This is a genomic window from Flavobacterium rhizophilum (assembly GCF_046000485.1).
Taxonomy (GTDB): Bacteria; Bacteroidota; Bacteroidia; order Flavobacteriales; family Flavobacteriaceae; genus Flavobacterium; species Flavobacterium rhizophilum.
The window spans coordinates 1-57671 of the sequence record NZ_JBELQB010000014.1; the positions used below are offsets into that span (position 1 = coordinate 1).

The window sequence follows — 57671 nt, forward strand, 5'->3', positions numbered from 1 at the left end:
AAGGTATATATCTTTGACCGTTTTGGTAAGCTGATCAAACAGATCAGTGCTACCGACGATAGTCAGGGTTGGGACGGTACTTACAACGGTACCCCTTTACCTGCCACGGACTACTGGTTTAGTGTAACCTACCGTGAACTGATAAACGGAGAACCTGTAGAGAAAGAGTTTAAGGCTCATTTCTCACTGAAGAGATAATATCTTTAACAAACTATAACACAGAAAAGGCAGCCAATTGGCTGCCTTTTCTGTGTTATAGTTTAATCATTTCTTAATATACCATGAACCCTCATTAATACTGTATCATGGTAAGTTTGTACTACTAAACATTCTTTGGGATGAAAACTAAGTATAAACGTTTTTTACCACTACTTATACTGGCTGTTTTTGTATTGCCTTTTAATCTTCAATACACTTCGACCGATTATTATGCGAGTGAATTTCGTGATATAATAATCACATCTGTAGACGACTTTAATACACAATTAAATACTTTAGAGTATACTACCTCATTATATAGAAGAGGAGAAGCATCGGTTAAGGAAATAAGAAGACAACTAACAGTAACCCGTAACAGTTTTAAGGAATGTGAATATATACTTGAGTTTTATTACCCCGAACATGTAAAAGCATATATAAACGGTGCTCCGCTTTTACACCCAGATCCGCTTCCTATAGATGATAAGGTTGCAGAAAACTATTATGGTATGAGTCCGGCAGCCTATAAAAATAGTATGCCTTTGGATAATCTTGAAGCCGGGCACTATAAAGCAGTTCCTAAAATAGTAGAGCCTGTAGGGTTGCAGGTATTGGACGAGTTACTTTTTCTTCAAGATAAGCCTGATAGCGATAAAGTCTATAAGCTGGCTAAGCAAGTAAGGGATTCTTATCAGGTTTTGGTTACTGCTATTAAAAAGCGTGCATTCTATTACGATTTTGAAGTACTGGAAGCCTGCCGCCTTGAAGTTGTAAGAATTATGGCAAGAGGTATTACAGGTTTTGACACACCAGGGTCATTAAATGCTATGGAAGAGGCAGCCTGTTCATTACAGGGAATAGAGAAAGCGCTACAACCTTTACTTTCAAAAGCTAATAAGGAATTAAGGAATGAAATTGAACAGCTTTTTGAAAAATCGGTTTTTGTATTGAAAAAAAGCAAATCCTTTGAAAATTTTGACCGACTTACTTTTATAAAAAACTATATCAATCCGCTTTACAGCAAACTTTATGAAATGCAAATGGCATTAGGTATTAAGACGGATGCCGAAATGAAAAGCTATACGCCATCATGGAATGCTTATAGTGACAACATTTTCTCTGAAGATTTTCTTAATCCGTATTATTACAGCCTGCTTAAAAAAGAGAATGATACTGAAGAACTACGTAAACTGGGAGAGAAACTGTTTTATGATGCCCGATTGAGTAAGAACGGAAAAATGAGTTGTGCTACCTGCCATAAACCTGAACTTGCTTTTACAGATGGTTATAAAACATCGATGGCAAGTATGGCAGGGAAAAATGTATTACGTAATTCACCTACTTTAATCAATTCGGTGTATGCCGACAGATATTTTTATGATTTAAGGGCTTATGATTTAGAAGAGCAGGCAGAACACGTAGTGGAAAATCATATGGAGTTCAATACCAATTTTGAGGAAATTGTAGGTAAACTGAATTCTTATCCTGAATATACAGAACAATTTATTAATGTATTTAAAAATACAGGATCTGTTAGCCGATATCAGTTTTCATCGGCATTAGCATCTTATGTATTATCATTACGTTCTTTTAAGAGTGATTTTGATTTGTATATGCAGGGAAAAAAAGATAATCTTTCTAAAGATGTAAAAGCTGGCTTTAATCTTTTTATGGGTAAGGCGGGATGTGCAACCTGTCATTATCCGCCAACATTCAGTGGACTGGTTCCGCCATTGTTTACAGAAAACGAGAGTGAGATACTGGGAGTATTAAAACATCCTGATACGCTAATGGTTGATACTGATAACGGACGTATAAATAATGGTGTTATTAATGATAAACATGAGATATACAGGAATTCGTTTAAAACGGTAACCGTAAGGAATGTGAAACTTACTGCACCTTATTTCCATAATGGTGCTTATGAGACACTGGATCAGGTTGTAGCATTTTATAATGAAGGTGGTGCTGCCGGTAAGGGACTGGACTATGAACTGCCTTATCAAACCCTTCCGCCGGATAAGCTGGAACTAAGTAAAAAAGAGATAAAGCAGTTGATTTCCTTTTTGGAATCATTAACCGATAATCCTACTTCATCTAAAAAATAAATACATTATCTGTCGCGCATTAATATACTATATTAGTGTTTTAAGCGAAAGTTAAGATTTGAGTCAATTATGTAATAATTATTACATGGTTGGTTTTGTTGTTTATTTAGAGGTATAGATATTAAAAAAGTGTCATTTTTCTACTTTTTGTTGTCATTTTCAATGTTAAGAATCATTTTGGATATTTTTAGGTGAAAATGAGCACATTGCAGTCTTAAAAATCTTCATATTGGCTTAAAGTAAACTTAAGGATTTCCAACAGCCCTTAAGGAATAGTGAAGCTAATTTAGCGGCAGAATCTATTAATTAATTTAAACCAACAACAGCAGAAATGAAAAAAAGTTTACTTTTTTTGAGTTTTATGGTGTCTTTACTAATGAGTTTTGGCCTACAGGCACAAACCATTCCGGGAGACTCCATAGTATACGGGCCCATGATGAGCCCTGTATACAATAACTCAGTAAGGGTTTGGGTTTTAACCAAAAACAACACCGGTTCGGGAGATGAGCTTTCCATCGCGCTTACCCAAAACGGTACAGAAAACACCCCTCTTACAGGTACGGTTTACAATTCAGACGACAGGTTAGGTTACAGCCTTAGGTCTTTTGAGTACACCGGTCTTACAGAGGGAGCAAGTTACACGGCTCAGGTACTGGAAAACGGTACGGCATCGGGTCGCGAAACAACAATCACTAACGGACAAAACACGCTTAGTGATTTTGAATTCCTTTCAGGCGGATGTGGCCGTATATACGACCTTAGCCGTTGTATAGACCAGCCGGAAGCTGAATTCCATTTTAATGGTACTCCTACTATGTTTAATGTAATGGCAGAAGAGGAGAGTGACCTTATGGTATGGCTGGGTGATGCCGTTTATCTTTTAGGGTTACAACACGCTATGGGACAGTGTCCTGACGGCGTGGACGACTGGGCTAATAAGGATATGGCTTTTGACCGTTACAGGTTCTTTAGAAATTTCCATGACAGTTTAACTGTAGCAATGCCACAGTTGGCTATTACAGACAACCATGATTTAGGTCCAAATGAATTTAATAAAACGCTTCCTACCATTGGTGAGATGCGTGAAATATTCATGGACTGGTGGCCTAACCCAGAGTACAACAGTACACCGGAAGGACAGGGATTATTCTCATCTTATGTATATAAGGATGTAGAATACTTTTTATTAGATAACCGTAGCTACCGCGACGGTATATCTCAGCATTTAGGTCCGGATCAGCTGCAATGGCTTAAAGACGGACTATTAAACTCTACAGCTACGTTTAAAGTACTTATAAACGGTACACCTTCGTTTGAGCGTAACTGTGGTGGTAGGAACTTTTGTAATACTGCACAATCACAGGAGTTAATCAACTACATTAAAGACAACAACATTAACGGAGTACTTTCTTTAAGTGCCGATATCCATGAGCAAAAGTTCATGATAAGGGACGGTGATGTAAACTATCCGTTATACGATGTACTTTCGGGTAACATTAATTCTGACGTAGGTAGTGGTAACTACAACATTAACTATAACAGTAATTATATCCTTACCGGTGTAAAACAAACTTACCTGAGGATAAATGTTTATGGTGATGCAGACGACAGAAGGATGAAAGTAGAGTATGTGGATTCGGTAGGGCAGCCTTACTTTGAGACGATTATACACGAAGATATGCTTACCAGCCAGAATAGCGATGCGCTTAAACTGGAAATGGGTATTGAGAACTCTATTCTTGACGGGTCTGACTACAACCATACAATCGCTGCAGAGAACTATGCTTTTGCTGCCGACAGAGATGATGTGGCTAACGGAGCGTTACAATTTGGTGCAACAACGAGTGTAAGCATACCTTATGCTACGGCTTTTGATATGCACGACCGTCCGTTTAGTTTAGCATTTTGGATTAAGCCGGAGCAGTTTACTTCAACAGGCTCGGTGCTGTTCTCAAACGGGGCAGAAGGACAGGGTATGTCTTTAGGTATTAGCCCTAACGGTAAACTAACCTATACAGATCATGCTACAGGTACTACACTTTCTACAGAATACAACCTGCTTGAGAACCAGTGGTCTTACATTGTATGGAAATACGATAACGTAAAAAGAAAACTATCGGTATATTATAACGGATTCCTAATCCAGGAGTGGAGCAATATTATTACTCCTGTAGCTTCAGATGCTGATATTACAATAGGTAATAACTTCCAGGACAAGAAATATATTGGTTTGCTGGATAAGCTTAACCTTTACGGAAGAATTATCTCTGATGAAACTATTATGGAAGAGGCTGATTTTGAGTCAACACGTGGTGATGTACTTAAAATGGCCGGAGGTCAGGATATGGTTATTCCTTCTGAAGTAGTAAACGATGTTTTAAGTGATGATTTTACTATTGAGTTTTGGGGTAAACTTACCTCAGATCCGGGTAATAACTTTAAAATAGTAGCCAGTAACGGTAGGGTAAATAACCTTACTACAGGTATATCTTTTGAGTTCCCGGATAACAACAAACTAAACGTAGTTGTAGGTACAAACGGTTCGGGGTGGAATACCATTTCAGGACAGGGAGATGTATGGAATGTAGGAGAATGGAACCACGTAGCTCTATCGGTTACTAAAAACGGTACCATGACTTACTATGTAAACGGACAGGAAATAGGTTCGGCTTCGTTTGGTGAATATGTGCCTAACCCGTTTGGTTTAGGATTTGGTCGTAGCCCGGCTTATTCTGATTCTTTACAGGCAGAATTGGATGAGTTCCGTATTTGGGAAAGAGCACTTACTGCCGATGAGATTAATCAGCAAATGCACTATCACTTAACAGGTGATGAGCAAGATCTTGCCCTTTATTTTGACTTTAGTGCTGCCGACGAGGATGAGGATAGCTTTATAAGCCTTGGTTCTGTAGAGCAGGAAATATTCCTTAACGGAGGTGTGTTTGCTACAGCAACTTCTCCGGTAAGTGTACTTCCGGCAGAATATCAGGAAGTGGTAACAGGTAAATGGAGCCGTAATAACAACGTCAATAACTCAGGCCTTAGTTTCCCTAATAACATTACAGCTTACAACAGTAATATCGTTGTTGGTAAACAAAATATAGAGACTACAGCAGTTGTACCGGGCAACGAGGAAATGACTTACCTGCAGGGAGGATGGAGAATATATCCTTTAAGTACTCCTTTTGCAACAGTAAAAATCAACCTTGAGGAAAGTATAACAGATTATGAAACTATAACTCAAACAGCCGGACAATTCTATCTGCTTAAGCAGGAAGAAGGGTCGGAAGAATTTACAAATGTTGCCGAAGGCAGTTTTGACGGTCAGAATGTAACGTTCTATAATGCTAACCTTACAGAAGGTACGTATTATGTGGCTTGGTCGGTAGCCGAATTTGTACCGGGCAGAGGTGGTGCTTTATCACTTACAGGCGGTCATGATGTTACTATTCCTTATGAGGATATGAATCCTATAATGGAAGGAGCATTTACATTAGAGTTCTGGTTAAATTTGACACAGGATCCTGGTAATAATGCACCTGTAGTTTCCAGTCACGGTAAAATAAACGGTAACTCAACAGGTTTCACTATGGAGCTACCGGATAATAATAGTATTTCGGCAGTGTTTGGTACAAATACAAGTGCATGGAATAATATTAACTCTGGAACACCATTAATTGTAGGTGAGTGGAATCACATAGCGGTTACAGCTTCACCGGGCGGTATGATTAAACTTTATGTTAACGGTGAGCTTAAAGCAGAAAATGCTTTTGCAGATTTTGTTCCTAATCAAAATTGGGATTTTGCCTTTGGTAAGAGTATCAATTATGGTGGTCAGTCTTACTCTATGATGGATGAGTTCCGTATATGGGATTACGTTAAGACTGAAGAGGAGATTGTGGAGCAAATGCATATGATTCTTGAAGAAGGTCAGGACGGATTATTATACAACTTCAACTTTGATCAGGAAGATAACGGTACGCTTGAAAACGCAGGAGGTACACAAACTACTGTGGTAAGTTATACTAATGCTTCTATTGTTAATTCTACAAGTCCGGTATCTGTAGTGAACGAAGAGTTCCCTGATCAGGTTACAGGTAACTGGAGTATAACAAACGAAATACTAAACGGTTTATATGTAAACGGTGGTATTACTAACTACACACAAAACCTTGTTGTTTCACGTAACAATAACAACGAAGTACTGCCTCTTGGTGAGGATGACGATAACAAATACATCTCTGGAGGTTGGCATTTAAACGCCCTTAATATGAGTGTTGCTAATTTAGAAGTAAACCTTGCAACAGTAATTGAAGACTTTGCGGCGGTTAATGCTACAGTAGCACAGTATTCATTAATTAAAGGTGATCCTAACAGTACATACCAAACTGTAGCAACTGCTACAGAAGAAAACGGTGTGGTTGTTTTTGAAGATGTAGACCTTGCAATAGGTAACTACTATCTTGCTTTTGAAATAGACCCGGCTGCTGCTATTATAGCACAGGGAGGGATACTTAGCCTTGGAGCAGGTCATGATGTACAAATACCTAAAGAAGGTGTTAACGCAGCACTTTCGGAAGAATTTACAATTGAACTTTGGGCCCGTTTAAGAGAACCATCGGGAGCTAATAAAAAACTTGTAGGCTTTACCAGTTTTAACGGCGGCAACTACGGTTGGGAAATGGAGTTTTTAGGTAACCAAACACTTCAGACTATTACCGGACAGGGTCCAGGTGGCGGATGGAACACATTAAACTCAGACCATGTTTGGGGAGTAAACGAATGGAACCACGTTGCGGTAACATTTGTACCTAACGGTGAGTTTAAGTTCTATGTAAACGGCGAACTTGTAGACAGCATGCCGGTAGGCGAATTCCAACCAAACGCAAACAACCTTGCTTTTGGTAGAAACCTTTCTAATGATGCGCCAACAAGCAGTGATATAGATGAATTCCGCATCTGGAGTACAGCTAAAACTATCGATGAGATACGTGAGGATATGTATCTTACTATAACCGATGCTACAGATAACCTTGTTTATAACTATACATTTAATCAGGATGATAGCGGTTACTTAGTAAACAGCGGTTCTGAAGCCGTAGAGGTAGTTTATACAAACGCTTCAATCCAACCGGCTACAAATCCTGTAAGGGATATGGAGGCTCCGTTCCGTAATGCGGTTAAAGGTAACTGGAGCGTTATGAATGACAATGGTAACGGTATGTACCTTACTAATGATATTGAAAGCGTTAACAATAATGTGGTTATAGGTAGGGAAGTTGGTACAGATGTACTTCATGCCTTAAACGATACAGAAAATGATACCCTGTACATAAGCAGTAGATGGATGCCAAATACTTTATTTATAGATAACGCTTCACTTAGTGTGGATGTTTCTAAAGTATTTGAAAACCCTAACGATGTAAATACACTTGCAACAACTTACTTCCTGTTAACGGGTGACCCTGCTACAGAGATTAACGTTGTGGCTACAGGTACTAAACTGGGTAGTATAGTAACCTTTACAGAGATTCCTCTTGATGGTACTCCGGTATACCTTGCATGGTTAGAGAGTTCTACAGAGTATCCTGTGGGTACTTTCCCAATCGCAGCTCAAAGCTTATGGAAGTACAACGATAATGGTGTAGACCTTGGTACTGAATGGACAGCGGTTGAATATGACGATGCCGACTGGATGTTTGGTAACGGTGTATTAGGTTATGGAGATGGTGTTGAAGCTACAACACTTAGCTATGGTGAAGATGCTAACAACAAATACCCAACTTATTACTTTAGACATACTTTTAATGTGGAAGACGTTTCTCAAATAGGTTCGTTATTGTTCAATACATTAAAAGATGACGGTGTTGTGGTATATGTAAACGGCGTTGAGGCTTTCAGAACAAACATGCCTGAAGGTGCTGTTACTTACAATACTTATGCTTCTTCAACAGTAGGTGGTGAAGATGAAACTACTTATGAGCTAGTTGAAACGGCTAACTTACTTCAAAACGGTACTAACGTAATTGCGGTAGAGCTGCATCAGGCTTCTGCAAACAGTTCTGACCTTGGTTTTGATATGGAAGTTAACTTCAACCTTCCTCCGCTTGATCCGGCTTCATACCCGCTTCCAAAAGGAGAGACATGGGCTTACCTTGATAATGGTAGCAGCCTTGATGATGCAGAGTGGACTGCTCTTACTTATGATAATAATTCATGGGATAGAGGAGAAGCACCACTTGGATATGGTGACCCAATGAAAACAACTGTTTCTTACGGTCCTGATTCTTCAAACAAATACATTACGTACTACTTTACAAGGGATATAGAAATTAACCTTGCTGATGTGGCAGATAACGTAGAGTTTGGATTAAGAAGAGATGACGGTGCTGTTGTTTATGTAAACGGCGTGGAAGTATTTAGGGATAATATGGCTGAAGGTGACTTTGACTATTTAACTACATCTGCCTCTACAGTAGATGGTGCAGATGAGAAAAGATACTTCGCTCACATACTAACTAAAACAGTATTCCAGGAAGGTGTGAACAGAATTTCTGTTGAAATGCACAACCGTGACGGACAAAGTTCTGATATCAGTTTTGATATGTATATTAAAGATGCTCCTCAGGATATGGAAGTTTGTGATGAAGAACACATTGCGTGTTTCACTTCTATCAACCCTACAGGACAAACATCTAACCTGATAATATCTGAAGGCCACAGGTTCCAATTATTATTCAAACAGGGAGAAGCTTATATGGACGGTTCGGGTAATGTACCTGGTAACAACGACTTCTCTGCCTATGTGGCAACAGATGGAAGTAGTGAACTAGGGCATTTATCTGTAAACCATGAGAATACTCCGGGTGGTGTATCTATGCTGGATATTCACTTAAATACAGACGATCAGCTTTGGGAAGTAGACTATTCTCAGCCGGTAGACTTCTATAACAATGACCTTGTAACTACTACAAGAAACTGTTCGGGCGGTATTACACCTTGGGGAACTGTTATTACTGCCGAGGAAAATACAGCTTCAGGAGATAGTAACGGTGATGGTTATGAAGACGAAGGCTGGTTAGTAGAAATTGATCCTGTTACTGCACAGGTAATGGAGTACGGTAACGGTAAGCAGGAAAAACTTTGGGCTATGGGTAGGATGAATCACGAAAACGTGGTGATTAAAGCCGATGGTTCAGCAGCTTACTATGGTGAAGATGGTGGTACACACTGTGTATACAAATTTGTGCCTGATGTACCTGGTAACCTTTACTCGGGTACTGTATATGTACTTCACTTAGATCTTGAAATGTCTAACAACGAGCCAAGTTCTGCTAAAGCAAGATGGATTCAGGTTCCTAACACAACTCAGGCAGACAGGAATAACCTTAATACAGTAGCAGCTTCTGTAGGAGGTACTAACTTTAACGGTGTGGAAGACTGTGATATCAGTCCGCTTGATGGTAAAATTTACTTTACTGCAAAAGGAAGAAACCGTATTTACAGATTTACGGACCCTGCAAGTGTAAATGATACTATTACTGATTTTGAAACTTTTGCAGGAGGTATGTCTTACGACATCGAAACTGCAAACGGAACAGTAAATGAAGCATGGGGTGACGGTAACGATAACCTTGTGTTTGACGATAAAGGGAACCTTTGGGTATGCCAGGATGGTGGATTAAACTACATTTGGGTAATCCGTCCTGACCATTCACAAAACGAGCCTAAAATTGAGTTATTTGCGTCGATGCCTGCAGGTTCTGAGCCAACAGGATTAACATTTACGCCAGACTTTAAATATGGTTTCTTCTCTGTACAGCACCCTAACGGTGGTAATGCTCCACAACAGGATGCTACATTTAACGATGTAACCTTTAATGCTTCGGCTACTGTAGTGTTCTCACTAAACCAATACTTAGGTGCTCAGGCCCCTGTGGTTGATTTCGTTGCAGATCAGGTTGAGGTTGAAGAAGGTGAAACAGTAACGTTTACTGACCTTAGTACCAATAACCCTACAGAGTGGTCATGGACATTTGAAGGTGGTGAGCCTGCTACATCTACAGAGCAAAACCCAACAGTTACTTATGCCGAAGCCGGGACTTATGATGTAACTCTTATAGCAACTAACGTTGCCGGTAACCAATCGCTTACCAAAGAAGAGTATATTATAGTTGAAGAGGCTCTAGGTATAGATACTCCAAATCAGTTAAAAGATAAAGTAAGCCTTTACCCTAACCCTACAAATGGTAAGGTAACGGTTGAAATTAACGATGAAGGTGGTAAAGACGTAGTTGTTAACGTGTATGACCTTGTAGGAAGAAAAATCACTACAGTTAATGCGCAAACTACAGGTGGTACCCAAATCATTAACTTAAACCTGACTCAGCTTCAGGGCGAGCAGGTGTTTATCATTAATGTAAAAGTGGGTGATAAAACAGGTACTTACAAAATGCTTAAAGTAAACAGATAGTACACACATAATTTTATGAAAAGGAGGCCGGTAGCAATACCGGCCTTTTTTATTTTACAGATATAAGCAATTTAACTGTCAGGATTAATAGACTTATTATGATTCAGGTCATAAACCAGCCTGTTTTGAAGATATAATTTTACAGGTAGAAAGAAAAACTGCAGTACTTCTTTAACAGGTTTATTGATAAACCTAATATCATAATCTTTTTAATCATTAAGTCGTAAAAATATGCTGACAGAAAAGCAAAAGGAAACCATTTTAGCAACGGTTCCTGTTTTAAGGGAAAATGGCGTTGTACTTACAAAACACTTTTACAAAAGGATGTTTAATAATCATCCGGAACTTAAAAATATATTTAACCTTGGTAATCAAAGTAATGGTAAGCAGCAAACAGCTTTGGCAATGGCTGTGCTTGCTTATGCCGAAAATATAGCAAACCCGGGTATACTCATGCCGGTAATAGATTTAATAGGGCACAAACATACCAGTTTAAACATACAGCCTGAACAATATTCTATTGTTGGAGAAAACTTAATAGGAGCGATAAAGGAGGTTTTACAGGAGTTAGCAACAAACGATGTTGTTGAGGCATGGATAATTGCTTACAAGCAGTTATCTGACCTTATGATTGGGTATGAGGCAGGTTTGTATAATAAAAAAGCAACACATGAAAACGGATGGACAGGTTGGAAATCATTTGTTATCAGGAAAAAAGTAGAGGAATCTAAAGAGGTAACTTCATTTTACCTTTATCCGGAAGATGGGGGAGGCGTACCACTACATTTACCGGGACAGTATTTAAGCGTAAGGGCTTTTTTGCCGCAACTTGGGCTGCTTCAGCCTAGACAATACAGTATTTCTTGTGCTCCAAATGGTGAGTTCTACAGGATTTCTGTAAAGAAAGAATCGGGGATGGCGCTTAGGCCCGATGGTATGATAAGCAACAGGCTTCATGAAATGCAGGAAGGGGAGCATATTGAGATAACCTCACCTTCCGGTAATTTTATACTTAAAGAAAGTGCCAATAATAAAGTATTTATTAGCGGAGGTATAGGGCAAACTCCTTTAATAGCGATGCTGGAAAGTATTATTAGTAAAGATGAGTTGGGAAACAGTTTACTATGGATACATGGTTGCCGAAGCAGTGATGTACATGCTTTTAGTGAAGCTATAGTAAAAGCAGAAGCCAATAATAAGAATATTTCAAGTTGTTTTTTCTATGAAGATGCTACATATATTCCCGATGGTTATTATAAAGGAAGGATTGATTTGTCTAAAATAAATCAATGGCAGCCTGATACAAACGCCGAGTATTATATATGCGGACCAGCCGCTTTTATAAAAACGCATTATGATTATTTAAAGAATTGTAATGTTCCTGCCGATAATATATTTTTTGAAGAATTTGGTCCGCAGGCATTACAGTTAAATTAATGGTATAAAAAACTCCGGCCTGAGCCGGAGTCTTTTTTCACTGAAAACAATATAATGCTAATAACCTAAATTTTGTTCTAGTTCATCTGTAACATCCATTGCCTGCTGAGGTATAGGGAACACCCTTCTAAATGGCTGTGTTTCAGCTTTTGCTGTGTAAGGAAGATCGAATTTACCGAAACGTATCATTTGTGGTCTCCTTTTCATTTCCCAGTAAAGTTCAAATCCTATTTCTTTATATAAAATATCAGCATCAATAGAAGAGATAGCTGTACCCGGAACATTTCCGAAAAGTGCTTCTCTTGTTCTTGATGTTCTAAGCATATTCATATCTGCAAGGGCAGAACCGTTATTACCTTTACGTAAGTAAGCTTCGGCTCTCATGGTATAAATACCTCCTAAACGATATAACGGAATATCAACGTTGCTAGATCCGTTACCTTGTTCAGGGTCGTATTCAAATTTAAAAATGCGTACACCACGATTAATTTGATCCTGAGCAAATACTGCCTGAGAAGGATTGTCAAAATCAAGCTCCGGAGTAAATACCATAGGAGTATTAGAACTTTTCTCCATGAATAACTGAGATACTTTAATTCTTCCGTCGTCTGTCATTTCAAAACCACCTGCCTGAGTAAGTTTAGGACCGTACTGCTGACCGAAAAGTAATCCGCTGTTAAAGTGGAACCAAGGTAGGTCGCTGCTGCCCGGTACAAGGTCTGAAGCCGGTACGCTAACATCGGTACCATCGTTCATAAACCATGTACCATCGCTGTACTGGTATTTTCTTGAAAACCTTGGGTCATCATGATTACCTTCCCAGCTTGCAAAAAATTCAGGAGTTGTACATGCACCGTTAGTACCCCTGTTAGCAGGTGAAGGTCTTTGGTTACGTGCCACACACATATAACCAAGGTCGTTATCACCATTACGGATGTTGTCTATTTTTTGTACAACTACAAAAATGTGTTCCTGACCTCCTGAATTATTGATAGAGAAGTTATCAAAGAAGTTAGGGTTAAGGCTAAATTTACCGGAATCGATAAGAAGTGAAGTGTAGTAAATTACCCTGTCCATATCGGTACCATTACCATCTACAGCAGTTTCATTAAAGTTGAAAGAAGAACTCGCATTATAACGATCTTTATAAACAGCACGGTTAAGGTACATATCGGCAAGAAGAGCATAAGCAGCCTCTTTAGTAAATCTTCCTGTATGAGTTTGATTTTGTCCAAGCTCGGCTAAATCAGGGATAATAGCCTCTACATCTTCAATAAGCCCGTCAATAGCATCAGCTGCCTGTAGTATTTCAACAGGAGCATTAACATTAAGAGGATCACGATAAGGAGCCTGTCCGTAAAGGTCTAAAGTATAGTAGGTATAAAATGCCAGTAGTCCGTTTGCTTCTGCAAGAAACATTTCTTTATCGGTAATGTCACTTTCACTAACGGCTTTTATTGCGGTTAACGAGCGCGTAATACCACTGGTAAGTCTGGTCCAGTTATCTGTAACAACAGCACTACTTGGAGTCCAGGTAAACTCGTGCATTGTACGCCATTTACCACCATCACCCCAGTCACTACCACGGGTAGGCAGAAGTGCTATATCGGTAGTATATTCCTGCATGGCAAACATACCGCCGTTATCTACAAAAGTTCCGTCGCCTAATCTGTCATATGCTGCTGCAAGTGCACCATCTACGCTATAAATATTTTCATCTAATACTTCATCAAGTATTACTTCGTCCAAGTCTGTACAGCTTGCTAAAGTCAGGGCAGCAAGTGCTACTGCTATACTCTTTACTGTAAATATTTTATTCTTTTTCATTTTTTATAATTTTAGAGTTGCACCTAGAATAATTGTTCTTGCACTAGGGTAGCTTGAGTAATCAATACCCAGTGACTGGTTACCTCCGCTTGCTTTGGCACTGTTAATTAGCGGATCATAACCACTATAATTTGTTATTGTAAACAGGTTTTGACCTGTTACATACAGGTTAAGCCCCTGTAGCCAGTTGATATCGTTGATTTTAAAGTTGTAACCTAAACGGGCTGAGTTTAATCTTAAGAAATCTGATTTTTCAAGATAAAGGGTAGACAGTAAGGGTGCATTTGCAGGATTGGCTCCGGAGTTGTAATAATCAGTAGCAGTATTCCTGTCTGATGCAAGGTTGTTAATGTTAAGTGCATTTAAACCTGTGTTGTTTACAAGGTATCCGCCTGTTTGTCCAATAATAGAGAAAGAAAAGTCGAAGTTCTTGTAGCTCATCTGGCTGTTAATACCATAAGTAAACTTAGGTAGTGCACCTTCAATAATTACACGGTCATCTCCGGTAATGGCACCATCACCATTCTGATCTTTAAATATTTCGGCACCATTTTCATCAAATCCTTCGTGTTCAACAAGGTAGAATGAACCTGCAGCATATCCGCTTTTGTAGATGTTTGCTAATACTCCCGACTGACCAGGACCTGAAATAGTACCCGATAGGATTTCTGAAACAGGAAGGTTTTTCACTTCGTTGTCAAGTGTCGCTCCGTTAAAATCAACCGACCATTTAAAGTCACCGTTGTCAACTATTTTAGAACCTAACATAAATTCAAAACCTTTATTTACAATTTCTCCGTCAATATTTACCCAAATATCCGGTGTTGGACTAAGTAGTGGAGAAGGTATGTTTAGAATAGCATCTGTAGTTGTTTTGTTAAAGTAATCAAGAGTACCATATAATTTACCACCCCATAAGCTAAAGTCGATACCTAAGTCAAACTGAGTAACAACCTCCCATTTCAGGTCGGGGTTTGGAGTTCTGAAGAACGTTAAACCGTTAACAAGTCCAAGATCATCGTAAAGATAGTAGCCGTCTCCGCCACTAAGGGAGTAACTCGCTTTAGTGATTTTGTTTTGTACTTCCTGATTACCGGTTTGTCCCCAGCTTGCTCTAAGTTTAAGATTTTCTATTACTTTATTTTCTTTAAGGAAATTTTCCTGAGAAATAACCCAACCACCTGCAAACGATGGGAAGTAACCATATTTATTATTTTCACCAAATCGGGTTGAACCATCAGCCCTCATCGAAGCTGTAACAAGGTATTTTTTATTGAAAGAGTAGTTCACCCTACCAAAGAAAGACTGTAGTTCGTTTTCCTGAGCAAAACCGTTTACACCTGTTTGATGACCCGAAAAACCAGGGTTATCTGCAGGGTTTATACCTACTCCCTGCTCGTCTATACCTTCTATACTGAAGCTTGTTCCTGATCTTTGGAATTTCTGATAAGAGAAACCGCCAAGAACTTCTACTTTGTGGTTGTCATTAAACCAGTTATAGGTTAAGTAGTCTTCAATAAGAGCACTTTTTGACTCAAGGTTACCCTGAACGTATTTACCAATTTGGTTAAGGTCGGTTACGTTTGGATATATTGTAGTATTTCTTTCAGACATTGAACGGTCTACACCAACGTTAAGTTTGTAGTCTAAACCTTTAGCAAGTCTTAAAGAAGCTTCAAAATTACCTAATACTCTTACAGTACGTGTTTCATCATCATAAATGCTTAAAAGGTAAGCAGGGTTATAATGCGCATTCATGTTAAAGTTTTGGTATTCACCGTTTTCGTCAAACACCGGTTGTGTAGGGTTTGCCATAAGGGTATGTATAATAAGCTGTCCGTTAGAACCGCCATCATCACTGGTAGGTACACCGTTATCTACAGTTTCACTAGCAGTAAGGTTTGCACTAACGCGTAAACGCTTGTCAAAAAACGATTCGGAAGCATTAATCCTTCCTGAAGTGCGTTTAAACTTACTGTTGTTTACTATACCTTCCTGATCCATTTGTCCAAGTGATACATAGTAGTTACCGGTATCAGTTTGTTTTGAGAAAGACATTACATTGTTTTTAGTAACGGCGCTTCGGTATATTACATCCTGCCAGTCGGTATTTCCACCGTGGTCAAAAGCAGGATCTGTAAGAGCATTTCTGTATTCGCTGGCAGAAAGTACATCAAGTTTTTTTGAAACTTTAGAGAAGCCTAAGTAAGAGTCTACCGTGAAACCGGCTTCACCTTTTTTTCCTTTTTTAGTAGTGATTATAACTACACCGTTAGAACCCCTTGCCCCATAAATAGCAGCAGCACTAGCATCTTTAAGTACACTTATAGATTCAATATCACTTGTATTAAGGAAGTTAAGCGGGTTTTTAGCCCTGGAGCCACCAAAACCAACATCCTGTCCGGCAGGGCTGGCATCATCGTTAGTAAGAGGTACACCATCTACAACAAAAAGAGGAGTACTACCACTTCTTATCGAGCCCACACCACGAATGGTAACATCCATTGGAGCACCCGGTTCACCGCTTGACTGAACAACCCTTACACCGGCAACTTTACCCTGTAATAACTGATCGGCAGACACGTTAACTCCTTTTCTGAAGTTTCCTTCCTCAAGTTGTGTTACCGATCCGGTAAGGTCTGCTTTGGTTTGCTTACCGTAACCTACTACAACTACCTCGTCAAGTTCTGAAGCGTTTGATTCCATTTGTACCGAAATGTTATTTCCGGTAACAACAATACTTTGTGTTTTATACCCTATGAAAGATATTTCAAGAGTTTTTCCCTGAGCTACCATGATTGTAAAGGCACCATTCATATCAGTAGATACTATATTGGTAGTACCTGCTTCCATAACAGTAGCACCAGGTAATGGCATTCCGTTTTCATCAAGTACTTTACCTTTAACAGGTTGCTGAACGTCCAATAGGTTTTTAACGGTAGCCTGTTTTTTAATAAGTACCAGTTTGTTATTTATACTGTATGTAAAATGAGCCTTTTTAGAAAGGTCATTTAGCACTTTTTCTACCGCTGTAGCAGTGTATGATACTGTATAAAGAGTTTTGTCTTCTATGATGCTTTCACCATAGCTAAACTTGTAGTTAGATTGCTCACTTAGAGTTGAAAAAATAGTCACCAGGGTTGCTTTTTCTGTTTTAAAGCTTACCTTTGGCGCGTTATTTAACACGCCTGCCTGACCGACTATAAAGGTCAGAAACATTGTCACTAAAAAAAATGTGTTTTTTAGCTTAAAAGAAGTAAATTTAGAATACATGTTTTAAGTTATTGGTTTTACGATGGCTTAATTTTATATAAGACCGTAGTTGTTCGCACCAACTGCGGTTTTTTTATTAGAGCTGTATTACTTAGTAGTTTTTATTATATCGTCATAGGCTTTAAATTTTTGGTTTGTTATGTAGTTTATCTGTTCTAAAATGCTGTCTAGTGATGCTTTGTTTTTAATGTAAACCGTTAGTCGGGTATTTAGTATCTCGTGTTCTTTAAGGTCTACTGTTACTCCATACTTATAGCGAAGCAATGTGAACACCTCTTCCAGTTTTACATCATTAAGCTCAATATCCTCTTTGTACCAGTCGGCTAAAATGGTTTGAGATACAAATTGCTTGGTCAGTTTGTTGTTGTTGTAAACAGCTTCCTCATTTGGCAGTAAGTCAACGCTCTCACCGGCCGATGATACATTTACCTTACCGGTAACCACGGTAACATTGCAGTTGTCTTTGCATAGTTTTATATGGAAAGAAGTGCCTAATACTTTGGTTTTAATGTCCCCTGATTTTATTATAAAAGGATGCGATGGGTCTTTAGCTACTTTAAAAAAGGCATTCCCTTGTATTAGGGTCACATTACGCTCGTCTCCCGTAAAATTTTCAGGATACGATAGTTGTGAGTTAGCAGCAAGGAATATGGTAGAGCCATCCCCAAGTTTAAGGGAGTCCATAGTACTTGTGGTTTGTATTGCCAGCATTTTTGCCTGTGGGTCGTTTTTCAGAAAGAAAAAAGTTCCGGCAGCGGCTACCACACAGGCAGCAGCTGTATATTTAAGGTAAGCAGGCCATAGCTTCCTTACTTTAGTTTCGCTGTTAATACTGTCACTTATTTTACCATAAATGGTATTGTTAACATCATCCTTGTTGCCCATAATAGTTTCGTCCCAGTTGTTGTTATGGGAATACTCATGCTGAACAAAGTTTTCTAACAATTGCTCTTCTTTTTGAGAAGCGGTCTTATCTGTACTTTTTTCGATAAGGTTTTCCAGATAATGTTTTACTTTTTTAATCATCATAGTCTAATTCGTCTATAAGTACCGCAGGGAGTAAATAGTACTATCATGAATTATTACGATATTGTTAAAGAAAAGTTAAGAGGAAGTATAACAGTAAAACCGTGGCAAAATCCATGTTTTTCATCTCGGCTCTAAGTTGCTTAAGGGCAGACGTTATTTGGTTTTTTACGGTTTGTTTGGATAGTTGTAGCCGGGCGGCAATCTGGTCTATATCCATTTCCTGAATTTTATACATAATCAGGATCTCTTTTCTTTTCTCAGGTAGTTTATCCAGTAATGAATAAAGCTTATCTAATAATTCCTCGTCTATTGAAGTAATATTTTCTATAAGGTAATTTTCAAATTTCTCTTCGGGTATGCTTTTATCAAAGCGGTTATTACGGTAGTGTTTAAATATTTGGTTTTTTGCTGCCCTAAAAAGATAATTCTCTACAGAATTGATTTCGAGGTCACTTCGCCTTTCCCAAAAATCAATAAAAATATCCTGTACGATATTTTGGGAAAGGTCGCGGTCCTGGGTTATCTTAAAAGAAAAAACATAGAGTTTCTCCCAGTATGCAGTGTATATTTTTTCAAACTCGGCAGTACTTTTCATTTGTTTTACAGAGGGGCTGTATAAAAATGCTAAATAAGAAAATGTAAATGCACTGTACTTTACTTGAAAGTTATATTTAAATTAATTTCTTACAGGGCTAATTTGCTGATACTGATATATAAAACGTTTTCGTAAAATTTTAATTTGTTTTTGTTTAAGTAACAAAGGCTTAATATGGCTTTTATACTTTGCGCCACATTACTTCACCATAATTATTTTCAAACATGAAATCGTTACTAAAACCAATTCTTTTTGGTATGCTTGCGGCTCCGCTCTTTAGTGCTACAGCGCAGGATAATAATACACCTATTAATAAAATACAGGTAATAGGATCACATAACAGTTATAAAATTGCTATCGAATCGAATTTACTGGAAGCCCTTGCAAAGCTGGATACCACAAACTCTGTATACGGATTGCAGTATGAACATATCGCTATAGAGAAACAGCTGGATATGGGATTAAGGAATCTTGAAATAGATATACATGCCGATAGTGAAGGAGGAAAATATGCACACCCTAAAGGGCTTGATTTTGTGCCTCCTGTTGCTCCTTATGATCCAGATGGGGTTATGACAAAACCCGGATTTAAGGTTTTTCATATTCCGGATATTGATTTCAGGTCACAATGCATGATTTTTGAAGACTGCCTTACTAAGCTAAGAAAATGGAGTGAGGCACACCCTGATCATGTGCCTGTATTTATAACCCTTGAGCCTAAAGACGGAGACATTACCCGTTTTGGTACACAGCCGGAAAAGTTTACAACAAAGCTTTTTAATGAGATGGATAGTGTACTGTTTAATGTATTGGGAAGGGATAAAATAATTACTCCTGATATGGTTAAAGGAAATTATGCCACACTGGAAGAGGCAGTACTACATAATAACTGGCCTAAACTAAAAGATGCCAGAGGTAAATTTCTTTTTATACTGGATAACAATGGTGATAAAAGGGATTTGTACATAAAAGGGCATCCGTCATTAAAAGGACGTGCTGTTTTTGTAAATGCCCAACCGGGCACACCTGAAGCAGCTTGGTTATTTAGAAATGAACCGGATACCGATACTGATATTAAAGACCTGGTTAAAAAAGGTTATATAATACGTACCAGGGCAGACGCCGGTACTACCGAAGCTCGTAACAATGATTACAGTCGTTTTGAAAAAGCCTGTAGTAGTGGTGCACAAATTATTACAACCGACTATTATTTACCAAGTAAACTATTCAAATCAACTTATCATATATCGTTTAAAAATAACACATTTGTGCGTTCAAATCCTGTGACAGGCAACACCAAGTAACATTTTTATCGTTTTATTTAAAGCAAGGCACTCCATTTTGGGGTGTCTTGTTTTTTTTTAGAAAAATGAATATTAAAGGCAAAAAATATATTTTTTATAAATGAAGCCTGCCTGAATTGACTTTTTTATAAAAATAGTCTGATTATTAATAATTTAATAATTTTAAAAACAACAATAGGTAATACAATTCTTATATTTGGAAATGTTAAAAAAAACATAAAATTTAAAAGAATAATCAAATTACCACAAATGAGACATTTAAAAAACATCGGTTACAAACGCCCCCAGCTACTAGTACTATGTTTTTTTCTTTGTATGCCTCTTTGGGCAAAAAACAATAATGACAATTGTACTAAGGCCGACTGTGATTCCATTATTCATAAGGGTATAAAGAATTCAGAAAGAGGTAATTATATCAAGGCCTTGGAATATTTTACCGTAGCACGGGAAATGGCTGTAAAAGAGAAATGGGATCAGGAAAATTACAGTATACTCTTTAATATGGGGTTCGCTTATTACTCTATGTTTGATGATGGTGAAGCCTTAAAATATTTTTTTGAAGCCTACAATATTGCCATAATGCAAAAATGGACTGTTAAGGAGCTGGAATGCCTTAACAATATAGCTAACCTTTATGCCCGGGAAAAAATGTATGACAAGGCTATTGAGTATTATACCAGATCTTCTGAAAAGGCGGTTGATGAAAATATTGAATCGCATATAGGTCTTCCATTAATGAATCTGGGGTATATTTATAATCGTTTGGATCAGCCTGAAAAGGCAAGACCTTACATACTGCAGAGTATAAAACTGCTTGAAAACGACTTTTTACTATCGGCAAAAGTACTTTTACTTGAAAACGATTTGCTTCTTGGCGATGTTCTTAAGGCGAGAAAGGGCGCATGGGATATGTATAATGAAGAGCCTAATGTAACCGAAAACGGACTCGAGATGTTTTTATGGATTATTATTTCCAGGACATATTTTAAAGAACATCAGTATGCTCAGGCTGTTTCTTATGCGCAAAGGGCACTTAATAGCGGTAGTGACCCTGAGTATAAAAAGATAATATTTAAACTAATGGCTGATATATATGAGAAAAGTGGATCATACCATAATGCACTTCGCTATAAGGACTCCATATTTGAAGCTGAAAGAAAACTTACGGAGCGTAAAAACGGAAGAATGTTTGAAAACAATCGCGTTAAGTTTGAAATTCAAAACTATAAAAACCAGCTTTATGCCAAAGAAGAAAAGCTATCTGCCGAAAGAAAGACCTTTTATGCTATTATTGTAATAATATGTGCTGTGGTTGTGATAATGATACTGGTTTTTAGACAAAAGAAGATTATTGCCGAGAGAAACCGTAATATTACCGAGCTTAATCTTGAAAAAGAGAAAAACCATAATCTTGAATTGGAACGTAAGGTTACCAAGGCATTATTAGAGCAGGAAAGACTTAATAATGAAATAGAGGCTAAAAACAGAAAAATATCGGCGAAGGCATTATACCTTTCCGACAGAAATGAGATAATTGAAGAGATTGTGACCTACCTTTCTAAAAGACCAAAGCTGGTTAAGGATCAAATCTTAGCTAACCATGTGAATTCACTTAAGGCATATTTGAGGGCAGATAAGGAATGGGATAATTTTATAAGGCATTTTGAAGAGGTTAATCAGGGCTTTTTATCGAGGCTCAAAGAGCAACATCCTGATTTAACGGTTAACGATATACGATTCATAGCTTATATATACATGAACCTAAGCGTTAAGGAAATCGCTACCATTTTAAATATAACCATAGTAGCTGCAAAGAAGCGAAAAGAACGCTTGGCAGCAAAAATGGAAATTTCAAAAGAAGTCGATATATATGCGTATATTTCAGGGGTTTAAAGTTTAAATGTCGCTTAAATTATCGCTTTTTGTCCCTTTTTTTGTAATATAATAATTGTTATCTGTAAAATAATACGACTGATTTTTGATTAATGTTGTGACAGTAAATGCCGGTGTAGCGGTATGCCTGTTTCAACAATATCCCTGAATTTTAAACAGCCTGGTTCAATAGCTATGGCAAATTAAAAATTAAGCTATATGAAAAAACTACTGCTTTTTACGAGTTTTCTACTTTTTTTATCACAAACTGCCTTTTCCCAATTTCAAAACGGACTATGGATAGGTAAGGAGGCAAACACATGGTGTTTACCTTATATTGGAATAACTTTTACCAGTGGGGAGCCTGTTGTTACCATGGACGGTATACAACTTTTTGAGGCTACTGAAGGTTTAACGGCTATTTCAGATGTTGATGGGGAACTTCTTTTTTACGCTGGGGGTAAAACAGTATGGAATAAAAATAACGTTGTTATGTTAAATGGTAGCGGACTCCTTTCCGGTGCCATCAGTTCTACACAAAGCGGTGTAGTGGTGAAAAAACCGGGGTCTGATAATATTTACTACCTGTTCAATATAGATGAAGGGGCTTCTTTCTCTCCGGGATTACTATACTCTGAAATTGATATGACACTTGATAATGGTTTGGGTGCGATTACAGAAAATAAAAATATTGTACTGGATGAAGATGCTAAGGTAGAAAAGATTACAGCAGTTCACCATGCCGATGGCGAGCAGGTATGGGTTATAACCCATAGGGCTATTAGCGATACTTATGTGGCCTATCTTGTTTCAGCCAATGGTGTTAGTACGACTCCGGTTATAAGCAATATAGGAACGTTTTACGAGGGGTTTCCATATCCTGATGCTGTGTTTTATGGTCCAGAAGGAATAGGGCACCTAAAAGCGTCGCCCGATGGTAGTAAGCTAGCCGCTGCATTATCTAATGGACCCAATAAAGGTGTAGATGTTTTTGATTTTAATAATGAAACAGGTGAAATAACCAATCATATGCATGTTGGTGATTTTACCCTAATGCCATATGGAGTAGAGTTTTCTCCTAACAGTAAATATCTGTATGTGTGTAATTCTCTAGGTTTTGCACTAGCTAATGAGGTTTACCAATTTGATGTTACCAGTACAACTAATGATGATTTAATAGCTTCAAAAGAAGTCATTTCAACAGTTTCACTTGATAGTGTAATAGGGAACGGTGCCATGCAGCTGGGACCAGATGGAAAAATCTATATAAATAATCTTTTTCAAAATTCACTAAATGTAATTAATTGCCCTAACAATCAGGGAAGTGCCTGTATGTTTCAGTACAATCAGGTACCTCTTAGTTTTGCAGGGGGGGTAGGGTTGCCTTCGTTTGTACAGAGTTATTTTGAGTCGGGTATTATCGCTAATCAAATCTGTCCGGATGATGCGGTAACTTTTACACTATTACGTATACCCGAAGTTGATAGTGTAACGTGGGACTTTGGTGACCCTGATAGTGGTAATGATAATGCATCTACAGATATAGACGGAGTGCATTTGTTCAGTGCGCCGGGAACCTATACAGTTACAGCTGTGGTTACAAGTAATGGAGTCATACAAACCGCAGCAGTGGAAATAGTTATTGAAGCTCCCGAAGATGGTTTTACAGCACCGGCTGATATTACTGTTTGTAGTGACACTGCGGAGGCAGAGTTTGATTTAACACAACAGGGGGAGCAAGCTTTAAACGGACTTAATCCTGATGAGTACACAATTACCTATTATACATCGCAGGAAGATGCCCAGTTGCAGGAAAATGAAATAACAACACCTAATGCTTATACAACAATAGAGCAAACAATTTATATGGGAGTGCTTAACAACGAGAACAGTTGCTACGCCATACTATCTTTTGAATTAATTGTTAGTTCTTTTCCTCAGGTAAACGAATTGCCCGAAATCACTTTGTGTGATGACAGTATTGAAGACGGTTATACCATTTTTGATCTTACTGAAAACGAGAATTTATTAACAGAAGGGCAGGAGAATATTACAGTAGCATACTTTATTTCTCAAGAGGATGCTGAAGAAGAGAGTAACGAAATAGTAAACCCTACCGAATATGAAAATATAAGTAACCCACAAACAATTTATGTAAGGGTTGGTAACGCATCGTGTAGTGATGTAACGACTTATAATATTCTTGTTTTTGAATACCCTCTGGTGGAGCGGGAGTTTGATGTAGCTGGTTGTTCTCCTTTTAATCTCCCAGAGGTAATTTTACCAGAAGGTATTACTATACAAGGGTATTATGAAACTGAAACAGATGCAGAACTATCACAAAATGCCTTTACAACGCCAAATTCTTATGTTGTTGAAGGTGATAAGCAAACAATATATGTGAGAGGGGAAGCTGCTAATGGTTGTGCAATTATCTTTTACCTGAACATTTATAATGATAATTGCTTTATACCACGAGGCATATCGCCAAACGGAGATAATAAGAATGATGAGTTTGATCTTTCGGGGTTTGATGTTGACAGCCTTAGCATTTTTAACCGATATGGGCAGGAAGTGTACTCCATGAATAACTATACTAATGAATGGTACGGACAAAACAAAAACGGGAGTGAATTACCAACCGGTACTTACTATTATGCCATAAAAATGAATGATGGGTATACCAAAACAGGATGGGTATACATTAACCGTCAGGAAAACTAAATAAGCTATGGTCCAGCAAAGTATAGAATGTAAAACAAACAGATTAATTAATCATTTAATACCAAAACTGCCTATGATGTAGAAACAAAAGTTTTAATTAATTAGTAATTATGTTAGCGTAAACTCTGTATTAGTCCAATACAGGGTTTACTTTATAAGGAGAGCAAAAAATAAAAGCGACTATAAAGCCGCTTTTGGAGTTCTATGTATTAATGCTCTAAAGCATGTTTAGCCTTTTCATAAGTTCGGGTCTGTTGGCACGGCTTACCGGTACCACATCTTTACCAATTAGCACACTGTTATCCTCTATATCAATGATTTTCTTGGTGTTGATGATATAAGTACGATGTACTTTAAGGAATAATGATGAAGGAAGCTTTTCCTCAATTTTTTTTAAGGTAGAGTGTACTGTATAGTTTTTGGTTTCGGTTTTTATCTGGATATAATCACCTTTAGCCTCAACAATATTAATGGTAGGGATATCTATTTTAATAAGCCTTCTGTCAATATTTACGTAAAATTCATTTGCGGTGTCAGCTGGTTGTTTTTCATCAACAGGAACTGAAACGACAGCTTTGGCAGGAACTTCATCTCTTTTGGCTTTTGCTTTTTTAACCGCTTTAAGGAAACGTTCTTCTGTAATTGGTTTAACCAGATAATCCACAATACAATCATACTCAAATGCCTCAATAGCAAAGTTCTTGTCTGATGTAACCAATATAACAGCAGGAGGATTTTTAATGGTTTTAATAAAGTCAAACCCTGTAAAATCAGGCATGTGGATATCAAGAAAAATAAGGTCGGTTTTAATCTCTTCCTCATTTAAAAACTTCATAGCCTGAATGGCACTGCTAAATTCTCCGGTTACGTTAAGTTCCGGATCTTTTGTCGCCATTTGCGAGATTATGGTTCTTGCTAATGTTTCGTCGTCAATGATAATGCTGTTCATATATGTCCCCCTGTTTATTGAATACCGTCAATATAATTTTGCATACTGGCTAAAATAGCTTCAAAATCAGCCTGTAAATCCAGCGAATTATTCTTCAGGTTTTTTTCAAACTCTTCAGCAATATAATAACTTTTTTCCATTCCCATAACACTAATTTTGTGTTTGAGCTTGTGAACACTACCTGCAGTAGCAGTATAGTTATTCGCACTTAAATAACTCTTGTAAGTGTCAATCTCTGTAGGGAGTTCACTTTTAATGGTGTCTATTAGTTTTTGCCTGAAAGGGGCATCGTCTCCGGCTAGTTGGTCTATGTAGTTTAAATTAGGCTGTTCCATGATATTTAGGTATGGTGAAATAAAAAGAAGTGCCTTCGTTTTCGACACTTTCCAGCCAAACCTTACCACCGTAGTACATTACTATCTTTTTCACTATAGATAAGCCAATACCAGATGATGGGTTTTCGCTGTCTAGCTTAGTAAAGATATTGAATATTTTTTCAAAATAAGCCTCTGCAATGCCTTTTCCGTTGTCTTTTATGCAAAACTCTATATCGTATTTCTTTTCTTTCGAGCTTATTTCTATACAGCCTTTCTCTTTATCGTTGTATTTAATAGCATTTTCAATAAGGTTTTGAAACAGCTGTTTGAATTTGAAATTATTACCCTGTATTTTAGGAAGTGTATTGTGTATTTTTATTTCAATGTTTTTAGGTACAGCTACGGTTCTTAACAGTTCATCCAACAGTAAATTAAAATCAACCATTTTATCGTCCGTCTTTACTTTATCTATAGACGAGTAGTCAAGAATTCCCTGTATAAGTAAGTCCATTTTCTCTACATTAAACTGCATAAGGTCCAGTGATTTTAGACCTTCTTCACCAACCTTTTCGGCATTATCATCCTTAAACCACTCAATAAGGGTACTGATGTTTCTAAGCGGAGCCTTAAGGTCGTGAGAAACCATGTGGGCATACTCATTTAATGCCTGATTTTGTGCTTCCAGATTATGAAGGAGTTGTTCTCTTTGCTCGTTTATTTTTATAATTTGTATGGATTGCTGCTTGATATAATCTGAAGGATCATAATTATTATCTCCCGTTTTATCTGTAGCCTCCGTGTCATTGTCCATATTCATGGAACTTAAAATAAACTCCAGGTTACTGTTAATCTCCTTTAGGCTGTCTGCCTCACGTCTTAATCTCTGGTTAGCTTCAAAAAGCTCTTCAGAGCTTATGCGCATGGCGCGTTGCAGCATTGAGATCTGATCCTCATAATTTATATAAGATTCCTGTACAGCCATTAAAAAGGCATCAATACCCTCAGGAATGTTAGGTCCTATGTGTTTGGCTATCTGTCTTTTTATCAGGGAGTTTTTCATTCGCTAATTAATGTTAAGGTCATTGTTTGGTTATGTAATTCGCAGGATGTGGTATTTACAAAGGGAGCCATTTCCCCATACGAGTAAAATCCTGTTATAGTGGTAGTATCACCAATCATTTCTTTAACTTGTTCAATTTCTTCCTCTACACGTTGGTTCATTACAAGCTTACGGCCTACACAACTAACTAATAATGCAAGTTGTGGCATGCTTTTACGGTTGTGCATGGCATAAAGGGCTGCTTTATTAGCCCCTTCGGCTATTGCATCTACAGTAGCCATCATAAGCTGTACTTGAGACTGCTCAGGGGCGTCTCCGGCGAGTATCATTGACTGTTTATTTGTATCTATGTTTAATATAGTTCTTACCACGGGGTTTTCCTTACCCGGTATAGTAACATTAAGCGGGTAGAGTAGTGAGGTTTGAGGTAATTGTACAGCCTTATCTCCTAAATATTTTTTATATAAATCGAGAGCTGGCTGCCCATCTATTTCATATAACTCGTTTCCGTTTGATTTTGTAATGAGTCTTACCGGTCCAAAGGGCTGCCAGCCGCCTACACTGGCAAAGCTAATATCAAGTGTATCTCCATAAAATCCCATTAGTATTACTTCGCCTTCCTTAGGGTTTTCCTTATAAGAAGCCAGTGTTTTTTCAAATCGGGCATCGTCGCCACACATCCCTCCGGTTATACAAACCTTTTTATAAAGATCATCTTCCAGTCCGGCTATTAGTGAACTACCGTTTACGAAACTCCCCTCACTAAGTACAAAAAGATGCTTCAGGTTATCTTTAGGCATTTCATCATAAAGTATCTTACCCAGTTGGGCAGCATCTTTATTATAGTCCAGTATATTGGCCCTTCTAATTTCAAAGTTACTTTTTTCAAACTCAATAGCAGTAACCGTTACCGATTTGTCCAAAACATTAGTGCCTGCAATCTCTCCTGATGTAGAGCCAAAAACGAGGTGTTCATATGGAAATTCGGTTCTGATGTCTTTTATTACTTCGTCGTTTTCCAGTAAATACCTGTCACCAAAAACCAGTACCAACGGATTTTTAAGTATACTCTTCTCGGAAAGGTACTTCCACTTTCCGTTTTCCTTTTTGTATGCCTGTACTGTTTTCATGATACTTACTTGTAAAGTTTAATATAAAAAATGGTGCCTGAGCCTAATTCACTCTCAATCCAGATTTTACCGCCATAGTTGTCTACAATCTTTTTTACTATAGATAGTCCCAAGCCGGTAGATTTTTCACTTTTGCTAAACGACTGAAATATTTTGAATATTTTTTCCTGATTCTCTTTTGCAATACCGGGGCCATTATCGCTTACAGAGAATATAAAACAGTCTTTGGCTTCCTCTACGCTTATAGTAACAAGTCCTTCTTCCTTGTCTATATAGTTAACAGCATTACTTATAAGATTTTGGAACAGCTGTTGTATTCTAAACCTGTCGGCTTTGAGTACCGGCAATGTATTTTTTATTTCTACCTTTATATGTTGTGGTATATGTATTATGCTTATAATGTTGCTTACTACTTCCTGAATATTTACATTCTCCTTTGCAATATCGGTTTTATCGATTTTAGAATAGGTAAGTACCCCCTGAATAAGGTGATCCATTTTTTCCAGTTTGTCCTCAATCATGTTAAGATATTGGGTAGTTTGCTCTGTAAGTCCGCCCTCATTATCTTCTTTAATCCATGCAACAAGTGAGTTTATGCTTCGTAATGGCGACTTAAGGTCGTGCGACACAATTTGGGCATAATCTTCCAGCTCTTTATTGCTTTTGGCAAGGCTTTTAAGCAGAACTTCTTTTTGGCTTTCCAAAAGTTTTTTGTTGGTTATATCTTCCTCTATTGCAAAAAAACGAACAATTTCTCCCCAATTGTTGTAAAGAGCCTGTCCCTGTATTTTTACCCAATATTTTTTATTTGATTTGGAATAGTTTATTATTTCGCAGTTAAAAGGTTCTCCTTTTTTTATCTGGTTACTTAAATAAGCTACTGTTTCGGGGTTGCTATCTGGTCCCTGTAATAATATGCCGGGCTTTTGTCCTATAAGTTCCTCTCTGCTATAGCCGGACATTTGTTCAAAACTGGAGTTTACCCATTCTATTTGCCCTTCCTTATCACATATTACAACCGAGTTAATATTTTTTTCGGCAATTAGCGAAAGTAATACCAGTTGCTCTTCTTTTTCCTTTACCTCGGTCATGTCTTCAATCATAGCGAAATACTGAAGCACATTCCCTTTATCATCATAAATAGGTTGGCCTTTTGTTCTTGTCCAGAAATAACTACCATCTTTACGACCATGTGTTATCTCTACATCAAATGATTCACCTGTGTAAAAAAGGTTTATCATTTTTTGCAGTGCATCCCTGTCGGTCGACTCGGTAAGTCCTACTTCAATAGGGGTACGGCCCACAATTTCTTCACGGCTGTAACCGGTAAGTTTTAAATAGGCATCATTACACCAAAATATCTGTGCATTAGGATGGGTAAAAACAATGGCATTTTCGTTTGCACTTGCCACTACCGATAGCTTATTTAGCTCTTCACGGTCAGTTTTAAGAGCATTTTTCTGTTCATTGTTTATACGTAAAAGCTCTTTGAGTTCCTGAGTGGTGGCTTCCTGAGTTTTTAGTATTTGTAATAAGTCGAGTAGGGGGTCATGGTTGGCAAAGTCAAAAATGGAAAGTTTCCTGGTTTTAACTTCCTCAACAGACATTAACCAAGGCGAACCCACAAACAGGAAATTATTTTCCAGAGGTTCAAATTGCCCGCGTAGTATGAGTTCTGATTGTTTTTTACTTTCCAGAATTACTAACTGGCTCAGGTTGTCTACAAGTATTTCCTGTGATATGTTTTCTGAATGTGGCCTTACGAGAGAGAAGTAATCAGGGAAGTATCCCCCTTTTTTAAGTGTACCGTCTACTTTCTGTATACTGTTCCCTAACGATTCAACCTCAAGATTTTCGTTGAGTAGAATGTAAAAGGGAAATATCCGATTAAAACTTTCGGAATTAAAATTAAACGTATGGCTTTTGTTCATAATTACCAATTGATTTTGAAAACTTCCTGAGGACGGCTTTCATTTGGGGACTCAACGGTTTCTACGAATACTGTTTCATTAAAAATTTTAACCAAACCATCTATATAACCTATCAACAAATCCTTCATTCCGCTTCTATCAGAAGTGTAATGCAGGTGTAAACTGTTTGGGGCTACATTACTAATTCTAAATTCAGGCGGTGTTAATTCGGGATAAATCAACATGATCCTGTTATGAAAGTTAGGTAAATTTACTAAATAATCTTTGAGGTTTTCACCCCTGGACTCCATCAGGAATTTATATTTATCAGAAAGTGTAAGAGAAATGTGTTCTCCAAAATTTCTAAGTATATTGTTTATAGGGATTTGGGTATGGTTTGATACAGCTTTTGCTGTGGATAAAATTAATTCTTCGTTATATGGCTGTTCGGCATCTAAAAAAGTTGGTTTCAGTGCACACTCCCTTTTCACTTCTGACCAAAGTGGCTCACCAAATGTAGAAACTACATAATCTTTTATTGCGTTGTTAACAAAGCCATACATACATTTGTTATTGCGAAATTAATTCGTTTACGCTCCAATATTCAATCAGTTTTTTAACGCGGTCTACATAATCCTCATACTTGAGAGGTTTTAGCAAATAACCTGCAATACCAATTTTATAGCATTCCATTACATCCCTATGATTATTTGAGGTGGTAAGCACAATAGAAGGGATGTACTTAAGTACTTCATCTTTTTTAAGGATGCCTAAAAATTCAATTCCGTTAATTTTAGGCATATTAAGATCAAGGATAATAATATCCGGGATGATTTCTCTATCCTTAAGTATAGACAATGCTTCTTCTCCGTTATTAGCTTCAACTATCTTATGGTTAAGATGCAGAGTTTTTAAAACCCTGTTAAACTTCATAACTTCTATAGCATCGTCTTCAATTAATAATATATTAAGTGCTCTCGCCATTTTTTAATTTGGAATCTGGAATGTATACAATTTTTAGCAAGTACAAAATTACGGGACTCCGTAACTGTATATTTTTCTTTTCGATAACCGATGTTTAATGTTCGGTGAATGGTAGTTGTGAAGCGACGAATGGTAATTGAAGGGCTATAAGCGGTTTCTTACAATGAGAAACAAATGGTGAAGATTTAAGTTTTTGTTTTTCAGTTTTTTACATGTTTTTTTATTGGGTTTTTGGCATGTTATTTTAAACCATTCGTCTATACTTATATGTCATTCGTCGAAATAGCTTCATCGACTTTAGATAAGTGTTGATATTTGCTTTGAAGATAAGAGGTTAACTATTAGCTTTTTATCTGATAGTTTTTAGGTTAAGAATTTATACCATAGTGCTATAAATTGAATATTCGGTTAAAGAATACTGGTGTGTAAAAGGAGCTTCTAAAGAGGCTCCTTTTTTTATGACTTAGGATAACTGACTTTCAGTTACGGTTAGCCTCTTTATAAGGTGCATTTTATCTATAGTAATTTACCGATAGTCGAAATATGACATTAACTTTTTTTACATCTCCCGACATTTGTTGTGTAATTGATAAACAAATAGAACTATAGTCATACTTATATGTCCCCAAAAATATTTATGATGGTTAAATAGTCTGTAATAAAGAGATAAACAGTTAGGATACACAATTAACTTAATGTTTATTTTCAGGTAGCCTCCTTAGGGAGGCTTTTTTATGCTGTAATTTTAGGTTTAAAGAGGCTCAATCAATTCATCGGGTAAATTAAAACCATTCATCTACAGTAAAATTCCGTTCATCGAAGAAGTCCCGTTTAGCTTATCAAATTATTACATCTTTGCAGTATAATTATAGCAATAAGCAAAACAAGGTTATCGTATTTGTGCCCCCAAAAAATGATTATGATAATTTTATTTAGGTGAAGGATATAATGATTGGAATGCAATTGATTAATGCTAAGAAAGCCTCCGTACGGAGGCTTTCTTGTTTTTATACAGTTTGAAACTAACAGAGATTTTGGGATAAGAAACTGATTAACGGAATAAGATGTTCCATTCGTCTACAGTTAAAGTCTGTTAATCGAAAAACGGGTTAAAAAGTTTTAAATCCGGCGGATATTTGCAGTGTAATTAATGACAAATTAATAACAGAGATATCGAAAATTATTGCCCCCCAATGATAACCGATACCCCAAAAATACCGTAAATGCTATTTTTTTAAACAGAAAAAAACAGAATAGATTATCTGACTAAGCCCCCAGGAGGATAACAATGTTTTTACTTAGGAAAAAGATGTAATGATTGGAATGTAAATTGGTTAATGCTCAGAAAAGCCTCCCTTGCGAAGGCTTTTTTGTTATTATAGAGGATGGTATTTGCCGAAGGATGAAGCAAAACTTAACATATTAGCGGATGATATAAACCCGTTCGTCTACAGTTAAGGCTCGTTAATCGAAAAGTAGACATAAAAGTTTGAAACTTGACGGACATTTGTAATGTAATTAGCACCGAAGCCGGAAATAAGTGAATCGAAAATTATTGCCCCCAATGATAACCGATACCCCAAAAATACCGTAAATGCTTTTTAAAAGGTTAAGGTGATAGTGCAAACAGAGATAAGTGTAATAAAGTTTATTAATGCTAAGGAGATTATGAAAGTATTAATTGTTGATAACGAAAGGCATATATTAATGTCAATTGGCAGATGCCTTAGCGACTTAGGTTATGATATAGAATGCTGTGATAACGCTACAGATGCAAAACAGAGCTATGAGGCTTTTAGGCCTGATTTACTTATAGCAGATATTAGCCTGCCTGTAGCATATGCTGTGATGCCTTTTATAAACAAAGGCAGAGGTAATACAGCAGGACTGGAGCTTTTAAGATACATAAGACTTATTAAAAAGGAGTCTACACCGGTTATGGTTGTTTCATGTCATAGTGATGAAGGTGTGTTTAATAAGAGTTTTGAATTAGGTGTTAATGATTATGCTAAAATGCCACTTAGCATATCTGAAATAGAGGCAAGGGTTAAAAGACTTACAGGAAGTATGAGACTTTGTCTTAATTAAAAATAAAGATACTTCATAAATACCTACAAATAGGTTTATGATAGTTTTATGGTTGGTTTGGTTGAGTAACACCCGTTGATAGCGGGTGTTATTTTTTTAGAATCTTTTTATGGCGCCAATACCTGCCGAGATTTGATTCCCTTTAGCATCTGGTGCATATTTTTGATTTTCAAGCCCGGCTTTTAAATAAAAAACATAAGTCCGGCTTATGGTAGTCCTGTATTCTGCAGCTATATTGTTAGACTTTAATTTGTAGTTAAACACTTCACCGTTAAGCAATATATTGTTTTGTCCGTCAGGGTTAACACCTGTTCCCAGCCTTAAGCTTAAATAATCATCAGGTCCGCCAAGGTAATAACGTGTAGTAAGCTGATAGGACTGACCTACCGAATCACTATTTGGAGTGATGTAAGCCCTTAAATTAAACCATAGGTTTTTATAATATTTTCCCACAGATGCGGTATAGGTCCAGGTTTGTTCTCCCGAAAAGCTAAGCATCCTGAAACCACCTTCGGCTTCAAAACCTTTTGGTAGGTTTGCAAATAAGGAGAAGCCTGTTTTGTACTCCGGGAAAATACCCTGGTCGTCAGACACCCCTAAGTTTACAAATGCATAAAAGGTATTTGATATACGGGGGTAGGACTCTATTTCAAACTGTAGCGCATCAATAGCAAATTTGTTAGCATAATTAACACGACCTGTTACAGTACCAAAACTTCCCTGTCTTGTATAATCTATACCTGCAATGTGCCAGTCGTCATCAAAACGTTTGTCAAAGTGATAGTAATCATAATTAATACCTACTGCATTTTTAGAGCTCATCATGCTTATTTTTTGGCTCAGCGTACGTGCATCATTGTTTTTCGGGTTTATTTCCAGTAATGTTTTTAATGAATTGTTTGCTTCAGGGTACTTTCTGGAATCGCTTAATATCCTGGCTCTAAGTAATAATAACTCTTCTGACTTTGGGTTTATAGCCAAACCTTTATCGGTAAGTTTTAATGCCTTATCATAGTTTTTACTCCAGTATTCCAAACTTCCGTAGGCAAGGTATGCATCCTGATTGTTTGGGTATTTTTTGACTACACTGTCAAATGTATTGCGAGCATTTTCCGTTTGTCCGTCCCATGTATACAGTCTGCCTATAAAGATGTTCAGGTCCTGATAGTCGGGTGTTTGCTCTAAAGCCTTTTGAGCAAGTGTAATAGCCTCTTTATAATTTTTATTATTAAAAGCCTCTTTACGGGCTTCGGTATATAGTTCGTCACTTGTTTGCTGGGCGAAAGCCGCAGGGGCAAACAAAAGTGCTGCCATTATATAAAAGCCCGCTATTATTGATTTTGCTATGTTAACTAAAATAATTTTCACACTAAAACTCTTTAAAAATTATACTTGTTTCTTTTGCGGATTTGCCAGTCCTGTACGGCTCATTGTACCCCATGAGTTTTTACCTCTTATAAGGTCTATATTTCCTTTTATGGCGGCCCACATTACAAACGGATGATACAGCAGGGGTTCTGCAAAAGCAGTTCCTACGAGCCTGAATATGTACTTCGGTTTTTTATACTGCTGGAAGGAGTATTCCTCAAAGAAAATCGCCGTGACAGAATACAGTACTGAAAAGAAGTATACCACAGCAAAAAAGCTAAGAAAAATTGTCCAGTCCAGTCTGCCTAATGCATACAACAGTATGATAAACAGTACCCCGAAGAACTCAATAATAGGAGCAAGCCACTCAAAGAACATCCAGTAAGGTGTACTTAGTACACCCAGTACCTTAAATTTTGGATTAAAAAGCATTTTACGGTGAATCCAAAGTGTTTCCATGGTACCGCGGGTCCATCGGTTACGTTGCCTGTGAAGTACCTTCCACTGCTGAGGTACCTCGGTCCAGCAAAGCGGATCGGGTATAAAACCTACAGTGTAAGGTTCCTTTTTCTCACGCATCATTCGGCGCATACGTACCAGAAGCTCCATGTCTTCACCCACGGTTTTGGTATTGTAACCACCTGCCTCAATGGCAATTTTTTTGTTGAACATACCAAAAGCCCCCGATATAAGTAGGAGTCCGTCCAGCCTTGACCATGCCATACGCCCCATTAGGAAAGCCCTGAAATATTCAAGTATTTGTGCCCTCGCTAAAAACTTATCCGGTAGTCGCACTTCAATAATACGACCGTCCTCAATAATACATGAGTTTGCCACACGGATAATTCCGCCCGAGGCAATTACTGTTTTTTCATTATTAAGGAAAGGGCTAACCAGTTTTAGTAAAGCATCGTCTTCCAAAATACAGTCAACATCTATACAGCAAATTAGGTCGTGTTTACAGTTGTTTATACCTGCATTAAGAGCATCGGCCTTACCTCCGTTAGCCTTGTCTATTACAGTAAGATTTTTATACGCTTTGTGTGTAGACATATATACCCCTCTTATTTCCTGTGTTGGGATAGAGTTGTATCGAAGGGATTCATCTTTAACAAGATCAAAAGTATCTATAAGTCTTTGCAGGGTATTATCCTTACTACCATCGTTAATAACTACAATTTCATAAGAAGGATAGTTTACCGTTAGAAGTGATTTCACATTTTCTACCACGTTAGCTTCTTCGTTATAGGCCGGGGCCAGTACCGAAACGGGTGGGAGAGAAGTGCTTTGTAACAGTGTAACATCATCTGTAGGGATGTTTTCCCTTTTATATTTTTTTATTTCCAAAAAAGAAAAGACGGCAGCAAAAAGATAACCTGATGATATGACACATGCATATATCAGGAAAAGCCAGCTCGCTATGTCAACTAAAAGTTCGTAATTCATGGCTTTTTACTTTAAAAAGTGTTCTTCTGCTTTTAAATATTCAATTTTAATTTCCTCATTATCTCCCTTTAACTCGTAAGATAATGCCTGAAGCTGGTTATACGAACCTACTTCTTTTATCAGCTTAATTATCTCTTTTTTAATAGTATTATTTTCAGAAGCAAAAATAGTAAGCACAATATCGACCGACTCATGGTTCCCCATTTTTCGCATACATCTTATAGCCTCTTTTTTCAGCATCTCTTCGGGATGTTCCAGGAACGGAACCACTTTTTCTACATTTTCATATTGATTAAAAGCCGAAATTTGTTTTATACAAAAGCCTATTACTGTAGGCTGTTTGTGGTTTAACCACTTAGAAAAGTCGGGGATTTCTTCTTTATAACTTTTAAGAGCATCTTCGATATGAATTTGCTGCCAGATAGTTAAAGGCTCTTCTAATCTATATAAAAAGTTAAGCGGATATTTTTGAGAGAGTTTTATAAAGTACAGTAACGACTGTAGCCTGACTTCAACTTTTTTGTCGTTAAGAAGCCTAACAGCTGTTGATTCCTGTATTTTTATTCCCATATTGGAAATCGTATGCATACCACGGGCACGCAGGTACCATTTCCTGCTGGCTATTTCCTTAAATGCCAAATTGTCCAGTTCAAGTCTGAAAAAAAGTTTTTTGATAGAGGCATTAGCCTCTCCCTTAAAGTTTTGACTATATACAAGAATCTCTTTTGTGGTTACCTTTTTTTGGAGTTTACTCCTAACATGATTTACTCTAAACTCTTCAATACCTGCTTCTTCAAATTCAGTATCAAAAAGATATCCGTTAATAAAATCGGTAAGCTTTTCTATGTGTTCGGCTTTTTTAATATTTCGGAGGTTTTTGTATACCCTTAAATAAAGGATAAACAAAATAAGCAACAGTATTAAAAGCAGAAAAAGTAAACTGATTAATATATTCAGGTTTACTATCCACTCAAAACCACTGTTGTAATATATGTAGTCGTAAAGCTTTTCCAATTCTCAAAAGGAGTATTAAGTTTTACCAAGGCTACGTTTAACCCTTAATGAAAGCTCATTAGGGCTAAAAGGTTTTGTAATAAAATCATCTACACCCATAGTAAAGGCATCCATAATGATGTCTTCCTGTGTAGCTGTAGAAAGTACTATTATAGGTGTAGTGGGAGTTTCTTTTTTAATATGCTCAATTAGTTGTGAACCGGTAATAAACGGTAGCATCAAATCGGTTATTACTAAATCAAAGTTGTTGTTTTTAAGGGTATCCAGTGCAACCCTTCCGTCAACCGCAACAATTACCTCATAACCATCTTTATTCAGCTTGAACTCTAATGATTTTACAACCATAGGATTATCTTCCACTACCAGAATTTTCTTTTTCATAATTATATTAATTCAGGAAAATCGTTTTCCAGTTCGGCATTAATTTTATCAAATTGAGATTCAAGTTCTGTAACAAGTTCAGGTACTTCCTCTTTAGAAGCCCTGTTGTTTAAAAGGTCGCATATATGTACCGATGTTTTGTTTTCAAGCATCTCAAAAGAAGGTTTTATATTGTGGGCAATTTCTGCCACACTTTTAAAATCGTTTTGACCTAAAGCTTCTTTTAGCTGAATTAGTTTATCTTTTACAGAAGTACGGAATATTACCAGTGTTTCTTTAATGAACTCAAAATTACTGTCTGATATGGCATTTAGATAATCCAGTGAATAAGCCTTGTCTGAAACTTCTTTTGGGACAAAGTTTTTTTCAATCAAATCGTTTATGATTTTGATGTCACTGTTGGTTACCGGCTTTTTTATAAAAGCCATTTTATTTTGATAATGCTCTAATATTCCGTTTTCTCCTTCTTCTCCTAATACAAGAACAGGTACTTCGGTTTTTATTTCTGATTTAAGATAGTCAAAAGTCTGGTAAGCGCTAAGGGGAGAAGCATACTCATCCAGCATTAAAAGCTGAAAACTATCTTCCTTTTTTATTAACTGTATAGCGTCATAGCTGTTGTCACAATAAGTTACCTGCCAGTCTTCCGGAAGTAGTCTGGCGGCCTTTTCAGTATTATTGTCTTCAACAACTAAAATGTTTAAATGCATGAAAGTGGGGATTTAATAATTAAAGTTAAATAAATTATGTAAAACCATTTTACCTGTTTGCTACAGGCATGTGGAGTTTTATGGTCTCTTTAATAGTGTCAAAAATAATAGGTTTGGTTATATAGTCATCCATTCCGGCATCAAGGCAACGTTCCCTTTCGCCTTTAAGGGCTCTTGCTGTAAGCGCGATGATAGGGATGTGGGTGTCGCTATCTTCCAGAGATCGTATTTTTTTTGTAGCATCAAAACCACTCATAACCGGCATTTGTATATCCATGAAAATAAGGTCTAAAGGCATGCTTCGGTACATCTTAACGGCCTTTTCCCCGTCTTCGGCTACTACAATATTAGCTTTAGGTAATACCTTTTGGATAATGGTTTTTGCCAGGAACTGGTTTACCGGATTATCTTCGGCAATAAGTATATTAATGGTTTGGTCTTCACCTTTGGTACCGGTTGTTACAATCTCATCAATAGTTGTTTCCTCATCTTCATTGATATGGTTTATAAACTCAAATAACTGATCTATTCTTATAGGTTTTGTAACCTCAAACCTAACATCCATATCTTTACACATTTGTAACGACTTATTATCGATAACCGAGCTGTGTAACAGCATAATAGGGAGTTCTTCTTTGGTTATACGTAGCTTTTTCCTAATGTGTGTTATTAATTCCAAACCGTTTAGGTATGGCATATTAAAGTCAATAATGGCAAGGTCAAAGTTGTTTTCCTTTTCAAGAATTTCAAGCGCCTTAATGCCGTTTATAGCACTAACCGAATTTACTTTACCAAAGGCAAGCATATCCCTTAAAATAGTAAGGTTGTTCTCGTTATCATCTACAATAAGAACATTGTTTACAAGTTCGGTATTTTTTTCAGGGAAGCTTTCGCCTACTTCGGTTTTAAATTTCACTTTAAACGAGAATACACTACCTTTATTCAGTTCGCTATCAACCTCAAGTCGGCTATCCATAAGTTCCAGTAGCCTGTTGCTAATGGTTAGTCCAAGCCCGGTACCACCATATTTACGGGTAGTGGAGGAGTCTTCCTGATCAAAGGCATTGAATATTTTTTGCAGGTTATGAGGTGCAATACCTATACCGGTATCACGAATAGAGAACTCAAATATCATTTCATCCTCGTCGATTTCTGTCTTCTTGTTTCTTATTTTAAGTTCCACTTCACCCTTTTCGGTAAACTTGATGGCATTACCCAATAGGTTTACTAAAATTTGCCTTAACCTAACCGAGTCGGCATAGATAAAACGTTGTACTTTTGGCGAAATATCCAGTAACAGTTCCAGCCCTTTTTCATGAGCTTCGTGCTTAATAATGTCAACCGTTTGTGAACATAGTTCAACCAAGTCGGTTTTATCTTCATTAAGTTCCAGTTTTCCGGCTTCTATTTTAGAAAAATCCAGAATATCGTTTATCAAATCCAGTAATGAATGTGCCGAAGTATTAACCATTTGCATATACTTTCTTTGCGTTTCATTCAGGTCGGTTTTCATTAACAGGTCGGTAAACCCTATAACACCATTCAATGGTGTACGGATTTCATGTGACATATTAGCCAGGAACTCTGATTTGGATTTATTTGCAGCTACTGCTTTTTGCTTTTCTTTCAAAATAGAAGCTTCCATTTCTTTAAGCTGTGAAATATCAGTAGCGATACCTACATATCCGGTAACTTCATCATACTTATTTCTAATGGCAGTTACCACCAGTTGTACCGGAAACCTGCTTCCGTCTTTCCTTATGTAAGTCCACTCATGAGAGTCGTAAAACCCTAAATTAGCTTTGTGTACAAAAACATTAAACCCTTCAATGTTTTGATTGTATTGCTTTGAAAGTACTTTACCGCGCTCTTCAATCTCTTTATTGTCGTGAATAGCGCCAACATTAAAGGCTCCTATAACATTTTCGGCTTTATAGCCCAATAGGTTTTCGGCCCCTTTATTAAATTTCTTTACATTACCAACCAAGTCTGTTTCTATTATAGATACATGAGTGGTAGCACCTAAAAGTCCTTCAAGTTCCAGTAAGCTGTTTTGAAGTTCTTCTTTAGCTTTTACCCTTTTTGTAACATCATTTATTTGTGATACGAAATAAAGAGGTTCGTTTTTCTCGTCTCTTATGAGCGATACATTAAGCAAACCGTATACTATACTGCCATCTTTATGTATGTATCGTTTCTCCATACTATAGGTTTCTCTTTTTCCTTCAAGGGTTTCCTTAAGTAGGCGTAAATCGGCATCAAGGTCGGTTTTATAGGTAATGTCCTGAAAAGTAAGGGTAACAAACTCATTTTTAGAGTATCCCAGCATATTACAAAGACTTTTGTTAACCATAAGCCATTTTCCGTCCAATCCCACCAGTGCCATACCGTTAGGGGAATATTCAAAAGCACTTTTAAAACGGAGTGAATGTTCCAGTACCTGGTCTTCCAGTTCCTTTTGTGCTGTTATGTCCTCAATATGGCTAATAATCATACTTTTAGAATCCTCAGTCCCTTCAATGTATGACACATTAACCTTGCACAGTATAAGTTCGCCGTTCTTTTTGTAGTATCGGCTTCTCAGGCTGTAATGGGTAATCTCACCATCAATAAGCCTTTGCCTGTATTCGATTGCTGTTTTTAGGTCATCAGGATGTATAAGGTCTTTATAGGTAAGGTTATTAATAGCATAATCGGTATCACTTTCATCAAACCCAAACATTTTTATGGTAGCAGGGTTTGCACTGATAATTTTCCCATTAGTATTAACCAATACAATTCCAATGGAGGAATGGTTAAATACTTTTTCAAACCTCTCTCTCGCCTCTTTATAAATGGCTTCCTGTTTTTTTCTGGGTGATATATCCTGAAAAGCGCCATAAACCCGAACACATTGCCCGTCTTCAATTACGGGTTTTCCTATAGTACGAACCCATACCGGGTTTCCTTTTGCCGTTACTATTTTTAACTCTGCGTCAAAAGGTTTGCCGTATTCCACAGCCTCAGCAAAATGCTTAGTTATTTTATCCCTGCTCCATCCGTCCTCATAAAAATTGATGGCGGTTTCCAGTTCGGGCTTAAAACCGGGGTCAACCTCATGAATTTGTTTAGTAACTTTAGTCCAGTTTAGTTTTTGGTTAACAAGGTCTATTTCCCAGCCGCCTACTTTAGCTACCTTATTGGTCTCATTAAGTATTACTCTTAATTTTTTAAGTTTTTTAAGCTTGCTTAAAATTTTTTCCTGTTTAAGGTTACGTTCCTTGTAATGTTTTATAATTAGCCTTACAGGCTTATCATTCTCATCATAAATTACCTTTCCTTTAGAGTGTAATATAACTTCATGATTGTCACTGTCGCTATAGGCGAAAATACCGTTGAAACCTTTTTCAGGTTTTTCCTTACATTGTCTAATTAGGGTTAGGGTTCTGTTTTTGTCAAAAGTATTAATAGCCATACTCCAGCTGTCAAAAACATGTTTGTCTTCGGGCTTAGGACGACCTATAGTTTTCCAAAAGGTGTCATTTATCCAGAAATGTCCCTGATGCTCAAGGTCACAAAACCATATACCATCAAGGGATTCTTTGGTTAACCAGTTAAACAGTGAGAGATCTTTTAGCAGTAAATCATTAAACTCTTTTTGCAGAGCAGAAGAGGATTGCAGCATAGTGTGTTGTTTAGTGGGGATATTATTCAATAAATTTAAAATTTTCTTTTGAAATAACAAGCCTCCACAGGCAATTTTGTGTTTTTTTCGGAGTTTGGGGGGCGGCTTTTTTCGCTGCATATATACGATAGTTTTTTGTTAAGGGTTTTTAGATATTTTACGCATTTGGTTATAAAATGCTGTTTTGTAAATAAAATACTGTAAAAAAGACCTTAACAGAAAACCTGTTCTGTTTACGTTTTCCTAAATTTGGACTTTATTAAACAAAAAGAAGATAGTTTTTTATTAAAAAAGACTTAGGCTTCTTTTGTAAGAATTTTAAAACCCCAAAAAAACTCTTGCCTAACAGAGTCCTTTTAAACAATGATATTAATTGTAGACGATTTATCTGAGAATCTTTTGGCGCTGAGAAAAACTCTGGAAGTTCACAATTTGCAGGTGGATACGGCCGAATCGGGCGAGGAAGCCTTAAAAAAGATACTCAAACAAAATTATTCCCTTATAATACTGGATGTTCAAATGCCGGGTATGGATGGCTTTGAAGTGGCCGAAATTCTTGCCGGTAGCAACAGGACAAAAGATATTCCGGTAATATTCCTTTCGGCAGTAAACAAACAAAAAAGGTTTATTTCTAAAGGTTATGAAACAGGCGGTGTGGATTATATTACCAAACCGGTAGATCCTGATTTGCTTATACTGAAGGTTAAAACTTTTCTTAAACTATCAGAACAGAAAACAGAACTCAAAAATATAAGGGACATACTCTCTAAAGAGGTTGAAATAAGGAAAGCTGCCGAGGAAAATCTTGAAGCAAAAGTAGAGGAAAGGACAAGAGAACTTATAAAAAAGAATGAAGAGCTGGAGTTTAGGAATCATGAATTACAGCAGTTCTCGTGGGTAGTTTCACATGATTTGAAAGAGCCTATACGTAAGATAGAAATGTTTATCAAGATGATAAAGGAACGCTATCTTACCGATGATGAAAAGGCATTGGATTACGTTGACCGAACGGTTAGAGCGGCACAAAGAATGTCTAAACTGATTACTGATTTACTTGATTATTCCAGGCTGTCATCTGATGTGGCTCCGGAGAAGACCGATATAAACGCTGTTGTTAATGAGGTGGTATCTGATTTGGATTATCTTATAGAAGAGAGCAACGCTATTGTAATTAAAAAAGATTTACCAAAAGTAACAGGGGTACCAAGCCAGTTAAGGCAGGTGTTTCAAAATCTGCTTAGTAACTCGCTAAAGTTTACTAAAAAGGATATTAGTCCTATTATACAGATAAGCGGGGAGATAATTGCCGACAAGCATATTGATGCGCCTGCAGATGCTAATGGGGAATATTGCCGTATTACAGTAAAAGATAACGGGATTGGTTTTGACGAACAGTATCTGGATAAAATATTTATTATTTTCCAGAGCCTTAATGACAGAAAAAAATACGAGGGTACAGGTATAGGCCTTGCCATAGCTAAAAAAATAATCGAAAAACATAACGGACTCATAACAGCAAAAAGTACTCCGGGCGAAGGGGCTACTTTTTTAGTTGTACTCCCGATATAACAGGTAAAATATGGATAGTAATTTTAAACGGAATCTTGGAATCTTTTTTGGGCTTTCACTGTTTATACTAATAGTAAGTTCGGTAGCTTCTTATTTAAGTATTACCAGCTTATTAAAAAGTAACGGGAATGTAAATCATACTCAGGAAGTTATTTATAACATTAATGATGGTGCTACAGTTTTGATAGATGCCCAAACCAGTGTAAGAGGATTTTTAGTTTCGGGTAAACAAAGCTTTTTGGAGCAGTATAACAATGCCGAAACCAACTCAAATAATATATTTGAGAATATATCAAAGCTAACTGCAGATAATCCTTTACAGCAGCAAAGCCTACAGGAACTAAAACCGTTAAGAGGTGAGTTTTTTAATTATCTGGAAAGCCTGATAAAAGAAAAAACAGTGGGAGAAACCACATTATCGGCCGATTTAGATCGGGGTAAAAAGCTTATGGACCGCATGCGCGTTATTTTAAAACGTATGGAGAGCCAGGAACTGGAACTTTTAAAGCAACGTAATGCAACTGCCGAAACCTATGGTTCTACCAGTACCATATTAATAGTAGTTGCGGCAATTCTTGCACTTTTAATAAGTATTTCCTTTTTTGTAAGAATACTCAAGGATCATAATGAGAGGGCTAAGCTGCATAAGGAACTTAGACATAAGGATGAGATAATGGCCGAAAGGATACGTGTTATAAGTGATATCGCTTCACAAATTGCTCAGGGTAATTATGAGATAGAGGTAGAGGACAGTGAGAAAGACGCCTTAGGTACGGTAGCCTATTCGCTTAATAATATGGCACGCTCACTAAACAGTTCATTTAAATCCCTTACTGATAAGGAGTGGCTACAGGCCGGTGTGGCCGAACTCAACGAGGTAATGATTGGCGAGAAAACCCCCGAAGAGCTTACTAAAGATATAATAGAATACATAGCCGAATTTACAGATGGAGCAGCAGGTGTTATCTACCTGTGTGAAGGAGAGGAATTGTACATGATATCGGGCTATAGTTACGGAGGCAGTAAAAGAGACCGACTTAGCATAGGCGAAGGTATTACCGGGCAGGCAGTAACATCGGGTAAAGTACTTGAACTGAAATCACTGTTGGAAAACGATATTACCATTTCATACGCATTGGGAGAGGTTAAGCCAAAGCATGTAGTTGCTGTTCCGTTAGTGGATGATAAAGTAATAGGGGTAGCCGAACTGGCTTCGGTAAACGAATTTACCCCGCGTGATATGGAGTTCCTAAAATCAGTAGCCAATAATATTGGTATAGCGATTAAGGCCGCCCAAAACAGACAGAGAATACAGGAACTACTGGAAGAAACACAGGCACAGTCGGAAGAACTTATTATACAGCATAGTGAACTTGAAAACATTAACGCCGAACTGGAAGCGCAAACCTCTAAACTTCAGGCGTCTGAAGAAGAGCTAAGAGTACAGCAGGAAGAACTTCAGCAAACTAATGAAGAACTTGCCGAAAGGAGTACGCTTCTGGAGGAAAGGAATATGGAAATCCAGAAGAAAACCGAAGATCTTGAACTTAGTACAAGATATAAGTCGGAATTCCTTGCAAACATGTCACATGAGCTTCGCACACCGCTTAACTCAATATTGCTTTTAAGCCGACTGCTTTCTGAAAACAATGATAAGAACATGACCGATGAGCAAATAGAGTTTGCTAAGGTTATACAAAGCTCCGGTAACGGATTGTTGGGGCTGATTGATGAGATTTTAGATCTTTCTAAAATTGAAGCTGGTAAAATGGAAGTTGAGTTTGTGGATGTTTCGGTCAGGGAAATTAGCGAAGGGTTAAAAAATCTTTTTGCCGAAGTTGCAAAAGAAAAGAACATTCAGTTTCTTATAGATGATAAGGATGCTCCGCTGGTGGTGAAAACAGACAAAATGCGACTGGATCAGATATTAAAGAACCTTATTTCTAACGCCATTAAGTTTACGGCAGAAGGATCTGTAACCCTGCAAATCAAAAAGATTCAGGGTAATGATAAGCTCGTATCTTTCACTGTAAAAGATACTGGTATAGGTATACCGCGTGAAAAGCAACCTCTTATTTTTGAGGCATTCCAACAGGCCGACGGTTCTACTAAACGCAAGTATGGCGGTACCGGGCTGGGACTTTCTATCAGTAGGGAACTGTCAAAACTACTGGGAGGAGAAATCACTTTGGTTAGTGATATTAATAAAGGTAGCGAGTTTACACTTACCGTACCTGTGCTGGGTGCAACATCGGGTAAACTTATAGTTAATAAGCCAACGACAGTAGCCGCAAAGGAAAAAATTGAAGAACTTACTGAAGTTAATTCTAAGCCTGTAATCGAAGATAGGTATATAAGCCCTGTAATCCCTGATGATGTTCCGGATGACAGAGATGAGGTAAATGAAGGTGATAAGGTAATACTTATTGTGGAAGATGATACTAATTTTGCCAAGTCATTACTAGATTTTACCCACCAGCGAGGTTATAAGGGAGTAGTTTCGGTTAGGGGTGATGAGGCACTTAATCTGGCATTAAAATACAAGCCTATAGGAGTGTTGCTGGATATTCAGCTTCCGGTAAAAAGCGGATGGGAAGTAATGGAGGAGCTAAAAAACAATGTACTTACTAAACATATTCCTGTACATATAATGTCGTCTTACAAAGTGAAACAGGAAAGCCTTTTAAAAGGTGCTGTAAACTTTTTGGATAAGCCTGTTGCCTATGAGCAGATTCCTGATGTGTTCAGGAAAATCGAACATATAGTAAACCGTGATTCGCAAAAGGTGCTTATTATAGAAGATAACCCAAAGCATGCTAAGGCATTGGCTTATTTCCTTGAAACCAATGATATAAAATCAGAGATTAAGAGCGAGGTGAACGATGGTGTTACTGCATTACAGGCAGCTAATGTAGACTGTGTAATACTAGATATGGGTGTGCCCGATAAACAGGCTTATGAACTACTTGAAAATGTAAAAAACGAGTCGCTTGATAATATTCCGGTTATTGTGTTTACAGGTAAGAGCCTTTCCATGAAAGAGGAGCTTAAAATTAAGAAGTATGCCGACTCCATAGTTATCAAAACGGCCCATTCGTATCAGCGAATGCTTGATGAGGTTTCGCTTTTCCTTCACCTTGTGGAGCAAAACAAAAAGGAAAACAATAAAAAGAACAAAAACTTTAATACCCTCAATAATATCCTTAACGGTAAAACGGTGCTTGTGGTAGATGATGACGTGCGAAACATTTACTCGTTAACCAAGGCGCTGGAAGTACTTAAAATGAACGTGCTAACAGCTATAGATGGTAAGGAAGCACTTAAAGTCTTAGAGGAACGTCCTGATGTAGATATAGTGCTGCTGGATATGATGATGCCTAATATGGACGGTTATGAAACGGCTACCCGAATAAGGCAGGCCAAAAACCTTAAAGATCTTCCGGTTATTGCCGTAACGGCAAAAGCCATGACGGGAGACAGGGAGAAATGTATCAATGCAGGAGCATCTGATTATATAACCAAACCGGTAGATGTAGATCAGTTACTTTCATTATTAAGGGTATGGCTTTACGATAAAGCCTGATAAAATAGAACTAATGGGTAAAAAAGTTTTAATAATAGACGACGACGCCAGAAACATTTTTGCATTAACAGCAACGTTAAAGGCTAAGTCGTTTGAGTGTATGTCCTGCAGCGGAGCCGAAGAGGCGATTGAGATGCTAAAGGGCGATACAGGGGTAGATGTTGTATTAATCGATATGATGATGCCCGATATGGACGGTTATGAAGCCATACCGCTTATAAAGGAAATACCACACAGGCAACTGTTACCTGTAGTTTCGGTTACGGCTCAGGCCATGGCAGGCGATAGGGAAAAATGCCTTGAAGCGGGTGCCGATGCCTATATTTCCAAACCTATTGATGTAGATAAATTATTACTTTTATTAAATACCATATAAAACTGTATGATTAGTGACCGTGAACTTGAAGTTTTGATAAATGAGGTGTTTGAATATTATGGTTACGACTTTAGTGGCTACTCTAAAGCTTCTTTAAAAAGGCGTGTGGAAAGGTTGTACCAGATAGATGGTATATCCCGTTTTTCTGATGTGCTTTCCAAAATAAGGAGTGAAGAGGGGTATGTAAAGCATTTGGTAGAGGAGATAACGGTTAATGTTACCGAGATGTTCAGGGATCCGATGTTTTATAAATTGCTGCGTGAAGAAATCGTGCCTGTACTGGCTACCAAACCTTTTATAAGGATATGGCATGCGGGCTGCTCAACCGGAGAAGAGGTATACTCTATGGCTATATTACTCAAGGAAGCTAATTTGCTGCATAAATCATTACTGTATGCAACAGATATAAATTCGGTTGTTCTCGATACAGCCAAAAGAGGCCTGTTCCCGCTAAGAATGATTAAGCAGTATGCAGAAAATTACAGACTTTCGGGAGGGAATGAGGACTTTTCAGACTATTATACGGCAAATTACGGATTGGCCAAATTTAGCTGTGAGCTTAACGAAAAAATGGTGTTTTCGCAACACAATCTGGTTTCAGATGCATCATTTAACGAGTTTGACTTAATAATGTGTCGTAATGTGCTTATTTATTTTGATAAACATTTGCAGGATAGAGTGCTAAGATTGTTTGATAGTAGTTTGTCGGGGTTGGGTTATTTGGCACTGGGGACTAAGGAAACTATTAAGTTTTCTACCGTTCAGGATAAATTTCAGCAACTTAACAGGGAGAAGATATGGAAGAAAGTAAAATAATTTCAGGATGCAAGGTACTACTTATAGGTGGTTCGGCCGGAAGTCTTGAAGTACTTATAGAAGTACTCCCCAAACTGAAACGGCTCAATTCTTTTGCCCTTGTAATAGTACTGCATCGCAAAAGCGGGGAGGATAATTTACTGGAAAACCTTATATCCATAAAAACTACTATACCTATTATGGAAGTGGAAGACAAGGTTCCGGTAGAGCCGGGGTATATATACATAGCTCCGTCTGACTATCATCTGCTTTTTGAAAAAGACGAAACGATATCATTAGATACATCCGAAAAGGTAAACTACAGCCGTCCCAGTATTGATGTGGCTTTTGAGTCGGCTGCCGATATATACGGGCCTTCACTGGCAGCTGTATTACTGTCGGGAGCAAATGCCGATGGTACTGCCGGGCTTCAGGCTATAAAAGAATCAGGAGGTATAACAGTAGTACAAAAACCTGATAGTGCCGAAGTACCCTATATGCCGGGGTATGCTATAGAGAATATGAATCCTGATTTTGTTTTAGATGTAAAACAAATACTTGAATTTGTTAAGAATATAAACACTTCAAAATAATATCTTTCTGATATAACATTAATTACTTTATTAAAGTTTTCTAAAGACATAAAAAATCGACTTTAACATTTTTACAAAAGATTATCTTTGTAGCAGAAATCGATGTTTATGTTTTTCAGGTTTATCATATCATTTACTTTTCTGTTACTTTTTTCAGAAAATTCCATAGCTCAGATTGTCACTGATACTGAAAAGATTTTTACGGAAAATATAAACGAATATTATAACAACCCTGTACAAACCATCAAAGAAGCCGAATACCTTCTTAAAAATGCTAACAGCAATAATGATAAGATAAAAGCGTACTATCTGCTTTCTGAAAGTAAATTCCTTACAGATGATTTTAGCGAAAGTATCGAATATCTTTTCAAGGCAAATTTTATAGCTGATTCCGGCGATAATCATTTTCTTAAAAGTTTGGTGTATGTAGCTATTTCTTCCAGGTGTCGTTTTTTCGGTATTGAAGACAGGGCATCATCTTATATTACAAAAGCAGAAGAAGAGCTAAAAGAGATAAAGGATGCAGATGCCAAAACAGTGGTTGAAGCTAAAATTCTGTATGAAAAAGCCGGAGTGCTAATAAAGTCCAAACAGTATAGTGAAGCAATTAATGTGCTCTCATCATCTAATAAAATATTGGAAAGCGGTAAGGCAAACCACCCTGTTTTAAAGGCAAAGATCAGAAAAGCACTTGCCGATGCTAGCTTTTTGGCTACTGATTATGTAGCAGCAGCAACTCATTATCAAAAATGCATTGATATTTTAAAGGGAATAGGGTTTGAGTTTTCGTCAATAGCGGCTTCTGCCTACAATGGTATGGGGCAAATAGCCATTAAAAACAGTCAGTATGATGTGGCTCAGGCTGCTTTTGAGGCAGCACAGGCCTGTAATGTAATTGAATCGTGGGTAAAGGCAGATGTATACCAAAACCTTTCAGAACTGTATTTAAAAACAGATGATAAAAAGTTATATAGTGAAAACTCTTTAGAGTATAAGGAAGTCTCTACAGCACTTATATGGAAGGAGCGCGAAGCCAGAAATACCCTGATAACTGAAATTGAAAAAGAGCAAAACATCGTTATTAATAAAGATATGTCCAGGTATACCAGTATGTTTGTAGGTATGTTACTGGTTTTTGCCATTGTGTTTATAGCTTATTTTGTGTATAATAAAAAGCTGGACGACGAGTATAATAAATTTGAAAAACTATTATCAAGAGTTGAAGCCGCTAAGGTTATTACAGCTTCTCCTGCCCCTGTATTAGTAGCTAATGAGGTAGCGGATAAAGTTGAGGGCAAGGTACTGGCAATATCTGAAAAGACAGAACAGGCAGTATTGGAGAAGCTTAAGGAGTTTGAACGGGGAGATGAGTTTACCAACCCTAATATGTCGTTACAACTTTTATCAAAAAAGGTAAAAACCAACTCAAAATACCTGTCGGATATTATCAATAATAATAAAGGTAAAAATTTCAATGCCTATATAAATGATTTACGTATTAATTATATAGTAGCATTAATGCAGTCTGATAAAAAATATTTAACGTATAAGGTGAGTTACCTGGCAGAAATTTGCGGTTTTTCGTCACACAGTGCCTTTACTGTAGTGTTTAAATCGGTTACTGATTTAACACCAAAACAGTTTATAAACTTTCTTAAAAAGAAAATAGATAAAGAAAAAGAGTCTGCTTAAAATAATAAGTACCTTGTACGTGATTTATTTTAGTATTGACCATGAATAAAATCACTTTGCCAAAAGTTAAATTAATTATATACCTGTTGTTTGTATTTGGTTATACAACAGCACAGGTAAATCTTGACAGTCTTAAAACAGAGCTTAATCTTATGGTGTATAATAACCCTAAGGAAGCAATAAGACGGGTTGATGAGATTTACCCTACCATCACAGATCCTTCAATGCAAATTAGCTATTTGCTAACATCGGCAAATGCCTATGCCGTTTTAAAAAATCACGATGCTGTTATGGAAACGGCACTTAAAGCCAAAAAAATAGCAGATGAAAAAGGTAGCCCGGTAAACAAGATTCAGGTATCGGGGTTTATTGGCGGGCAGTACAGAAGACTCGGGCTTGATGATAAGGCACTGTTATATATTAATGAGGCCGAAGAGGTTTTTAAAACCGAAGCAATTCCTGATTCCTTAAAATATCTTGGCGGAAACATACTTATAGTTAAGGGACTAATACAGCGTTCAAGTTTGGGATGTGAGTATGCATTGCCTTATTTTAAAGAGGCAGCAAATGTGTATAAAAAATATATTTCTGAAAAAATTAATATGGTGAGTGTAGCCATAGCCTATAATAATATTGCAGACTGCTACATAGAAATGAACGACCTTGATGCTGCCGAACTTAATTTTAAACAAGCAGTAAAGTATTCACTTGAAGTAAATTCAGGTCATAGCCTGGCTTATGCTAAAATGGGACTTTCCAGGATTTACAAACAGAAAAACGAAAATAATAAGGCGATTGGTTTATTAAAGGAAGTGGATTCTGATTTAGATAAAATGAATGATCTTTCCATAAAAAAGGAAGTCTATAAACAACTATCTGAAAATTATAAAGCCATAAAGGATACCCAAAATTATGAGTATTATAATCAACTTTATTTTGAAGAAACAAAAAGGATAATTGCTGAAGAGAAGAAGTCTTTAAATGCTGTAGTTAACGATTTATCTGAAGAAAAACAGAAATCACAAAAGCAAACAAAAAGTAAATTCATCTTTATGTTACTGGGTGCAATATTTGTTTTTATTGCAATCATGTCTTATATGGCTTACAAAATTGTCAAAAAAAAGAAAAAAATAAACGAAAAAAAGGAGCAGTTCCACAAAGAGCGATAATTAGTTTTTATAGCTTTTAATGTGTTGTTTGTTAGTGTTTTATGTTTGTTTTTTTTCTTTTAAAATCAGGGAAAATTCCATAATATTTAAAGTTTTAAGTTTTACAATGGTCATAATTAGCTATAGTTTTGCTTCAACTCTTTTAGGAATTCTTATATAGGTGCTGTAAAGATAATTAAGGATTATGTGGGGCAATTTTTAATCCTCTAATTACTTTACACAATATGGCCTTAAGCAATTCTAAGGGTTTAGTTGAGTAATATTTTTATATTAATTCTTTTTTTAGCTAGTTTGACCATCTCGGAGGATTTAGGTATTTAACACTCCGGGATGGTTGTTTTTTTATAGCATTTCCAATTAAATTATCAGAAGAACTTTTTGTTTCGTCTAAACAAAAAGGCCATTCACCGAAAATCACCCTTAGAGTTTTTCGATATTCTACATCTTTGCGATATGATTAGGCAACATGGTTAATTATGTAGCTGTAATCCCCCGCCATAATACCGATAGCCTTACAGAATACCAAAATCATTAATGTTTAATGTTAGCTTTACTAATGTCTATTTTTTTTAAAGCGAAGCCCCTTTGACTTAACAGTTATTGGGGTTTTTTTATGTTTTTAAAGGTGTAGTAAATCGATAAAAATAAACAGTTCGTCGACATCAAATTACAGGCTATCTAAATTTAAGGCTAAAGCTTTTAGTACTAACGTAACTTTGATATATCAAAATCACTAAAACACACGAGATGAAAATATTAATAATGGATGATCAGCAACTGGTATTGCTGTCTCTTCAAAAAACACTAACCGATTTGGGATATGAGGTCATAAGCGCCGATAATATTTTTGACGCGGTTCAGTATTATGACATCCATAAACCTGATTTAGCGATTATTGATATTAATATGTCGGTTACAGCAGATCAGCATTCTGCCGCAAACACATTAGCCGAAATAAATGACAAATCATCGGGTTTAGAGGTTTTGAAATATATAAGATATGTAAAGGGACACGATACCCCGGTAATGATTTTAACCGGTAATACAGACGATGATATTATAGAGAAAGGTTTTGAACTTGGAGCTAATGAGTATATGAAAAAGCCTTTAAGTCTTAAAGAGATTGGAATAAGGGTAAAAAGGCTCATAGGAGGCCAAACAGAGCTTAAAGCAGGTAATAATAACAGATATATACAAAATAGTTGTGTAGGTGTGGTTATACCGTGCTATAATGAAGAAGCTTGGTTGTTAAGTGATGAGTTCAGGAGTTTTGTGTTTAAAAACCTTGGTTATCACCTGTGTTTTGTAAATGATGGCAGTACCGATGGTACACTTGAAGTGCTTAGAGATATACAAAAAGAAAACAAGGGCCGTATAAGTATATACAACTGCAAAAAGAATGTAGGAAGAGCAGAGGCAATACGTCTTGGTATGATGAGTCTTGAAAAACAAAAGCAGTTTGATTATATAGGCTTTATGGATGCCGATCTATCTACAAACTTTCAGGATTTCAGTGATTTGGTAAAAACCATAACACACTCAAAATTTAAAGTGGTTAGCGGTTGCAGGATAAGTAGGATGGGAGCCGATATTTCTACAGAGCCTACGAGAAAGTTTTTAAACAAGTTAATAAATTTTACCGTGAGTAAAATGTTTGGTCTTGATTTCAGGGATGCGCAATGCGGAGTGAAAATAATGTCGAGCGATGTGGTAGAGATAGCCTTTGGTAAAAGGTTTCTGACCAAAAGCCTGTTTGATGTAGAGATACTACTGAGGCTTAAAAAAATATACGGCGGTTATACCGTGAAGCAAATGTGGTATGAAAAACCACTGGACAGATGGATTTATGCCCGTAATGCTAAAGTTTCGATATTCAATTCATTTAGCCTGATAGGGCAGTTAGGGCAAATAACCCTACATTACAGATAAGGAGGAATTAAACTTTTTCATAATGTTTTTTTATTGGTTTTGATTTGCAACGCCCGGGTTTTGGCCCGGGCGTTTGCTATTTTTAGAACTTTATTTCCAGTGTGGTATAAAATATTCTTGGGTCAGACGGGATTATACCCGGCCCCGGATATCCGGTAGCCCTTCGGGTAAAATAATAGTTGTTGGTAAAGTTATTTATACCGGCTTCCAGTTTCAGCATTTTCCACTGGTATGAAGCAGATATATCGGCAACATAGTATGATGGTATCTTACCAAAAATACCATAAGTATTATCATCTGCTGTTGAGGTAGTATTATTGGCATCGGTAAACTGCGATGACAGGTGTGTAAACTGAACACTACATGTAAAACCTTTATAGCCTACCCCCGTGCCTGCTTTTATGTTGAACATAGGTACAAACTCCACTTCGTTGCCTTCTATGCCGGGAGCGTCTGATTTTAGGTATTCAGAGCCTGTAATAGCTGTATTGGTAAATACATTCCATTTAAAATCGCTTTCTGCAAAAAAGGTGTCGGCAATATTCCAGTCCAGCAAGGTTTCAAAACCATAGGTTAATGCGGTACCTATATTACTTCGGTAACGTACAACCGCTGCTGCACCATTAGGATTTTCGGTTTGGTAATCACCAATTTTGTCGTCATAAAATAAACCGAAAACGCTTGCATCATACGATAATTTGTTTCCTAGTTTACCGCGTATACCAATATCTGAAGTATATCCTTTTTCATCGGTAATGTTTGGATCAATTATCTGGCTTGGTGCCACGGTACGTATATCATTAAAGGTAACCGACCTGTAGTTTTGTGCTACGTTACCATAAAACTCAATACGGTTATTAGGTTTGTAGCTGGCAGCCAGGCCAAACAGTACAAAGGTTCGGTCTTTAGTTACGTTTTCATATTCTGTCTCGTCAAGAATAACATTTCCCGCAAGGTCAGTATTTATTCTTCTGTAATATCCGTTCGCCTTGGTTCTGATGTTTTCTACCCTTATACCCGGAGTGAGGGTAAAGTTTTGCGATAGCCTGAACATATTTTCGGCAAAGAAAGCTGTGTTTAGGTTAGGGTAGGTGTAATCACTCTGACTGGCATAATTAGGGAAATTATCAAAATCAAAATTAAAGTCAGGATTACTGTTTGCACTTCCCGGTCCCTGCATAGAGGTGTTTTCTGCCTGGTAGTATTTTGCACCTATAAGTAAGGCACTGCTATTTCCGTTAATGTCATATTGCTGTAAAAAACGAGCCTCGGCACCCCAGTTAACAAAATCACCTTTAAGCAGGTCGCGCACTGTACCTTCGGTATCGGGGTTTGATACCCTGTTAGAGCGGTAACCCAATGCCTTACGACTGGCATCCAATCCAAAAAGTTGCAATGAGAATTGAGATTTTTCGGTAAATTGATGATTCAATCTTAACGCAAACAGGTTCCAGTTTACATCAAACCAGTTTCTGTTCCTGTTACTCTGAAACATATCCTGATTAAACATATAATCAGTCAATCCACCCGGTTGTTTAGCCAGATAGTCAAAAAGGGTATAATCAAAGTGAATTGACGTCTTTTCGGTAAACTGATAGTTTAGGTTGGCAAAAAAGTTACGGCTGTTAAAGTTGGAATTTGGCCTGAAACCATCTCCCTGTTTGTAATTAAAAAAGGTGTAGTAGCTAAACTTACCTGTTGTGCCACTAAGGCTTGTAAAGTTGGTAAGCAGGTTGTAAGATCCTACACTTGTTCTTGTAGCCCCTTCAATAGGTTTACCCGATGGTGCTTTGAACTTAAAGTTTACCAGCCCGCCAAACTGTGTGCCGTACTGTAATGCAGCAGCACCGCGTATTACCTGAATTTCTGCTAAAGCCTCGGTAGGAGGGGTGTAGTAACTTTCGGGATACCCCAAAACATCAGCGCTTATATCATATCCGTTTTGGCGGGTATTGAAGTTTGAGGTACGGTTAGGGTTTAATCCTCGGCCTCCTATACTAAGCTGTAATCCGCCATCGGAATTTTCGTTAATAGTAAGCCCCGCAATTTGTGCGTAAATCTGGCGTGTATTGTTAGTCGCCTTATTAGCAGTGATTTTGTCAACACTTATAACTTCTGTTTTTCTTCCGGCATAAATAGCTGTACCATCTATATCCTTCATTTTATTAAGCGAATTAAACTTTTCCTGCTGGATAACCAGTTCGTCAAGGTCAATTACTTTTTGTAGGGTAACAATAGTTTCGCTTGGTGACGGAGATAAAGTCTGCTCAATAAGCACATAACCATCAGTATAAAACACAAGGGTTTGAGGGGTAGAAGCATTTATTTTAAAAACACCTTTCCCGTTAGTTGACAAAGAACTGTTTGCAGTTTTATTAAATATATCCACATAGGGAATAGCATCTCCTCTATCAGAAACTACTTTTCCAGTAATGGTATTTTGTGCCAGGGCAAATACCGGCAGCAATAGCAACAACAGGCTATAGCCCCCAAATAGTTTCTTCAAAAGGTAATATCCAGTCTTTGTGCTTGAATGATTCATTTTTATCTGCTAAATTTATTTTTGGATCAATATACGGTCGGCTTAGCCTTCCGTTAAGTGCCACATGGCAGTTTACCCTTACTTCAGGGTTTGTCATTCCCTTTTTTTCATAATGGTCGTACAGGTAGTGCGCGTATTCCAGTATAAAATCGGGTTGGAAAGACATTTGTTTTTCCTGAAAGCGGGTAAGGAAATCTTCGTTATTTACATAAATGCTTTTTCCGGTTTTAGAGTCGGTAACAATAAACTGAGCGTAACCTGCTTTTTCCATAAGCATTACTCTCCATGAAAACCTAAACCCTTCTTCGGTCCAGAAAAGCTCACCCGGGTAGCATAAATACCTAAACGGAAAGGTTAGCTGAAACAATAGTAACAGGGAGAGGAATACAATACTGAAGTTATAAAGCGGCCTGAAACGCGGAATGTATTTTTTTGTACTGTCAATCGCTATTGACGGAAGCCTTAAAGCTTTGCTTAGTATTGCCAGGCATTTTTTATGAAAGTCGCTGCCAAAGAATATCAGTGTAGAAACAATCATCACATAAGGAAACATACCTATAGGAAATAGAAGAGCCGTAAACAGATGGAAAGCAACCACAAAGGCAAAACCTATAAGCCTGAATCTTTTGTTTATCAGCAGGAATACTATACCCAGGTCATAAATAGCACCAAACCAGCTAAAGAAATAATGTACCCAGTTTTTAAGCATTAGGGGACCAACTAAAGGAAGTTCGGCATGGCCTGATAACCATATTTTTAATGGCATGGCCCGTAAAAGCCAGTCGGAATTAAGTTTTGCAAGTCCGGCATAAAAATATACTATGGCAAGTAACAGCTTTAAAACATCTACTGTCCATCGCGGTATTTGCGAAAAAGCGCGTTCACGGTTTTTATAAGCATCAACCGAAAAGCAGGAAGCTGCCGGTAAAAATATCATTACAAAGCTTACTATGGATATAAAATAGTAGTGGTTAAGGTAAGTTGTTTTATCCATAAGCTCTATATAGGTGAAGCTTAGAAAGAAAACAATTGCAGAGAGTCTGTATTTGTAACCAAGTGCTATACCAAGAGCAGCGAGAGCACACAGTATAAAAATACCATAAGTATAAATACCTATGGGTTTAACCCAGCTAAATCCGTAATAGGTAAAATGGAAGGAAGGCTGTATATAAAACTTATCTATCCAGCCGTATGATGCAAAGCGTACGAGGCCTAACAGCATCATAAAACCAAACACCAGCCTGTAAAAGGCCAGTGTTGCGGCATCAGTATATGAGTTTAGATATGATTTTATATGTGATGTCATTATTAATCACCGTCACCATCTACATAATCAATGGTAATATTAAGAGCCTGCATCATGTCCAGTTTAAGGTAAACCACATTTTGTTGCATGGCATCATAAGCAGTAAGCATTTTGTTGTTATCCTGAGTAATCTGGTCAGAGAAACTTTCATTAAGTTCACTTACAGCAGTATTAATTGTACCAAACTGATTGTTGATTATAGCGCTAAGGTTTTCTCCGTTTCTAACAGCGCCTACAACATTAAGAGCACTTTTAA

Annotated in this window: 36 protein-coding genes (1 of these 36 running past the window's edge); 16 read left to right on the forward strand and 20 right to left on the reverse strand. The window is 37.2% G+C overall.

Going from position 1 to position 57671, the window contains the following annotated elements:
• From ABS768_RS15625 to hmpA, 4 genes are all read left to right on the forward strand, one after another.
• Positions 1-198: T9SS type B sorting domain-containing protein (locus tag ABS768_RS15625; protein ID WP_408075884.1), on the forward strand; the 198-nt coding region annotated here is incomplete at its 5' end.
• Positions 199-338: 140 nt separating this feature from the next.
• On the forward strand, positions 339-2306 hold the full coding sequence (locus ABS768_RS15630; RefSeq protein WP_408075885.1) for a cytochrome-c peroxidase: 1968 nt from the start codon (positions 339-341) through the stop codon (positions 2304-2306).
• Positions 2307-2637: 331 nt separating this feature from the next.
• Positions 2638-10779, forward strand: coding sequence for a LamG-like jellyroll fold domain-containing protein (locus ABS768_RS15635; RefSeq protein WP_408075886.1), 8142 nt, complete (start codon positions 2638-2640; stop codon positions 10777-10779).
• A 231-nt stretch (positions 10780-11010) separates the two neighbouring features.
• Positions 11011-12216 carry an NO-inducible flavohemoprotein gene (gene hmpA, locus ABS768_RS15640; protein ID WP_408075887.1) on the forward strand — a complete coding sequence of 402 codons (1206 nt, stop codon included), beginning with the start codon at positions 11011-11013 and terminating at the stop codon, positions 12214-12216.
• Positions 12217-12273: 57 nt separating this feature from the next.
• Here hmpA and ABS768_RS15645 read toward each other — a convergent pair whose 3' ends face one another.
• The 4 genes from ABS768_RS15645 to ABS768_RS15660 all read right to left on the reverse strand — a co-directional run bounded on the left by ABS768_RS15645 (position 12274) and on the right by ABS768_RS15660 (position 18940).
• Positions 12274-14043 carry a RagB/SusD family nutrient uptake outer membrane protein gene (locus tag ABS768_RS15645; RefSeq protein ID WP_408075888.1) on the reverse strand — a complete coding sequence of 590 codons (1770 nt, stop codon included), beginning with the start codon at positions 14041-14043 and terminating at the stop codon, positions 12274-12276.
• A gap of 3 nt (positions 14044-14046) precedes the next feature.
• Positions 14047-17316, reverse strand: coding sequence for a SusC/RagA family TonB-linked outer membrane protein (locus ABS768_RS15650; RefSeq protein ID WP_408075889.1), 3270 nt, complete (start codon positions 17314-17316; stop codon positions 14047-14049).
• An 87-nt stretch (positions 17317-17403) separates the two neighbouring features.
• The gene (locus ABS768_RS15655) at positions 17404-18345 is read right to left on the reverse strand and encodes a FecR family protein (RefSeq protein WP_408075890.1); all 942 of its coding nucleotides are present in this window, start codon (positions 18343-18345) and stop codon (positions 17404-17406) included.
• A 64-nt stretch (positions 18346-18409) separates the two neighbouring features.
• On the reverse strand, positions 18410-18940 hold the full coding sequence (locus tag ABS768_RS15660; protein WP_408075891.1) for an RNA polymerase sigma factor: 531 nt from the start codon (positions 18938-18940) through the stop codon (positions 18410-18412).
• A 224-nt stretch (positions 18941-19164) separates the two neighbouring features.
• Here ABS768_RS15660 and ABS768_RS15665 point away from each other — a divergent pair, with 224 nt between their 5' ends.
• The 3 genes from ABS768_RS15665 (at position 19165) to ABS768_RS15675 (ending at position 24840) form a co-directional block, all read left to right on the forward strand.
• Positions 19165-20244, forward strand: a complete 1080-nt coding sequence (locus ABS768_RS15665; protein WP_408075892.1) for a phosphatidylinositol-specific phospholipase C1-like protein — start codon at positions 19165-19167, stop codon at positions 20242-20244.
• 249 nt (positions 20245-20493) lie between these two features.
• The gene (locus tag ABS768_RS15670; protein ID WP_408075893.1) at positions 20494-22137 is read left to right on the forward strand and encodes a tetratricopeptide repeat protein; all 1644 of its coding nucleotides are present in this window, start codon (positions 20494-20496) and stop codon (positions 22135-22137) included.
• A 198-nt stretch (positions 22138-22335) separates the two neighbouring features.
• Positions 22336-24840, forward strand: a complete 2505-nt coding sequence (locus ABS768_RS15675; RefSeq protein ID WP_408075894.1) for a T9SS type B sorting domain-containing protein — start codon at positions 22336-22338, stop codon at positions 24838-24840.
• A gap of 217 nt (positions 24841-25057) precedes the next feature.
• Here the strand turns inward: ABS768_RS15675 and ABS768_RS15680 are convergent, their stop codons facing one another.
• From ABS768_RS15680 to ABS768_RS15710, 7 genes are read right to left on the reverse strand one after another with little or no spacing between them, the layout of a single operon-like run.
• On the reverse strand, positions 25058-25789 hold the full coding sequence (locus tag ABS768_RS15680; RefSeq protein WP_408075895.1) for a LytR/AlgR family response regulator transcription factor: 732 nt from the start codon (positions 25787-25789) through the stop codon (positions 25058-25060).
• Between the two features lie 14 nt (positions 25790-25803).
• Positions 25804-26124, reverse strand: a complete 321-nt coding sequence (locus ABS768_RS15685) for an Hpt domain-containing protein (protein ID WP_408075896.1) — start codon at positions 26122-26124, stop codon at positions 25804-25806.
• A complete protein-coding gene (locus ABS768_RS15690; protein WP_408075897.1) occupies positions 26111-27166 on the reverse strand; it encodes a sensor histidine kinase in 1056 nt (351 codons plus the stop codon). The genes ABS768_RS15685 and ABS768_RS15690 overlap by 14 nt, the downstream gene beginning before the upstream one ends.
• Positions 27163-28296 carry an FIST signal transduction protein gene (locus tag ABS768_RS15695; RefSeq protein WP_408075898.1) on the reverse strand — a complete coding sequence of 378 codons (1134 nt, stop codon included), beginning with the start codon at positions 28294-28296 and terminating at the stop codon, positions 27163-27165. The genes ABS768_RS15690 and ABS768_RS15695 overlap by 4 nt, the downstream gene beginning before the upstream one ends.
• Positions 28297-28301: 5 nt before the next feature.
• Complete coding sequence (locus ABS768_RS15700; protein WP_408075899.1) at positions 28302-30227, reverse strand: PAS domain S-box protein; 1926 nt, start codon at positions 30225-30227, stop codon at positions 28302-28304.
• Positions 30228-30229: 2 nt separating this feature from the next.
• Positions 30230-30769 carry a heme NO-binding domain-containing protein gene (locus ABS768_RS15705; protein WP_408075900.1) on the reverse strand — a complete coding sequence of 180 codons (540 nt, stop codon included), beginning with the start codon at positions 30767-30769 and terminating at the stop codon, positions 30230-30232.
• Between the two features lie 7 nt (positions 30770-30776).
• Positions 30777-31190 carry a response regulator gene (locus ABS768_RS15710; protein ID WP_330444275.1) on the reverse strand — a complete coding sequence of 138 codons (414 nt, stop codon included), beginning with the start codon at positions 31188-31190 and terminating at the stop codon, positions 30777-30779.
• A 1668-nt stretch (positions 31191-32858) separates the two neighbouring features.
• Between ABS768_RS15710 and ABS768_RS15715 the strand changes: the two genes are divergently transcribed.
• Positions 32859-33278: a response regulator gene (locus ABS768_RS15715; RefSeq protein ID WP_408075901.1), complete on the forward strand. Its 420-nt coding sequence runs from the start codon at positions 32859-32861 to the stop codon at positions 33276-33278.
• Between the two features lie 96 nt (positions 33279-33374).
• Here the strand turns inward: ABS768_RS15715 and ABS768_RS15720 are convergent, their stop codons facing one another.
• The 6 genes from ABS768_RS15720 to ABS768_RS15745 are packed head-to-tail and all read right to left on the reverse strand — an operon-like array spanning position 33375 to position 41861.
• The gene (locus tag ABS768_RS15720) at positions 33375-34646 is read right to left on the reverse strand and encodes a YaiO family outer membrane beta-barrel protein (RefSeq protein ID WP_408075902.1); all 1272 of its coding nucleotides are present in this window, start codon (positions 34644-34646) and stop codon (positions 33375-33377) included.
• Positions 34647-34664: 18 nt separating this feature from the next.
• On the reverse strand, positions 34665-36092 hold the full coding sequence (locus ABS768_RS15725) for a glycosyltransferase family 2 protein (protein WP_408075903.1): 1428 nt from the start codon (positions 36090-36092) through the stop codon (positions 34665-34667).
• A 6-nt stretch (positions 36093-36098) separates the two neighbouring features.
• Positions 36099-37106: a HEAT repeat domain-containing protein gene (locus tag ABS768_RS15730; protein ID WP_408075904.1), complete on the reverse strand. Its 1008-nt coding sequence runs from the start codon at positions 37104-37106 to the stop codon at positions 36099-36101.
• A 15-nt stretch (positions 37107-37121) separates the two neighbouring features.
• Positions 37122-37487 carry a response regulator transcription factor gene (locus ABS768_RS15735; RefSeq protein ID WP_408075905.1) on the reverse strand — a complete coding sequence of 122 codons (366 nt, stop codon included), beginning with the start codon at positions 37485-37487 and terminating at the stop codon, positions 37122-37124.
• Between the two features lie 2 nt (positions 37488-37489).
• Positions 37490-38197 (reverse strand): Hpt domain-containing protein, encoded by a 708-nt coding sequence (locus ABS768_RS15740; protein WP_408075906.1) that lies wholly within the window; start codon positions 38195-38197, stop codon positions 37490-37492.
• A 49-nt stretch (positions 38198-38246) separates the two neighbouring features.
• Positions 38247-41861 (reverse strand): PAS domain-containing hybrid sensor histidine kinase/response regulator, encoded by a 3615-nt coding sequence (locus ABS768_RS15745; protein ID WP_408075907.1) that lies wholly within the window; start codon positions 41859-41861, stop codon positions 38247-38249.
• A gap of 363 nt (positions 41862-42224) precedes the next feature.
• Here ABS768_RS15745 and ABS768_RS15750 point away from each other — a divergent pair, with 363 nt between their 5' ends.
• The 8 genes from ABS768_RS15750 to ABS768_RS15785 all read left to right on the forward strand — a co-directional run bounded on the left by ABS768_RS15750 (position 42225) and on the right by ABS768_RS15785 (position 53567).
• The gene (locus ABS768_RS15750; RefSeq protein WP_408075908.1) at positions 42225-43430 is read left to right on the forward strand and encodes a sensor histidine kinase; all 1206 of its coding nucleotides are present in this window, start codon (positions 42225-42227) and stop codon (positions 43428-43430) included.
• 10 nt (positions 43431-43440) lie between these two features.
• Positions 43441-47013 (forward strand): response regulator, encoded by a 3573-nt coding sequence (locus tag ABS768_RS15755; protein WP_408075909.1) that lies wholly within the window; start codon positions 43441-43443, stop codon positions 47011-47013.
• A gap of 13 nt (positions 47014-47026) precedes the next feature.
• Complete coding sequence (locus ABS768_RS15760; protein ID WP_408075910.1) at positions 47027-47389, forward strand: response regulator; 363 nt, start codon at positions 47027-47029, stop codon at positions 47387-47389.
• Between the two features lie 6 nt (positions 47390-47395).
• Positions 47396-48205 carry a CheR family methyltransferase gene (locus ABS768_RS15765; protein WP_408075911.1) on the forward strand — a complete coding sequence of 270 codons (810 nt, stop codon included), beginning with the start codon at positions 47396-47398 and terminating at the stop codon, positions 48203-48205.
• Entirely contained in the window at positions 48187-48777 is a 591-nt protein-coding gene (locus ABS768_RS15770; protein WP_408075912.1) for a chemotaxis protein CheB, read from the forward strand. The genes ABS768_RS15765 and ABS768_RS15770 overlap by 19 nt, the downstream gene beginning before the upstream one ends.
• A gap of 108 nt (positions 48778-48885) precedes the next feature.
• The gene (locus tag ABS768_RS15775; RefSeq protein ID WP_408075913.1) at positions 48886-50469 is read left to right on the forward strand and encodes a helix-turn-helix domain-containing protein; all 1584 of its coding nucleotides are present in this window, start codon (positions 48886-48888) and stop codon (positions 50467-50469) included.
• A 41-nt stretch (positions 50470-50510) separates the two neighbouring features.
• Positions 50511-51638 (forward strand): tetratricopeptide repeat protein, encoded by a 1128-nt coding sequence (locus tag ABS768_RS15780; RefSeq protein WP_408075914.1) that lies wholly within the window; start codon positions 50511-50513, stop codon positions 51636-51638.
• A 747-nt stretch (positions 51639-52385) separates the two neighbouring features.
• Positions 52386-53567 (forward strand): glycosyltransferase, encoded by a 1182-nt coding sequence (locus tag ABS768_RS15785; RefSeq protein ID WP_408075915.1) that lies wholly within the window; start codon positions 52386-52388, stop codon positions 53565-53567.
• Positions 53568-53649: 82 nt separating this feature from the next.
• Here ABS768_RS15785 and ABS768_RS15790 read toward each other — a convergent pair whose 3' ends face one another.
• The 3 genes in view from ABS768_RS15790 to ABS768_RS15800 are tightly spaced (at most 2 nt apart) and all read right to left on the reverse strand, a layout consistent with a single transcriptional unit that may run on beyond the window.
• On the reverse strand, positions 53650-56073 hold the full coding sequence (locus ABS768_RS15790; RefSeq protein WP_408075916.1) for a TonB-dependent receptor domain-containing protein: 2424 nt from the start codon (positions 56071-56073) through the stop codon (positions 53650-53652).
• A complete protein-coding gene (locus ABS768_RS15795; protein ID WP_408075917.1) occupies positions 56048-57415 on the reverse strand; it encodes an HTTM domain-containing protein in 1368 nt (455 codons plus the stop codon). Before ABS768_RS15795 ends, ABS768_RS15790 begins: the two co-directional genes overlap by 26 nt.
• A 2-nt stretch (positions 57416-57417) precedes the next feature.
• A protein-coding gene (locus ABS768_RS15800) for an imelysin family protein (protein WP_408075918.1) crosses the window boundary here: on the reverse strand, positions 57418-57671 show its 3' portion. It continues 847 nt past the right edge of the window; the window shows 254 of its 1101 coding nt (coding positions 848-1101); its start codon lies beyond the right edge, outside the window; the stop codon is at positions 57418-57420.

What these genes read in the sequence shown, in the direction of transcription:
- ABS768_RS15630 (WP_408075885.1), top strand. Translation starts at nt 339, where the DNA reads ATGAAAACTAAGTATAAACGTTTTTTACCACTACTTATACTGGCTGTT.
- ABS768_RS15635 (WP_408075886.1), top strand. Translation starts at nt 2,638, where the DNA reads ATGAAAAAAAGTTTACTTTTTTTGAGTTTTATGGTGTCTTTACTAATG.
- hmpA (WP_408075887.1), top strand. Translation starts at nt 11,011, where the DNA reads ATGCTGACAGAAAAGCAAAAGGAAACCATTTTAGCAACGGTTCCTGTT.
- ABS768_RS15645 (WP_408075888.1), bottom strand. Translation starts at nt 14,043, where the DNA reads ATGAAAAAGAATAAAATATTTACAGTAAAGAGTATAGCAGTAGCACTT.
- ABS768_RS15650 (WP_408075889.1), bottom strand. Translation starts at nt 17,316, where the DNA reads ATGTATTCTAAATTTACTTCTTTTAAGCTAAAAAACACATTTTTTTTA.
- ABS768_RS15655 (WP_408075890.1), bottom strand. Translation starts at nt 18,345, where the DNA reads ATGATGATTAAAAAAGTAAAACATTATCTGGAAAACCTTATCGAAAAA.
- ABS768_RS15660 (WP_408075891.1), bottom strand. Translation starts at nt 18,940, where the DNA reads ATGAAAAGTACTGCCGAGTTTGAAAAAATATACACTGCATACTGGGAG.
- ABS768_RS15665 (WP_408075892.1), top strand. Translation starts at nt 19,165, where the DNA reads ATGAAATCGTTACTAAAACCAATTCTTTTTGGTATGCTTGCGGCTCCG.
- ABS768_RS15670 (WP_408075893.1), top strand. Translation starts at nt 20,494, where the DNA reads ATGAGACATTTAAAAAACATCGGTTACAAACGCCCCCAGCTACTAGTA.
- ABS768_RS15675 (WP_408075894.1), top strand. Translation starts at nt 22,336, where the DNA reads ATGAAAAAACTACTGCTTTTTACGAGTTTTCTACTTTTTTTATCACAA.
- ABS768_RS15680 (WP_408075895.1), bottom strand. Translation starts at nt 25,789, where the DNA reads ATGAACAGCATTATCATTGACGACGAAACATTAGCAAGAACCATAATC.
- ABS768_RS15685 (WP_408075896.1), bottom strand. Translation starts at nt 26,124, where the DNA reads ATGGAACAGCCTAATTTAAACTACATAGACCAACTAGCCGGAGACGAT.
- ABS768_RS15690 (WP_408075897.1), bottom strand. Translation starts at nt 27,166, where the DNA reads ATGAAAAACTCCCTGATAAAAAGACAGATAGCCAAACACATAGGACCT.
- ABS768_RS15695 (WP_408075898.1), bottom strand. Translation starts at nt 28,296, where the DNA reads ATGAAAACAGTACAGGCATACAAAAAGGAAAACGGAAAGTGGAAGTAC.
- ABS768_RS15700 (WP_408075899.1), bottom strand. Translation starts at nt 30,227, where the DNA reads ATGAACAAAAGCCATACGTTTAATTTTAATTCCGAAAGTTTTAATCGG.
- ABS768_RS15705 (WP_408075900.1), bottom strand. Translation starts at nt 30,769, where the DNA reads ATGTATGGCTTTGTTAACAACGCAATAAAAGATTATGTAGTTTCTACA.
- ABS768_RS15710 (WP_330444275.1), bottom strand. Translation starts at nt 31,190, where the DNA reads ATGGCGAGAGCACTTAATATATTATTAATTGAAGACGATGCTATAGAA.
- ABS768_RS15715 (WP_408075901.1), top strand. Translation starts at nt 32,859, where the DNA reads ATGAAAGTATTAATTGTTGATAACGAAAGGCATATATTAATGTCAATT.
- ABS768_RS15725 (WP_408075903.1), bottom strand. Translation starts at nt 36,092, where the DNA reads ATGAATTACGAACTTTTAGTTGACATAGCGAGCTGGCTTTTCCTGATA.
- ABS768_RS15735 (WP_408075905.1), bottom strand. Translation starts at nt 37,487, where the DNA reads ATGAAAAAGAAAATTCTGGTAGTGGAAGATAATCCTATGGTTGTAAAA.
- ABS768_RS15740 (WP_408075906.1), bottom strand. Translation starts at nt 38,197, where the DNA reads ATGCATTTAAACATTTTAGTTGTTGAAGACAATAATACTGAAAAGGCC.
- ABS768_RS15745 (WP_408075907.1), bottom strand. Translation starts at nt 41,861, where the DNA reads ATGCTGCAATCCTCTTCTGCTCTGCAAAAAGAGTTTAATGATTTACTG.
- ABS768_RS15750 (WP_408075908.1), top strand. Translation starts at nt 42,225, where the DNA reads ATGATATTAATTGTAGACGATTTATCTGAGAATCTTTTGGCGCTGAGA.
- ABS768_RS15755 (WP_408075909.1), top strand. Translation starts at nt 43,441, where the DNA reads ATGGATAGTAATTTTAAACGGAATCTTGGAATCTTTTTTGGGCTTTCA.
- ABS768_RS15760 (WP_408075910.1), top strand. Translation starts at nt 47,027, where the DNA reads ATGGGTAAAAAAGTTTTAATAATAGACGACGACGCCAGAAACATTTTT.
- ABS768_RS15765 (WP_408075911.1), top strand. Translation starts at nt 47,396, where the DNA reads ATGATTAGTGACCGTGAACTTGAAGTTTTGATAAATGAGGTGTTTGAA.
- ABS768_RS15770 (WP_408075912.1), top strand. Translation starts at nt 48,187, where the DNA reads ATGGAAGAAAGTAAAATAATTTCAGGATGCAAGGTACTACTTATAGGT.
- ABS768_RS15775 (WP_408075913.1), top strand. Translation starts at nt 48,886, where the DNA reads ATGTTTTTCAGGTTTATCATATCATTTACTTTTCTGTTACTTTTTTCA.
- ABS768_RS15780 (WP_408075914.1), top strand. Translation starts at nt 50,511, where the DNA reads ATGAATAAAATCACTTTGCCAAAAGTTAAATTAATTATATACCTGTTG.
- ABS768_RS15785 (WP_408075915.1), top strand. Translation starts at nt 52,386, where the DNA reads ATGAAAATATTAATAATGGATGATCAGCAACTGGTATTGCTGTCTCTT.
- ABS768_RS15795 (WP_408075917.1), bottom strand. Translation starts at nt 57,415, where the DNA reads ATGACATCACATATAAAATCATATCTAAACTCATATACTGATGCCGCA.